Annotated in this window: 48 protein-coding genes and 1 tRNA gene (2 of these 49 cut by a window edge); 26 read left to right on the plus strand and 23 right to left on the minus strand. The window is 54.5% G+C overall.

Translation table 11 applies throughout. The features are described from left to right. Positions 1 to 746 carry the 5' portion of a hypothetical protein gene (locus J0X19_RS17965; protein WP_206985802.1) on the minus strand. The gene continues 70 nt to the left of window position 1, outside the view, so 746 of the gene's 816 nt are visible here — the first part of the coding sequence; the start codon lies at positions 744 to 746; its stop codon lies beyond the left edge, outside the window. 197 nt (positions 747 to 943) lie between these two features. On the opposite strand from J0X19_RS17965, the gene J0X19_RS17970 reads away from it, so the two are divergent. Then, positions 944 to 3427 carry a TonB-dependent receptor gene (locus J0X19_RS17970; RefSeq protein ID WP_206985803.1) on the plus strand — a complete coding sequence of 828 codons (2484 nt, stop codon included), beginning with the start codon at positions 944 to 946 and terminating at the stop codon, positions 3425 to 3427. A gap of 107 nt (positions 3428 to 3534) precedes the next feature. Then, a complete protein-coding gene (locus tag J0X19_RS17975; RefSeq protein WP_206985804.1) occupies positions 3535 to 4683 on the plus strand; it encodes a PepSY-associated TM helix domain-containing protein in 1149 nt (382 codons plus the stop codon). 75 nt (positions 4684 to 4758) lie between these two features. Here J0X19_RS17975 and uvrA read toward each other — a convergent pair whose 3' ends face one another. Beyond that, entirely contained in the window at positions 4759 to 7647 is a 2889-nt protein-coding gene (gene uvrA / locus J0X19_RS17980) for an excinuclease ABC subunit UvrA (RefSeq protein WP_206985805.1), read from the minus strand. Positions 7648 to 7901: 254 nt separating this feature from the next. On the opposite strand from uvrA, the gene J0X19_RS17985 reads away from it, so the two are divergent. Continuing rightward, positions 7902 to 8816, plus strand: a complete 915-nt coding sequence (locus tag J0X19_RS17985; RefSeq protein ID WP_206985806.1) for a glycosyltransferase family 8 protein — start codon at positions 7902 to 7904, stop codon at positions 8814 to 8816. Between the two features lie 7 nt (positions 8817 to 8823). Here J0X19_RS17985 and J0X19_RS17990 read toward each other — a convergent pair whose 3' ends face one another. Next, positions 8824 to 9477 carry an SGNH/GDSL hydrolase family protein gene (locus tag J0X19_RS17990; RefSeq protein WP_206985807.1) on the minus strand — a complete coding sequence of 218 codons (654 nt, stop codon included), beginning with the start codon at positions 9475 to 9477 and terminating at the stop codon, positions 8824 to 8826. A 396-nt stretch (positions 9478 to 9873) separates the two neighbouring features. Between J0X19_RS17990 and J0X19_RS17995 the strand changes: the two genes are divergently transcribed. Further along, complete coding sequence (locus J0X19_RS17995) at positions 9874 to 11295, plus strand: alpha/beta hydrolase family protein (RefSeq protein ID WP_206985808.1); 1422 nt, start codon at positions 9874 to 9876, stop codon at positions 11293 to 11295. Positions 11296 to 11517: 222 nt separating this feature from the next. Next, entirely contained in the window at positions 11518 to 12894 is a 1377-nt protein-coding gene (locus J0X19_RS18000) for an alpha/beta hydrolase family protein (protein WP_206985809.1), read from the plus strand. Positions 12895 to 13079: 185 nt separating this feature from the next. Here the strand turns inward: J0X19_RS18000 and J0X19_RS18005 are convergent, their stop codons facing one another. After that, positions 13080 to 14363 carry an MFS transporter gene (locus J0X19_RS18005; protein WP_206985810.1) on the minus strand — a complete coding sequence of 428 codons (1284 nt, stop codon included), beginning with the start codon at positions 14361 to 14363 and terminating at the stop codon, positions 13080 to 13082. Positions 14364 to 14878: 515 nt separating this feature from the next. Between J0X19_RS18005 and J0X19_RS18010 the strand changes: the two genes are divergently transcribed. From J0X19_RS18010 to nth, 3 genes are all read left to right on the plus strand, one after another. After that, a complete protein-coding gene (locus J0X19_RS18010; RefSeq protein ID WP_206985811.1) occupies positions 14879 to 15514 on the plus strand; it encodes an RNA polymerase sigma factor in 636 nt (211 codons plus the stop codon). Continuing rightward, positions 15453 to 15683 (plus strand): anti-sigma factor, encoded by a 231-nt coding sequence (locus tag J0X19_RS18015; RefSeq protein WP_242582922.1) that lies wholly within the window; start codon positions 15453 to 15455, stop codon positions 15681 to 15683. Before J0X19_RS18010 ends, J0X19_RS18015 begins: the two co-directional genes overlap by 62 nt. A 141-nt stretch (positions 15684 to 15824) precedes the next feature. Further along, entirely contained in the window at positions 15825 to 16517 is a 693-nt protein-coding gene (nth, locus tag J0X19_RS18020) for an endonuclease III (RefSeq protein ID WP_206985812.1), read from the plus strand. 52 nt (positions 16518 to 16569) lie between these two features. Here nth and J0X19_RS18025 read toward each other — a convergent pair whose 3' ends face one another. Together J0X19_RS18025 and gldB are read right to left on the minus strand one after the other, a co-directional pair. Next, on the minus strand, positions 16570 to 17790 hold the full coding sequence (locus tag J0X19_RS18025) for a glycosyltransferase family 4 protein (protein WP_242582925.1): 1221 nt from the start codon (positions 17788 to 17790) through the stop codon (positions 16570 to 16572). Between the two features lie 81 nt (positions 17791 to 17871). Then, positions 17872 to 18888 carry a gliding motility lipoprotein GldB gene (gldB, locus tag J0X19_RS18030; RefSeq protein ID WP_206985813.1) on the minus strand — a complete coding sequence of 339 codons (1017 nt, stop codon included), beginning with the start codon at positions 18886 to 18888 and terminating at the stop codon, positions 17872 to 17874. A 108-nt stretch (positions 18889 to 18996) separates the two neighbouring features. Between gldB and J0X19_RS18035 the strand changes: the two genes are divergently transcribed. After that, positions 18997 to 19668, plus strand: coding sequence for a porin family protein (locus J0X19_RS18035; RefSeq protein WP_206985814.1), 672 nt, complete (start codon positions 18997 to 18999; stop codon positions 19666 to 19668). Positions 19669 to 19762: 94 nt separating this feature from the next. On the opposite strand, the gene J0X19_RS18040 is transcribed toward J0X19_RS18035, so the two are convergent. The 3 genes from J0X19_RS18040 to J0X19_RS18050 form a co-directional block, all read right to left on the minus strand. Next, positions 19763 to 21370: an Rne/Rng family ribonuclease gene (locus J0X19_RS18040; RefSeq protein ID WP_206985815.1), complete on the minus strand. Its 1608-nt coding sequence runs from the start codon at positions 21368 to 21370 to the stop codon at positions 19763 to 19765. A gap of 398 nt (positions 21371 to 21768) precedes the next feature. Beyond that, the gene (locus tag J0X19_RS18045; protein WP_206985816.1) at positions 21769 to 22662 is read right to left on the minus strand and encodes a tetratricopeptide repeat protein; all 894 of its coding nucleotides are present in this window, start codon (positions 22660 to 22662) and stop codon (positions 21769 to 21771) included. A gap of 75 nt (positions 22663 to 22737) precedes the next feature. Then, a complete protein-coding gene (locus tag J0X19_RS18050) occupies positions 22738 to 23043 on the minus strand; it encodes an HU family DNA-binding protein (protein ID WP_022825443.1) in 306 nt (101 codons plus the stop codon). A gap of 195 nt (positions 23044 to 23238) precedes the next feature. Here J0X19_RS18050 and mutY point away from each other — a divergent pair, with 195 nt between their 5' ends. From mutY to recG, 4 genes are all read left to right on the plus strand, one after another. Beyond that, a complete protein-coding gene (mutY, locus tag J0X19_RS18055) occupies positions 23239 to 24330 on the plus strand; it encodes an A/G-specific adenine glycosylase (RefSeq protein ID WP_206985817.1) in 1092 nt (363 codons plus the stop codon). Between the two features lie 86 nt (positions 24331 to 24416). After that, a complete protein-coding gene (locus tag J0X19_RS18060) occupies positions 24417 to 24851 on the plus strand; it encodes a single-stranded DNA-binding protein (protein ID WP_206985818.1) in 435 nt (144 codons plus the stop codon). 161 nt (positions 24852 to 25012) lie between these two features. Next, positions 25013 to 25606: a gliding motility lipoprotein GldD gene (gene gldD / locus J0X19_RS18065; RefSeq protein WP_206985819.1), complete on the plus strand. Its 594-nt coding sequence runs from the start codon at positions 25013 to 25015 to the stop codon at positions 25604 to 25606. A 97-nt stretch (positions 25607 to 25703) separates the two neighbouring features. After that, positions 25704 to 27803 (plus strand): ATP-dependent DNA helicase RecG, encoded by a 2100-nt coding sequence (gene recG, locus J0X19_RS18070; protein ID WP_206985820.1) that lies wholly within the window; start codon positions 25704 to 25706, stop codon positions 27801 to 27803. A 107-nt stretch (positions 27804 to 27910) separates the two neighbouring features. Here the strand turns inward: recG and J0X19_RS18075 are convergent, their stop codons facing one another. After that, the gene (locus J0X19_RS18075; protein ID WP_206985821.1) at positions 27911 to 28102 is read right to left on the minus strand and encodes a hypothetical protein; all 192 of its coding nucleotides are present in this window, start codon (positions 28100 to 28102) and stop codon (positions 27911 to 27913) included. Between the two features lie 428 nt (positions 28103 to 28530). Between J0X19_RS18075 and J0X19_RS18080 the strand changes: the two genes are divergently transcribed. Beyond that, positions 28531 to 29982 (plus strand): hypothetical protein, encoded by a 1452-nt coding sequence (locus tag J0X19_RS18080; protein WP_206985822.1) that lies wholly within the window; start codon positions 28531 to 28533, stop codon positions 29980 to 29982. 84 nt (positions 29983 to 30066) lie between these two features. Here J0X19_RS18080 and J0X19_RS18085 read toward each other — a convergent pair whose 3' ends face one another. The 3 genes from J0X19_RS18085 to J0X19_RS18095 all read right to left on the minus strand — a co-directional run bounded on the left by J0X19_RS18085 (position 30067) and on the right by J0X19_RS18095 (position 34838). Further along, positions 30067 to 31491, minus strand: a complete 1425-nt coding sequence (locus J0X19_RS18085; RefSeq protein ID WP_206985823.1) for a Glu/Leu/Phe/Val family dehydrogenase — start codon at positions 31489 to 31491, stop codon at positions 30067 to 30069. A 188-nt stretch (positions 31492 to 31679) separates the two neighbouring features. Continuing rightward, positions 31680 to 33467, minus strand: a complete 1788-nt coding sequence (locus tag J0X19_RS18090; RefSeq protein WP_206985824.1) for an acyl-CoA dehydrogenase family protein — start codon at positions 33465 to 33467, stop codon at positions 31680 to 31682. 192 nt (positions 33468 to 33659) lie between these two features. After that, positions 33660 to 34838 (minus strand): acetyl-CoA C-acyltransferase, encoded by a 1179-nt coding sequence (locus J0X19_RS18095; protein WP_206985825.1) that lies wholly within the window; start codon positions 34836 to 34838, stop codon positions 33660 to 33662. Between the two features lie 22 nt (positions 34839 to 34860). Here J0X19_RS18095 and J0X19_RS18100 point away from each other — a divergent pair. Continuing rightward, a tRNA-Ser gene (locus J0X19_RS18100) sits at positions 34861 to 34993 on the plus strand. A gap of 23 nt (positions 34994 to 35016) precedes the next feature. Here J0X19_RS18100 and J0X19_RS18105 read toward each other — a convergent pair. From J0X19_RS18105 to J0X19_RS18115, 3 genes are all read right to left on the minus strand, one after another. After that, entirely contained in the window at positions 35017 to 37425 is a 2409-nt protein-coding gene (locus J0X19_RS18105; RefSeq protein WP_206985826.1) for a 3-hydroxyacyl-CoA dehydrogenase/enoyl-CoA hydratase family protein, read from the minus strand. A 165-nt stretch (positions 37426 to 37590) separates the two neighbouring features. Next, the gene (locus tag J0X19_RS18110) at positions 37591 to 38067 is read right to left on the minus strand and encodes a MarR family winged helix-turn-helix transcriptional regulator (protein WP_022825431.1); all 477 of its coding nucleotides are present in this window, start codon (positions 38065 to 38067) and stop codon (positions 37591 to 37593) included. A 155-nt stretch (positions 38068 to 38222) separates the two neighbouring features. Further along, positions 38223 to 40004 carry an AMP-dependent synthetase/ligase gene (locus tag J0X19_RS18115; protein ID WP_206985827.1) on the minus strand — a complete coding sequence of 594 codons (1782 nt, stop codon included), beginning with the start codon at positions 40002 to 40004 and terminating at the stop codon, positions 38223 to 38225. A gap of 200 nt (positions 40005 to 40204) precedes the next feature. Between J0X19_RS18115 and J0X19_RS18120 the strand changes: the two genes are divergently transcribed. The 4 genes from J0X19_RS18120 to J0X19_RS18135 all read left to right on the plus strand — a co-directional run bounded on the left by J0X19_RS18120 (position 40205) and on the right by J0X19_RS18135 (position 43566). After that, positions 40205 to 41362: a formimidoylglutamase gene (locus J0X19_RS18120; protein ID WP_206985828.1), complete on the plus strand. Its 1158-nt coding sequence runs from the start codon at positions 40205 to 40207 to the stop codon at positions 41360 to 41362. A 65-nt stretch (positions 41363 to 41427) separates the two neighbouring features. Then, the gene (locus J0X19_RS18125; protein WP_206985829.1) at positions 41428 to 41715 is read left to right on the plus strand and encodes a cytochrome b5 domain-containing protein; all 288 of its coding nucleotides are present in this window, start codon (positions 41428 to 41430) and stop codon (positions 41713 to 41715) included. Between the two features lie 118 nt (positions 41716 to 41833). After that, positions 41834 to 42634, plus strand: coding sequence for an N-acetylmuramic acid 6-phosphate etherase (gene murQ, locus J0X19_RS18130; protein ID WP_206985830.1), 801 nt, complete (start codon positions 41834 to 41836; stop codon positions 42632 to 42634). 365 nt (positions 42635 to 42999) lie between these two features. Continuing rightward, entirely contained in the window at positions 43000 to 43566 is a 567-nt protein-coding gene (locus tag J0X19_RS18135) for a hypothetical protein (protein WP_206985831.1), read from the plus strand. 107 nt (positions 43567 to 43673) lie between these two features. Here the strand turns inward: J0X19_RS18135 and J0X19_RS18140 are convergent, their stop codons facing one another. From J0X19_RS18140 to era, 3 genes are all read right to left on the minus strand, one after another. After that, the gene (locus tag J0X19_RS18140; protein ID WP_206985832.1) at positions 43674 to 43928 is read right to left on the minus strand and encodes a hypothetical protein; all 255 of its coding nucleotides are present in this window, start codon (positions 43926 to 43928) and stop codon (positions 43674 to 43676) included. Between the two features lie 142 nt (positions 43929 to 44070). Further along, the gene (gene der, locus J0X19_RS18145; RefSeq protein WP_206985833.1) at positions 44071 to 45393 is read right to left on the minus strand and encodes a ribosome biogenesis GTPase Der; all 1323 of its coding nucleotides are present in this window, start codon (positions 45391 to 45393) and stop codon (positions 44071 to 44073) included. Positions 45394 to 45563: 170 nt separating this feature from the next. Beyond that, positions 45564 to 46460 carry a GTPase Era gene (era, locus tag J0X19_RS18150; RefSeq protein ID WP_206985834.1) on the minus strand — a complete coding sequence of 299 codons (897 nt, stop codon included), beginning with the start codon at positions 46458 to 46460 and terminating at the stop codon, positions 45564 to 45566. Positions 46461 to 46677: 217 nt separating this feature from the next. On the opposite strand from era, the gene hemH reads away from it, so the two are divergent. Beyond that, positions 46678 to 47715, plus strand: coding sequence for a ferrochelatase (gene hemH / locus J0X19_RS18155; RefSeq protein ID WP_206985835.1), 1038 nt, complete (start codon positions 46678 to 46680; stop codon positions 47713 to 47715). A 105-nt stretch (positions 47716 to 47820) separates the two neighbouring features. Here the strand turns inward: hemH and J0X19_RS18160 are convergent, their stop codons facing one another. Together J0X19_RS18160 and J0X19_RS18165 are read right to left on the minus strand one after the other, a co-directional pair. Next, on the minus strand, positions 47821 to 48339 hold the full coding sequence (locus tag J0X19_RS18160) for a PRC-barrel domain-containing protein (protein ID WP_206985836.1): 519 nt from the start codon (positions 48337 to 48339) through the stop codon (positions 47821 to 47823). A gap of 33 nt (positions 48340 to 48372) precedes the next feature. Then, positions 48373 to 49017: a hypothetical protein gene (locus J0X19_RS18165; protein ID WP_206985837.1), complete on the minus strand. Its 645-nt coding sequence runs from the start codon at positions 49015 to 49017 to the stop codon at positions 48373 to 48375. 118 nt (positions 49018 to 49135) lie between these two features. Between J0X19_RS18165 and J0X19_RS18170 the strand changes: the two genes are divergently transcribed. The 3 genes from J0X19_RS18170 to J0X19_RS18180 all read left to right on the plus strand — a co-directional run bounded on the left by J0X19_RS18170 (position 49136) and on the right by J0X19_RS18180 (position 52456). Next, positions 49136 to 50128: a DUF2157 domain-containing protein gene (locus J0X19_RS18170; RefSeq protein ID WP_206985838.1), complete on the plus strand. Its 993-nt coding sequence runs from the start codon at positions 49136 to 49138 to the stop codon at positions 50126 to 50128. Continuing rightward, positions 50118 to 51341 (plus strand): hypothetical protein, encoded by a 1224-nt coding sequence (locus tag J0X19_RS18175; RefSeq protein ID WP_206985839.1) that lies wholly within the window; start codon positions 50118 to 50120, stop codon positions 51339 to 51341. Before J0X19_RS18170 ends, J0X19_RS18175 begins: the two co-directional genes overlap by 11 nt. Before the next feature lie 188 nt (positions 51342 to 51529). Then, the gene (locus tag J0X19_RS18180; protein ID WP_206985840.1) at positions 51530 to 52456 is read left to right on the plus strand and encodes a DUF389 domain-containing protein; all 927 of its coding nucleotides are present in this window, start codon (positions 51530 to 51532) and stop codon (positions 52454 to 52456) included. A gap of 79 nt (positions 52457 to 52535) precedes the next feature. On the opposite strand, the gene J0X19_RS18185 is transcribed toward J0X19_RS18180, so the two are convergent. Both J0X19_RS18185 and glmM read right to left on the minus strand, forming a co-directional pair. Beyond that, complete coding sequence (locus J0X19_RS18185; protein WP_206985883.1) at positions 52536 to 53678, minus strand: cysteine desulfurase family protein; 1143 nt, start codon at positions 53676 to 53678, stop codon at positions 52536 to 52538. A gap of 169 nt (positions 53679 to 53847) precedes the next feature. Next, entirely contained in the window at positions 53848 to 55236 is a 1389-nt protein-coding gene (gene glmM / locus J0X19_RS18190) for a phosphoglucosamine mutase (RefSeq protein ID WP_206985841.1), read from the minus strand. Between the two features lie 166 nt (positions 55237 to 55402). Between glmM and mazG the strand changes: the two genes are divergently transcribed. The 3 genes from mazG to J0X19_RS18205 all read left to right on the plus strand — a co-directional run. Then, positions 55403 to 56242 carry a nucleoside triphosphate pyrophosphohydrolase gene (gene mazG, locus J0X19_RS18195; RefSeq protein WP_206985842.1) on the plus strand — a complete coding sequence of 280 codons (840 nt, stop codon included), beginning with the start codon at positions 55403 to 55405 and terminating at the stop codon, positions 56240 to 56242. A gap of 257 nt (positions 56243 to 56499) precedes the next feature. Beyond that, entirely contained in the window at positions 56500 to 57372 is an 873-nt protein-coding gene (locus tag J0X19_RS18200) for a MotA/TolQ/ExbB proton channel family protein (RefSeq protein WP_206985843.1), read from the plus strand. A gap of 67 nt (positions 57373 to 57439) precedes the next feature. After that, positions 57440 to 57671: the beginning of an ExbD/TolR family protein gene (locus tag J0X19_RS18205; RefSeq protein WP_206985844.1), read on the plus strand. The gene runs 392 nt beyond the window's last position; only the first 232 of its 624 coding nucleotides appear in the window; the start codon lies at positions 57440 to 57442; its stop codon lies beyond the right edge, outside the window.

Raw genomic sequence — 57671 nt, forward strand, 5'->3', positions numbered from 1 at the left:
CCTATCAGGGCGGCCCAGCCCAACTCGGGGTAGGCTCCGCGCTGCGCCACCCAAATGGCCACCAGTGCCCACGCTACCACCAGCGGAAACACCATCTCTCTGAACTCGCGGCTTACCAGCAGCCCCAACCCAACTACTACCGCCAGCAGTAGCAGCGCCAGCAGCACCGACACATTAAGAGCGGGCTCCCAGCCCAGGCGTTGCAGCCCAATTATGCAGTTGATGGTGGTAGCCACCGAAATCCAGCCTAGGTACAAGGCAAACGGCACGCTAGTCCAACGCGGCGCGGCCCCGGCCAGCACCAGCCGCCGGGCTCGGCCATACGTAATGGCAAGCGCGCCCAAAATGACAAGCATGGTCAGCAAGCTGAGCAGCAGCCGCTCATACGCAAACAGCACCACCCATAGCGCAGTGGCTACGCTGGCCAGCGTGAGAGGCTGCGCTATGGCGTCGGGCAGGGGGTTGGCGCGTTGCGCAGGTAGCAGCTGCCACACGGCATACACGGTTAGGGCCAGAAAAATCAGGCCCCAGATGGAAAACGCATAGCCGGCCGGCGTAAGTAGCGTAGGGTATTTGGCCGAGACCATGCCCATGCTCTGCCCATTAAAAGGAAAAGCATTGGAGTAGTAATTCAACGCAATGCTACCTAAGATGGCAACGGCCGCCAGCCAGCGCCACACCCGGCTTTGGGAGGACGATAGAAACGGGGTATCAGCACCAGAGGAGTGAGTAAGCATGGTATCCATAGCGTGGTAGTGAATGGCGTGAAAGAGCAAGTACGTACTTAGCAACGGGATGGTAAAGAACTAGAGTGCTTATTTTCAGTTAAATACATTTGTTGTTGAATCCGTTATTTGAAATAATTCTAAACTTTATTTGTAAAGATTCTAAACAATAAAGTTTTCTGAGCGAATTTTGCAGCCTCAACCTATTGCAAAACTTCATGCACGCTCTTACCACGCGTCTGCTGCGGCAGCCGTTTACTACTCTGCTTTTCTTGTTGCTTGTTGTGGCCTCTTTGCCAGCTTATGCCCAGCGGGGCGTTGTGCAGGGCCATATCACCACCCCTAACGGGCAGCCCGCCGTGGGTGTTTCGGTGGGAGTGCAGGGCACTACCCGCGGCGCTACCACCAACAACAGCGGCGACTACCGCATTGGCGGGCTGAACCCCGGCACTTACTCATTGGGGGTACGGCTGTTGGGCTACAGCACCCAGGAGCGGCCGGTGCAGGTAGAAGCTGGCCAAACCAGTACCCAGGATTTCCAGTTGGTGGCCAGCACCGAGCAGTTGAAGGAAGTGGTGGTACAGGGCGCTCAAACCAACAAGTTTGCCCGTAAGGAGTCAGCGTACGTGGGCAAGATGCCGCTTAAGAACCTGGAAAACCCGCAGGTATATGCTACCGTGGGCAAGGAGCTGCTGACCGAGCAGCTGGTGTTCACCGTGGACGACGCTACGCGCAACGTGCCCGGCCTCCAGAAGATGTGGGACGCCACCGGCCGCGGCGGCGACGGCGGCGCTTTTTACGCTTCGCGGGGCTTCGTGCTGTCGAGCCAGCTGCGCAACGGCGTGGCCGGCAACGTCACCAGCGACATTGACGCGGTGAACCTGGAGAAGCTGGAAGTCATCAAAGGCCCGTCGGCTACCCTGTTCGGCTCGGCCCTGACCTCGTACGGTGGCCTGCTGAACCGCGTGACGAAGAAGCCCTCAGACACCTTTGGGGGCGAAGCCACGGTGGCCGCCGGCAGCTATGGCTTTCACCGCGTGAGTGCCGATGTGAACCTGGTAAACCCCAATACGCCCGCCGACCAGCCTCAGAAACTAGCTTTCCGCCTGAACACGGCCTACACCTACGAAGACAACTTCCAAAGCGCGGGCTATACTGGCTTCAATAAAAACCTGGCCGTAGCCCCGAGCCTGCAATGGCGCCCTTCCGATAAGCTAACCGTCAACGTTGATGCCGAAGTGTACCAGGGCCGAGGCGTAGGCAAGCAGCTTGTCTTCTTTTACTTCCCCTCGTCGGCGCTGGGCTTCAACCGGGCCGACAAAGCGCCGCTGGACTACCGCCAGTCGTACCTGGGGCCGGGCCTGATTCAGGACTCGCGCAGCACCAACCTGTTTGGGCAGGTGCAGTACCGCATTTCGCCTAACTTCACTTCGACCACCTTCCTGACGTCCAGCCACAGCTTTTCCGACGGTGCGGGCCCTTATTTCTACCTGAACCCGGTTGATAGTGCTACCCAGGCGGTAACCCTCTCGCGCGCCGACCAATCCACTCAGAACAGCAAGCGGCAGATCTGGGAAGTACAGCAGCTATTTAATGGCGACTTCAACGTGGGCAGCCTGCGCAACCGCGTGGTGTTGGGCTTAGACTTCCTGCGCATTGATGCAGACGTGAATTTCCTGGGTGGCGGCTTCGATGCAGTACCCGTAGTGAACGTGCCGGGCTACAACTACCGCACCTTCAACGGCACGGCTCTGGCGGCACTCTACGCTACTACCCCACCGCCTCACTACCTGGTTACCACCAAGTCGAACACCTATAGCGCCTTCGTTTCGGACGTGCTCAACCTGACCGACAAACTCAGCGTGCTGGCCGCCCTGCGCCTCGACCACTTCGATAACAAAGGCGGTATTTCTTACAGCCCCAACATGGCGTATTCGCAAACCTCGTTGTCGCCCAAGTTCGGCCTGGTATATCAGCCGGTGAAAGACCGGGTGGCCCTGTTTGCCAACTATCAGAACAGCTTCAAGAACCCCACCGACGGTACGTACATCGACGTGAACCGCCAAGCTCGGACCTCGAAAATCGAGCAAGCCAACCAGTGGGAAGGCGGCGTGAAGCTTGATGCAGCCGATGGCCGAGTGAGTGCCACCGTGAGCTACTACGATATTCAGGTGCAGGACCTGTTGCGGTCTACGCCGGTACCAGAAAGTGCTCCGGGGGCCAACAACGGTATTCCGAATGCACAAACCCAAAACGGCACGCAAATGAGCCGCGGTGTGGAGCTGAACCTGACGGCTAACCCCATAACAGGCCTGAACATAGTGGCCGGTTTTGCCTATAACCACTCGGAGTGGAAAAACTCCAGTGAAATTGAAAACGGCCGGCGACCCAACACGGCTTCTTCGCCTTACCTGGCCAACGCCTGGGTGAGCTACCGCCAGCCTACGGGCACCTTGAGCGGCCTGGGCGCCGGCTTCGGCGGCAACTATGCCAGTGACAACCGCGTGCAAAACACAACCCTCAGCGTATTTACCCTGCCTAGCTACACAGTACTCAACGCCAGCGTATTCTACGACCAGCCCAAGTTCCGCCTGTCGGCTAAAGTGGACAACCTCACTGACAAGCAATACTGGGTAGGCTACACCACCATGAGCCCGCAAAAGCTGCGCAGCATTATCGGCAGCGTGAGCTACAAGTTCTAGCACCTTTGCTTATGTGAGCCAGGAGTCTGTGGCAGGTCAGTGAACGGCTTGCCACGGATTTTTGGTTTACTGGGTTAACCGCATTTCCTTGCTCAACTCCTTTCCCTATGACTTTAAAGCAAGCCGTTGGCAAAGTGCACCTCTGGCTCGGGCTGGCGTCCGGGCTGGTGGTGTTTATAGTGAGTGTCACGGGCGCCATCTTCACGTTTCAGGATGATATCCGGGACTTCACAGAGCCCTGGCGCAAGGTGAAAGTGCAGGCTACCGCCCCGGTGCTGCCTTCCCAACTGCAAGCCGCAGCGCTGGCAATTCACCCTGGGGTACAGGCCAAGGACTGCTGGACTACGTATTTCGGACCGGAGCGCGCGGCCACGGTGTTCTTCACCGACAAGGCAGGTGCTCCCATCATGGTGTCATTGAACCCCTACACGGGTCAAGTGCTGCGCGAGCAGGATTTGCGCACCCATTTCTTCACCATCATTCAGGAAATCCACATGCACCTGCTGCTGCCCGAGGCCATAGCCAAATGGGTGGTGGGCATCAGCATTTCTATTTTCGTGGTGATGATGCTGACCGGCTTGGTGCTGTGGTGGCCGAAACGCAAGCAGGAGCGCAAACAGCGCTTCACCATCAAGTGGGGAGCCCGCTGGCGGCGCGTCAACTACGACTTGCACAACGTACTGGGCTTCTACGCGGCCAGCATTGGGCTGATATTGGCGCTGTCGGGCCTGTTCATGATTTACCCCTGGATGCTGAAGTCGATTGTGTACGTGGCAGATGGGGGCAAGCCCGCGCCGCAGGAGCTGATGCAAACCAGGCTCGACACGCTGCAAACCGTACCAACTGCCGCCCAGCCCTTGCCCGATGTGGTGTACCGCACCGTGCGCCAGCTTTCGCCCGCCCACGAAATGGTGCTCATCGGCCCCACCGGCACGGGCAAGGCCCCCGCATTCTGCTGGACGTACAAGAAGGCGCTGCACTACTACCACCGCGACGAATACGCTTTCCACCCCATATCGGGCCAGTTGCTGGAATCCCGCTTTCACGCCACCAAAAGCGCCGGCACCAGGTTTTCCGACATGAACTACGATCTGCACGTGGGTCAGATTCTGGGCTTCGGGGGCAAAGTGGTAGCCTTTCTGGCCAGCCTGATTTGCGCCAGCTTGCCCGTAACGGGCACCATCATCTGGTGGGGACGCCGCAACAAAACCAAGCGTCCAAAACGGATAGTAACGGCACAGGCGGTTACTGCCTAAAGCTGGTATCACCCATCAAAACAAAAGGCCTGACTACTCGAGTAGTCAGGCCTTTTGTTTTGGCATTGCTTTACGTTACAGCTTCTCGGCCAGGAAGCGGGCCGTGTGGTTGGTGTCTTTGAGCTTCACCATGTCTTCGGGCGTACCTTCGAACAGCAGGTGCCCGCCGTTGATGCCACCTTCCGGCCCCAGGTCAATCACCCAGTCGGCGCACTTGATGATGTCCATGTTGTGCTCGATGATGAGCACCGAGTTGCCTTGCTCTACCAGCGCATTCAGGGCCGTCATCAGCTTGTTGATGTCGTGGAAGTGCAGGCCGGTGCTGGGCTCGTCGAAGATGAACAGAATCTTATCGTTTTGCAGGGTCGCGCCTTTGGTCAGAAACGAGGCCAGCTTCACGCGTTGGGCCTCGCCGCCGCTGAGTGTATTCGCCGACTGGCCCAGCCGAATGTAGCCCAAGCCCACATCTTCGAGCGGCTTGAGACGCTCGGCTATCTTGGGTTGGTCCTTGAAGAAGGTGATGCTGTCCTCGATGGTCATTTCCAGCACCTCGTTGATGGCCTTGTCCTGGAACTTCACGTCCAGAATATCCTGCTTGAACTTGCGGCCCTCGCAGGCTTCGCACGTCAGGTAGATATCAGCCATGAACTGCATTTCAATCTTCACCTGCCCCTCGCCCTGGCACACCTCACAACGCCCCCCGTCGATGTTGAACGAGAAGTGCGACGGTTTAAAGCCGCGGGCCTTGGCCAGCGGCTGGTCGGCAAACAAACTCCGGATGGCGTCGTAGGCTTTCACGTAGGTCACCGGGTTGGAGCGGCTGCTTTTGCCGATGGGGTTCTGGTCTACGAACTCCACGTGCGTCACCTGCCCGTTCACGCCCGTCAGCCGGTCAAACTTGCCGGTTGCCTCGCCCGCGCCGCCACCAAGTTGCTTGAGTAACGCCGGCGCCAGTATCCGCCGAATCAGGGTGGATTTGCCCGAGCCCGACACACCCGTTACCACGGTCATTACGTTCAGCGGAAACTTCACCGATACGTTTTTGAGGTTGTTTTCGCGGGCGCCGGTCAGCTCCAGCGCGTTGCGCCAGGGGCGGCGCGTGGTAGGCACGGCCACTTCGCGCCGGCCGCTCAGGTAGTCGCCGGTATAGGTGTTGGTGTCCTGTAGCAGGTCGTCGTAAGTGCCCTGGAACATCAGGTTGCCGCCGCCGCTGCCCGCTTCCGGCCCGATGTCGAGAATCTGGTCGGCTACTTCCATCATCTTCTCTTCGTGCTCCACCACAATTACGGTGTTGCCGAGCTGCTGCAAGGAGCGCAGCACGCCAATCAGCTGCTCGGCATCCTTGGGGTGCAGCCCAATACTGGGTTCATCGAGAATGTACATCGAGCCCACCAGCGCCGACCCCAGCGAAGTAGCCAACGAAATCCGCTGGCTCTCCCCACCCGAAAGCGTACTGCTGAGCCGGTTCAGCGTGAGGTAGCCCAGGCCCACCCGATTCAGGTATTCCAGGCGGTTGGTGATTTCCGTGACCAGCCGCTCGGCCACCTTGGCGTCGTGCTCATCGAGGTTCATGTTCTGGAAGAACTCCAGTGCCCGGCTCACTGGCAGCAACACCAAGTCGGTGATGCTCTGGCCATCTATCTTCACGTATTGCGCGTCTTTGCGCAGGCGGGTGCCGCGGCAGTCGGGACAGGTGGTGCGGCCCCGGTAGCGGCTTTGCAGCACGCGGTACTGGATTTTGTGGGTTTGGGTGGCCACCCACTTAAAGTAGTCGTCGAGGCCGTCGAAGTACTTGTTGCCTTTCCAAATCAAGGTGCGTTCGGCTTCGCTCAACTCGTTGTAAGGCCGGTGAATCGGGAAGTCGAAGCGGATGCCGTTTTTGAGCAGCGGCTTCAGCCACTCGCTCTGCTTGTCGGTGCGCCAGGGGGCAATGGCACCCTCATACACCGTCATGCTCTTGTCGGGTATCACCAGGTCCTCGTCAATGCCCAGCACCGACCCAAATCCTTCGCAGGTTTGGCAGGCGCCGTAGGGGTTATTGAACGAGAAGAAGTTCACGCTCGGCTCCTCGAACACCACGCCATCCAGCTCGAACCGGTCGGAGAAGATCTTTTCAGTTGCGGGTTGTGAGTTGCCAGTTGCCGGCTCGTTCTGGTCGCCGGCAACTGGCAACTGATAACTGGCAACTGTAGTGCCGTGGCCCTCGAAAAACGCCGTCTGCACCGAGTCGGACAAGCGGAACATCAGGTCCTCGTCGCCGGGGTGAATCACGGCGCGGTCTATCATCACGAATACGTCGCCCTGCACCTCGGGCTGGCCTTCGGCAATCAACTCTTCAATGAAGGCGGTTTCGTCGTTGACTACTACCCGGCTATAGCCTTTTTGCAGCAGCAAATCCAGTTCCTTGCTCATGGGGCGGCCGTCGTCGGCGCGTAGCAGTGGGGCCAACAGCATCACGCGGGTACCACCAGGCAGTTGCATGAGGTAGTCCACCACGTCGGCCACATTGTCTTTGCGCACCTGCTCGCCGCTTACGGGCGAATACGTGCGGCCCACCCGCGCAAACAGCAGCTTCAGGTAATCGTAGATTTCGGTGCTGGTGCCGACGGTGGAGCGGTTGTTCTTGATGCTGACCTTCTGCTCGATGGCAATGGCCGGCGAGATGCCCCGGATGTAGTCCACGTCGGGCTTGTCCATGCGGCCCAGGAACTGGCGGGCGTAGCTGCTCAGGCTTTCCACGTACATGCGTTGCCCCTCGGCGTACAGCGTATCAAACGCCAACGACGACTTGCCCGAGCCCGACAGGCCCGTAACAACGATGAATTTGTTGCGCGGCAAGGCCACGCTAAGGTTCTTAAGGTTATGGACCCGAGCGTTTTTGATCAGGATAAACTCGCGCGGATCGAGTTGGTCAATCGGGTCGGCCGCCGGGGCGGTCATTTGCAAAGCGGAATTGTCGGCCATAGGTCGGTAAACAACGACGACTGGGGGTTTGGTTTCCACCCGTCATAGTTTGGATGGGCGAAGGTACGGCAGGTCAGCCTGGGTTGATTCAATAATAAGTCACCCTCGACAGCCACAACTACATTAACTGCCAAAAGTATCTGGCCATTCATATACATTATACCTACCTTAGTATAACTATTGTATCAGAATTGACTTTTACAAAGCAGCATTATCAGAAACAGTAGCCTAATCACTGGTTTGCGCATTCCAAGATGGAAACCCATCAATTACCAATGAATATTGTTTTTTGCGTAAACAGCTTAGGGCTTATGGGCCTCGGCTCAACAATTACTTCACTCGTTAGAAATTGCTCTAACAGCAGTAGATTAAAAATCTGGTTTTTCTGCTCCGAGCTTACTACTACAGATAAATCAAATATCACCTATCTTTTAAACAGCGAACATTTCAAAGGCACTACAGAATTTATCGACTTAAACGTCAAGGACACTTTCGGTCATTTAAATCCTCTTCATCAAGATTGGACCGCATATGGCCGTTTATTAATTCCGGAAATTATTAATGACGAGTACGCATTATACCTTGACGCAGATTTAATTATAGAATTGGATATCTTACAATTATCCACTGTAAACTCCAATAAGATACTATCCGCTGTTCACGAAGGGCCTGTTTGTTTGGCACTAGACAACCACTTGTTTATCAAAAAACTGAATTGGGATCCTACAACTCCTTATTTTAATTCAGGCGTCTTGCTATTTAATATCGAACAATGGGCAAAATGCAACACGAGCTTTAACCTAAAAGAAATATCAAAATCGTACTCAGCACACCTTGTTTCTCATGACCAAACGCTGTTAAACGCTCTATGTGCTGGCGAATTCAATCAGTTATCCCAGGAATTCAACACTTCCTGGCCACCAAATAAACCAGCCCCAGACACTTACGATAAATGCATTATACATTTTATTGGCTCACCTAAGCCCTGGGATATATCTGGCAGAATAATTCATAATAGCTACAATATATGGCTACAATACAATACTAATTTCTGGAACAATGAGTACGGTAAATTAAGCTCACAGAAATTAATTAGAACTTGGTATATAAGAAAGAGCATACTAAAGAATTTAAAACACAAGTTCTTTAATATGCTAACTAATAACTAATACTCTTTCACTTCACCAAATACGGCTCCAGCACCCGCGTCCAGATTTCGTAGCCGGCAGGAGTCATGTGTAGGCCATCCTCCCGGTATAGCTCAGGACGAGGTTTACCGTCGGACCCGAGCAGAGGCGTAGCTACATCCACAAAGCGCAACTGCTTGGGATTTGCTTTAATGTATTCTTGAATAAGGCTATTGGCTTCCTGCGCTTTAGGATAAAGCGCCCACCGTGACGGGCTGGGCTTGATGGCCAGAAACACCAATTGCGTGCGGGGCAGCTTGCGGCGCATCAATTCCGCAAACACTCGAAACGACTCATATACTTCCTGCGGCGTAGCTCCAGCCCCAATATCGTTGTCGCCTTCGTAGAGCACCACCTGCCGCGGACGATACGCTGCTACTAGCTTATCGAAGAGGTAATTGGCATCGGGAAAACGGGAACCGCCAAAGGCTCGGTTGAAAACTGGCCGCCCCGGAAAATCAGTGGCCAGCGTTGTCCACATGCGTAGGGAAGAACTGCCGTAAAACAAAATAGGCGCCGTTGGGGGCCGGGTCAGGCTATCTTGTTGGGCAAAGGCGCGCAACTCCGCCGACCACTGCCCTGGGTTTGGCTTGTTGGCTGTTTGGCTATACCCGGTTTGCGCAGCAATAAACAGGATAAGCATTCCAGCATACCGCAGCAATTGGTATCTGAACGAGTTAGCGGAAGGCGCTGAACAAAATGAAAATGGTCGCATGGTGGGCCGGTTGGTAGTGAGGAATTGTAACAAGTACAACTGTTTGGTTGCTTGTCGCATTCAATTGTTGCGGAAACATTCTTGTTAGATTCTATTTCCTTGAAATTGCTGCCTTACGCGCTCAGGACGGTTTTTTACTACTATCTGCTTAAAGTATATTTTTCTACACACGCCGTATTCATCTGCTAGAGTGCTAGTAATTTGTTAATTTTCGGGCCTTATACGCTTCATCGATGCATATAAAGGCTTATTTTATTTAACTTTATGAAGAAAATTTTTCATACTTTCTTTCTGCTATGGATGCTGCTGACTGTAACGTCAACTATGGCAGCCGATCCATTTGTTCTTAATGGGCAATGGCGAGGACCTTTAAAAGTACCAGGCGGCACTCTAGAACTTATTGTTACAATTGTCCCTCTCACCAACGGCGGCTATTACGCCGCGCTCGACGTGCCACAACAGCGTATCTACCGCATGCCGGTAGAGGTGACGCTGAAAGGTAACGACCTCACTTTGCAAATTGAACAGGCCGGCAGCAGCTTCGTGGGCAAGGTTTTAAGCAACGGCACCATCTTAAGCGGCAACTGGAAGCAGCCTGGTTTATCGGGGCCGTTGCAGATGCAACGTGCTACTTCGTCGGCTACGGCCGCTGGCAAAGTGCGCCTAACCCCACCCTACCGCGAAGACGATATCAACTTCACTAATCCTGCTTCTAAGCTGCGCATGGCGGGCACCCTAACCGTACCCGCTGGTGCCGGTCCTTTTCCGGCGGTGGTACTTGTCTCGGATTCTGGTCCGCAGGACCGCGATGCTGGGGAGCAGGAGTACCGCATGTTCAGCATTCTGGCCGATTATCTTACCCGCCGCGGGGTGGCCGTTCTACGTTTCGACGACCGGGGCGTGGGCAAGTCGCAGGGAAGCTACTTTAACACCACCACCATTGATGTGGTGAGTGATGCGCAGGCAGCCATGAGCTTTTTGCGTAGCCGCGACCTAATCAACCCTGAACAAATTGGAATTATTGGCCACGGTGAGGGCGCCAACGTGGCCCTGCTGGCCGCCGCCGATACGGGCCCGGCCAAACCGGCTTTTGTGGTGTCGATGGCCGGCTACGGTTTGCCGGGCCGCCACGTATTGGTGCAGCAGCAGCTGGAAATTATGCGCCTGATTGGCGCTAGCCCGGCTCAGGTGAAAGCAGCTTTAGCACTGCACGTTGAAATGATTGACATCATCCGACAAACGCCTAACGATGCCCAAGCCCGTGGCAAAGTAGCCGGCACCCTGCGCAACAGCAACACCGACCTTGACCCGCATATGGCCCGCGCCCGCGCCATTCAACTCACGTCGCCGTGGTCGCGCTATTTCATCGATTTCGAACCCGCCCGCCAGCTCGGCGCGGTGAAGTGCCCGGTACTAGCCCTCAACGGCACCAATGATTTGCAGGTAGAGGCAGCCGGCAACCTAAGTATGCTGCGGCGTGGCTTACGCAATAGCCGGGATGTTAAAACCAAGAAACTATCGGGTGTAAATCATTGGCTGCAACCCAACCGCGAAGAATGGGCCATTGTAAACGGGGAGCAGCAGCCTACGTTTTCTCCGGTAGCCCTGGAAACCATTCGCGAATGGATTGCCGCCCGCACCACGCTACCAAGCCCAGTGCCCGTAACCGAGAAGCGCAAAGAGCCGGTTAAAGCCGGCAAAGTGACCAAGGGTAGCAGTTCGACCGCACCACGCGCTAGCCGCTAACTAGCCGATGGTTCATTAAGCAAAGCCCGTGGCCTGAAGTTCGTCTTCAGGCCACGGGCTTTTTATTTTATTACAATTCGTGCTTCTTCCTCTTGTTTTGGTTGCAGGAATTTGATTGAAGGCGGCCGTTAGTTCTTGTATTATTGTGCCTTGCTTGCTTCATATCTTTCACCGGAATCAATGACACGCATTCCTGTACAACTCCGAGGTTTTCTGCTGGGGATGGCGCTCCTGCCTTTCTATGCGGCCGCTCAGACAACCCCGGCCGCGGGCTCGTTGGCCGATACCTGGAATGGGGCTCTTGAATTACCCAACAGTCCGTTGCTACTTACTATCACGCTTGCCGAGCCGCCTACCGGTCCGCGTACGGCAACCCTGAATGTACCCATACAAAAGTTAGCCAACTTTGCTTTTTCAGGCGTAGAGGTGAAAGGAGACAGCCTGATTCTGCTTTCTGATTTCCTGGGGCTGCGTTATGCTAGCCGCATTTCCGCCGATAGGCAAGAACTCACTGGCATCTGGAAGCAAAACGGCGAAAAATGGCCACTCACGCTACGTCGGGGGGCTCCGGTGGCGGTGCAGGTGCCTGTTACGCGCCCCCAGGACCCCGTTTTGCCCTTGCCATATCAAGAGCAGGAAGTAGCCTTTCTGAACCCTACTTCTAAGCAGAAATTGGCCGGCACCCTCACCCTGCCGGCGGGCAAAGGTCCTTTTCCGGCCGTGGTGCTGGTATCCGGTTCCGGCCCGCAAGACCGCGACGAAACCATTCTCAACCACCGCCCTTTCCGCGTATTAGCTGATTATCTCACACGGCGCGGCATAGCAGTTTTGCGCTACGATGACCGAGGTATCGGTAAGTCGGAGGGCACTTACGCTACAGCTACCACCTCCGATTTCCTGACCGATGCGCAAGCCGCCTTAGCCTTTCTGCGCGCCCAGCCTGGGGTGCAGCCTAAGCGGGTAGGTATGCTTGGCCACAGTGAAGGGGGCACTATTGCGCTATTGGCCGGGGCTCAGTTACAACCACCAGCATTTATTGTATCGTTGGCGGGTATGGGGGTAAGCGGCTCTACGCTGCTGCTGCGGCAGCAAGCCGATTTGTTGCGCACCGCTGGCCTCGACACTGCCCGTATGCGCCAGATGCGTCAGACGCAGGAAGCCATCCTTCAGATTATCCGAACCACTCCTGATAACCCACCGGCCATTGCACGCGTGGTGCCCCTCCTGAAACAGGCCAGCCCTGGCGTAACCGAGTCGGTGCTGACGGTAATGGCCACCCAAATGACCAGTCCCTGGTACCGCACCTTCCTCACGCTCGACCCGCAACCGATGCTAAATAAGGTGCGCGTACCTGTACTGGCCCTCAACGGCAGCAAAGACCTGCAAGTAGCGCCCGACCTCAACCTGTCAGCAATTGAGAAAGCACTGAAGGATGGTAAAAACCGAAACGTAACCGTGCAACAGTTGGAGGGGCTCAACCATTTATTCCAGACTGCCCAAACCGGCCTCCCATCTGAGTATGGTCAGCTTTCAGAAACGTTTGCTCCGGCTGCTCTCGAAATTATTGGCAACTGGATAGCAACCCAAACAAAGCGGTAAGTTGCTGTACATAACTGCAAATGCATCTTTAGCTAATCTGATTAGGGAAAGCAAAAGGTTATGAGCACAGTTATCCACATGATGTGGATAACTGTGCTCATAACCAGCGCTTGAATACACACTCACTTACTAAGTTCATTAGAGCTTAGTACTGAATACGAGGTGCCACTTGGCCTATACCAATGCTACTTATCTGCAGGCTCAGGCGTAAGGTCCAGCTTCCGCAGCTTATCGGCGCGCCAAGCCGTAATGGCTACGACCAAAATGGTCATGGTGCCACCAAATACAACCGACCGAATTGTGCCTAGCCACCTTGCCATTGCGCCCGACTCGAAAGCGCCAATTTCATTGGAAGAACCAATAAAAATGTTGTTGACGGCCGATACCCGGCCTTTCATGTATTCTGGCGTGAAGGTGTGAATGAGTGTGGAGCGCACAATGACTGATACGGAGTCGAAAACGCCAGTCATAAACAGCAGAAACAGGGACAGCCAGAAGTTACTGGATAAAGCAAACAGAATGGTGGCCACGCCGAAGCCTGCCACGGCCCACAGCAACTTGCGGCCTGCGTGCCGCCGGAGCGGAAAGTAAGTCAGAAACACCGCCATCAGTACAGAACCCACTGCTGGTGCCGATTCTAGATGCCCTAGCCCGGCGGCTCCTACTTTCAAAATATCTACCGCAAATACCGGCAGCAGCGCCACAGCCCCGCCAAACAGCACCGCGAATAGATCCAACGACAGGGCCGCCAGTACCAACTGGTTGTTAAAAATGAATTGCAATCCGCTTAGCACACTGTCCTTCAAGTTCAGTCGTTCCCCTTCCAGTGGAGGCAGCGGCCGTGAGGCTATCTGTGTGAATTGGAGCAGCGCCAACACTAGCAGCACTGTTGCTACGGTATAGGAGTTAGCCACCCCCAGATGCGCAATTAAGTAACCGCCAATGGCTGGCCCCAGCACTGAGGCCGCCTGATAGGTGGTGCTGTTCCAGGTTACGGCGTTGCCCAATAAGCCACGGTTGGGCAGCAGTTGGGGCATAAAGGAAAATAGCGCCGGCCCCAGAAACCCACGTGCAATGCCGCTCAAAAAGATGACGCTGTACATTGGAAGGGTATACAAAGAGCCCTTAGCCAGCATACCAATACCTAATGGAGAAGCAAAGAACCACAAGGCCGCCGCGCAAAATACCAGCACCGATACAGCCGACACAATAATATTTTTTCGCCGCACCGAATCGGCCACGTGCCCTGCGTAGAGCGATACGCCAATACTAGGAATAGCTTCGGCCAGCCCAATAAAGCCTAATGCCAATGGATCGTTGGTGAGTTTGAAGATTTGCCAGCTCACTACTAATCCTTGCACGCGGGTAGCAAGAGTAAGAAAGACGCGCGCAGAAATCAGGCGGCGGAAATCAGGCAGTCGTAGAGCAGCGTAAGAATCATCGCGCGAAGCGCCAGAGGTAGTGGGCATAACGGCGGAAGTGCGCTAGCGAAAAGGAAAAACTCAAAGGTAGGTCCACCCTTCGGAATGCACACGCCCCCGGACCCGCTAAATAGTTGCCCTGTCTATTACTGTAGAGCTACACTTCCTTTCCACGCTATTCACTCTGTAGCCACAGCCTACCTATTGTAAGGCGCACTCAATCGATAAGCACATCGTCTCTATATGAAATAAGTGTGATATTTCATTCTTCCCGTATTACAACTACTGCAACAAAAAGCATAATTTTTTACACCATTCATTCAGCGTGTTACCAGATAATTGCGGCCTAATGCAACACAATATCCTTCATTATCAATACTATATACAATAGTTTCATAATGCTAAAAAATATTTTCGTTAGAGCCTACTTAGGCATTGTGTTTGCCCCGGCAGTTCTCTACATTTGAAAACAGGAGGAATCTTCATCCTTCACTCATCTAAGAAATTCACCGGCAACTGCACAATATGGTTTAAAGCTCTACGTTCCCTTATTCGTAGCTTTTATGGAAACCTTGCAGCCGAGCGACTCCGCTCTGATTTCGCTTTATATTGCCGGCAAAGAAGAGGCCTTCGCGCTTTTGCTTGATCGTCACAAAGCCCGTGTCTTCACCACTATCATGCTGATTGTGCGTGATGAGGACGTGGCCGATGATTTGTTGCAGGACACTTTTATAAAGGCTATTCACACCATGAAAAGTGGCCGTTACAACGAAGAGGGAAAATTCTCTTCCTGGATCTGCCGTATTGCCCACAACCTGGCCATTGATTTTTTCCGTCGCGAGAAGCGCAGCCCGCTGCTCAACCTCGATACGACGAGCCATGCCTTCAACTCTCTCTCGCACGCCGAGGAAGGAGTAGAATCAGCTCTGACTCGGGAAGAAACCTACGCCCGGCTCCGTGAACTGATTCAGGACCTGCCCGCGGCTCAAAAGGAAGTGCTTATCATGCGTCATTACGGTGATATGAGCTTCCAGGAAATTGCCGACGCGACGGGTGTCAGTATCAACACTGCGCTGGGAAGGATGCGTTACGCGCTGATCAACCTTCGGAAGAAGATGGCCGTACAACCAATTCCCTATGATCAAAACCTTACCCAACGAGAACCTGCTCCGGTACGTGTACAACGAATTGCCAGCTGAAGAGCAGCATGAAGTAGAACAAGCCTTGGTGCACGACCCTGAGCTAGCCACCACCTGCGCCGACCTGCTACTTGCCCAACGTAGCCTCGACGCTCTGGCCTGTGGCCCCAGCAAACGTAGCACCGATGCTATCCTACAGTATTCGCGCACTTTTCTGCGCTCGGCTTAGGGAAACAGCTTAGATTATTTTGCCAGGACACCACGAAGCGTACCATCCGGTACCTTTGGGGTGTCCTGGCTTTTTTGTGGCCTTCCGTATTCCTCCCAACTACGTCGGTTTTATTCGCCGCTTAGCTGCTCCGTTTTTCTTATGCGTACCACCGAGCGTTTTCGTCACTTTCTCGACTATTTCACCAACAACTTTCCAGAGCCCGAAACCGAGTTGCACTACGCCAACCCGTACGAGTTGATTGTGGCGGTGGTATTGAGCGCCCAGTGCACTGATAAGCGCGTGAATATGGTGATGCCCGCTTTGATCCAGCAGTTTCCAACGCCGGCGCATTTGGCAGCCGCTACTGCCGAAGACATATTTCCGTTTATTCGCAGCATTTCGTACCCAAACAACAAGGCCAAACACCTGGCCGGCCTGGGCCGAATGCTGACCACAGACTTCGGCGGCGAAGTACCTAGCAGCATTGAGGAATTGCAACGCCTGCCAGGAGTAGGCCGCAAGACTGCTAACGTGGTGGTATCGGTTATTTATAACCAGCCGGCCATGGCTGTGGATACGCACGTTTTCCGAGTGTCGCACCGGTTGGGGCTGGTACCGCGCACAGCCACTACGCCACTGGCCGTTGAAAAAGCACTGGTAAAATATATTCCCGAACAGTTAATCCCGAAGGCACACCATTGGCTGATTTTGCACGGCCGCTATATTTGCGTAGCTCGGCAGCCTAAATGCAGCATGTGTCCGCTTGCAAGCTGGTGCAAGTACTACGAGCAGAATACGCCACTCACTCAGAAGACCAGAAAATCACCCCCTCTTCCTATTGACAGTGAGTGAGATACATAAACGCATAGCAATACGTAGTATATAAGTAGTTCTAGACAGTACATTATTTCACTGCTTTTTCTAGCACTTGCTGCACAACATTAGCTAATTGCTGCCTATCGAAAGTAGAAGCAGCTAAAGCTTTACCGGCTGCCCCTGCTGCCCGCAGCTTTTCAGGATGTTGGAATAGGTTTTCAAGCAGGGCAGCCAAGCTACTTGCATCACTTGCAGGCGAATACCAACCGCATCCAGTGGTTTCAACTAGGTGCCGTGTCCAGCCAGTGTTAGTTACCACCACAGGAGTGCCTACAGCTAAACTGTCGTAGAGCTTTGCGGGCGAATTGGCGTCAAGCACGGGCAGCCCCAGAAACGATACCACTGATACATCGGCTAGCCGGAACCAGGTGAATACAGCGTGGCGCGGCTGCGGCGGCACCAACCGAATGAAGGCATGCTGGGCAGCCGCTTGCTGCAATAGTTTTTCATCGAAGCCATGCCCCATGAATAGCCATGTCACGCTCGGGCAGGTAGCGGCTAGCTGCACGGCGGCTTCCACTAACATTGCCATGTTATTGGCCCGCCCGAAGGTACCAGCGTAGAGAATCACTTGCCGCCCTGCTAACCCTACTTCCTGCCGCAACGCTGCTACTGCTTCATTGGTAGCGCGAGCAGCTAGGTTTAAATCGGTACCGTTGAGGACGGTGGTGAGTTTATCGGTGGGTACGCCAAGTTCCCGCACGTATTGCGTCATGTCGGGCGAGAGGGGCAAAACGTGGCTGGCAGATTGGTAGAGGCTTTTTTCCAGCGCAAATAGTCCGCGTTGTGCCAGCCGATTTGGTACTGCGCCCATGGCTATTGGGAACGACGGCCACAGATCCTGCACCTCGAACACCCACGGCACCTGCCGCCAGCGTGCTACTTGCGCCGCGGCCCAAGCGGCTGTCAGTGGCGTGCTGATGCCCCAAATAACATCGGGCTTATCAATTCGCAGGCCTTCCCGTAGCGCGTACGCCGCGTACTGGCCAAAAGCCAAACCACGCCGCAACACGCCCATTTGGTTCTGATAAGGCACTTGCGCAGCACGTAGCTCCACCCCCTTCGGCACCCACGCAAATTCATTGGTGAGTTGCTGCTGCTCCCAAGTGCGGGTAGTAATCAGCGTGACGCGGTGGGTGCGGGCAATATACGCCAGTAGCGTGTAGTGCCTACTGGTAGCCGGACAGTCGGGGTTGGTATGATACTGACTGAAAACAGCAATGTGCACATCGTGGTAATTATGAATCATCAATCAGGCGCTATGCGTTGCCACAAACCTAAGCGGCGGCGGCTACACACAATGCCGGACTGATAATTCTGAATTCAACTTCTACTTCTCGGCGCGGCGCGGCTTAGGACGGTAGCGCGAATCGGTGAGGATGTGCTGAGGGTTTTTGTCGGCCATCAGCTGAGCCAGCGTCACGTTGGGGTGCGTGCTCATGTACTTGCGCACAATCTGCCACCCCACCCAGGCCCCTACCCTACCGGGGCAGGTTTTATCAATTTCCGGGATATTCGGCCGCTCCCCCACGTACTTCTGGATAGTGAATGGCGCCGTAGTATAAATCAATTTCTTCTCCAGGAAATGCGCCCAAATCTTGCCTTCGTTGAAATTGATTCCAGCTAATTCCTTGTTGGTGTAGCCAATCAGCAACGAATCGGGCGTGCAGGGCAGTACTTGTTCCGCGAAGTAGAGTGACTTGCCGAACTGAATCATATCCGCCAGCATCGTTTGCTCGGTCAACTCCTTCTTGTTGTACTTGCTGCTAATAGCTAGTGCAGCAGTAGGCAGCACGTATTCGGGGCGGTAGCGGCGCAGAATATAATCGGGCACATTGGGTCGGTATTTAGCTTCCGGCCCTACGAAGAAGTCCAGCCCCAGCACCATCAGGCTGTCGTTGACGAACATGTCCTGGCTCAAGCCCGTCACAAACGTTTTGACGGGCGGTATCGGGAAGGCGGGAAAATTGTAGCGTATATGCTGAAACATGCGCTGCAACTCGCCTTTCAGCTTCTCAGAATCCTGAAACGTACTGTCCGTTTGGCGGCCCAGCTGCTGCAAACCGGCGTTGGTTGCTAGGCGCGTAAGAGTACCGGCCAGCACTTCATCGGTTGGAAACTGGCGGCGCTGCAAAAACTGATTGGCAAACAACGGATGCTCCGCCAAGAAACGCTTGGCATCGGCGGTATTTTTGATTTGAAAAAACGGCTTCTCCAGCCGCTCCAACTCCACGGGTGCTTTTACGTTAGCTACTTCCGGGTTCAATTCGCATTTGTCTTGGTCGCGCCCACAGGCGGTAAACAGTGCCAGTGAAGCACCTAGCAGAACAGCGAGGACATGACGCATATAAGTAGGAATGTGAAGCACGCTTCTATCTTTAAGGCGAAAATAGCCTAAAACCACACGCGGGCCGACTTAGCGTTGATAAGTCATTCAGTTTATTGAAATTCTGCCATGAAAAAATTACTCCTAGCATTGCTAACCGTTGGAGCTTCGGCTGGAACTGCCTTCGCGCAAGTTGAAATTGGGCTGAAACTTTCGCCTTCTGTTACCAATCTTAGAGCCGAGTCTCCTTCCAATCTTAGCTTTCAGAACGAAAAAAGTAAGTTAACTATTGGCGGCGGCCTCATAGTGGATTATTTCTTTGGTCAGAACTACGCTTTTAGCACTGGCGTGCAGTTGGTTGGCAAAGGCGGCACTATCAGCTATCTAGATCCGGTTAACGCCCGGCGCTACGAGCAGAAAATAGGCATTCAGTATCTGGAAGTACCTGTTTCGGTAAAGCTGTTCACCAACGACATTACCACCGATACCAAGCTCTATTTCCAGCTAGGTGGTACGCTAGGCGGGGCTATTGCCGCCAAAATTGATGGCAACAAGCGGTATATCAGCCCTACTACCGGCTCCGAGACCAAGGCTCTCGACCATGTTATTACGCCAGAAATTGCAGCACTTCTTGGTTTTGGGGTGGAATACCAACTTGGGCAAAGCACTAAGGTGCTGGCCGGTGTCAGCTACCACCGCGGCCTGCTGAACGTAGATAAGTACTTCGAAGACAACCGTAAGTTTTCCGACGTAAACCTAAAAAACAGTGAGTTTGCGCTGGATTTGGGCCTCAAGTTCTAGCAAGCCATTTCGCATTTACAAGGAAAAAGCCCGCGCTGCTTCAAGCAGGGCGGGCTTTTCTTCTGTCAGGAGGAGTCGTCGCAGAACGTTTCCGTTAGTCAGTTATTTCCAGTTCTCGGTCTTGCAGGCGGGCCATAGCAGCGGCGGCAGAGTGCAGCTCTATTTCCTCACCTTGCTCGTCTTCGATACGGTAATCCGTTAAGCCCAGGCTGGTATCCTTCACTACCTTAATCCACTTGTAGTACTTCAGATACCACTTCATCTGTTTGGAAACCAAGCCTTTCGTGTAATACGCGTGCAGGAAGGGATGCACGTAGAGCGTAATACCCGATTGGTTTTGAGTGACCAGCAGATCTTCAATGCTATTGTCAATTTCGTCGGTAACTTGGATGGACGCCGATATTTTACCGGTGCCCCCACACGTTGGGCAAACTTCCCCGGTCACAATTTTCTCGGCGGGCCGCACCCGTTGCCTTGTGATTTGCAGCAACCCGAACTTGGTGATAGGCAGAATGGTGTACCGCGCTTTATCCAGCTTCATGATGCTGTGGACTGCATCTTCCACCTTCTTACGGCTCTCCGCCGACTTCATATCAATGAAATCGACAACGATAATGCCACCCATATCACGCAGCCGAAGCTGACGCGCTACCTCTTTGGCAGCCAGCATGTTCACCATCAACGCCGTAGCCTCTTGGTCACTTTCCTGGTTGCTCTTGTTGCCGGAGTTCACGTCGATGACGTGCAGCGCCTCGGTGTGCTCAATTACCAGGTAACCGCCGCCGGGTACCGTCACGGTCTTGCCAAACAGCGTTTTCAGCTGCTTTTCAATCCCGAGGTGCTCAAACACTTTCACTTTGCCAGTGTAGTGTTTCAACAGCCCGATCTTGTCTGGCGCAATCTGCTCCAGATACCCACGCATTTCCTCGAAACGGGCCGTTGTATCCACCGTAATGGCATCAAACGACTCGTTCAGCATGTCGCGTAGCATGGAGCTAGTACGGCCCAACTCTCCCAGCACTTTATCATTCGGCTTGGCCGAACGTAAAGCGGTGAAAAGCTGCTCCCACTTGCTGGTCATGCTTTGCATGTCGCGGTCCAGTTCGGCTACTTCGCGGCCTTCCGCTACCGTGCGGATAATGACCCCGAAGTTGTCGGGCTTGATGGAAGCAATCAGCCGTTTCAGCCGTTCCCGCTCCGTCTTGCTCACGATTTTCTTCGAGACGCTGATGGTGTTGGAAAACGGCACGAGCACCAAGTAGCGGCCCGCCATGGAAATATCCGTGGACAAGCGTGGCCCCTTGGTGGAAATCGGCTCTTTAACAATCTGAACCAGTATTTGCTGGCCCTTCTTCAGTATATCGGCAGCTTTGCCCACTTTGTCCAATGGCCCTTCCAGACCAAAGTTTTTCAGTGCGCCTACCTGTGTTTTCTGCGACTGTACGCCTCGCACCCATTTGCTGAGCGAGGGAAATTGCTCGCCCAAGTCGCCGTAGTGCAGAAACGCATCCTTTTCGTACCCGATGTCAATGAACGCAGCGTTCAGACCGGGCATAACTTTCTTGACCGTGCCCAGGAAGATGTCGCCCACCGAATAATTGGTGTCGTTGCGGTCGAAATGATATTCGATGAGCCGCTTGTCCTGGAGCAGGGCAATCCGTTCTCCTTCCTGAGTAGAATTAATGATTAATTCGTTACTCAATGGATAGTGTTGTTAGGTATCCGTGATGGATGGCCCGCAGCCTCCGAAACCGGCAAAGGGAAGCCGGTGCACGTAGCACCGGCTTCCCTTGCAAACCTCGGGGAAAGCGAAAAAACAGCCACTCTCGGGGATACAAAATGAGAGATAGACGGACGGCCTTTCTCGCAAGAAAAGCCCCGCCAGCAAACCCCGAAAGGCTTACTTCTTCTTGTGACGGTTCTTGCGCAGACGCTTTTTCCGCTTGTGAGTGGCAATCTTATGACGCTTTCTTTTTTTACCGCAGGGCATGTTGTGATGGGTTAGATGGTTGACTATTGATTATTTCTTGCCATTTGTTGGTTGCTACCTGCTGATTGAACTGACGTGCAACCAACAAATAACTGCTAACAAGTAGCTTTTCACTGAAGCTTCTGAAGCTGCTCGTTTACCGCAGCCGTGAGGCCAGGGTCCGTGCTCAGACTTTTTGCCTTTTCCAAGGCGGCTTTGGCATCGGCAGTAGCCCCGGTTTGGGCTAACGCGACGCCAAGGTAAAATTGACCGTTCACATTGTCGGGATTAACTTTCGTTAGTTCCCGAAAACGCTCTACAGCCTTTTCGTACTGGTTGCTCTGCATTGAGAGTAGCCCCAAATTATAGATGGCTTTCTCGTTGCGGGGGTCAGCTACCAATACTTCTCGTAGCAATACTACGCCTTGCACCGGATTTTCGCTGGCCATGAAGGCCATGCCGAGGTTGGTTTTAGCGTCTAGGTTCTCGGGGTTGTTTTTCAACACTTTCCCGTAGAGTTCCTGGCACTTGGCGCCCAACGCTTTCTGCCGCTCCTGTGTGGTAGCAAAGGTAAAGGCGTCAAAGTAAGCATCCGCCGCCCGCTTCCAGGTTTGTTCACCCGGCCGGGCCTGCGCTAGCTGCTCCAAGAAATATCCCGCACTGTCGAATTTCTCGACAGCCTTATACTTATCTGCCAATTCCGAAGCCACCCGTAGTTTGGCAATCGGGTCTTTTTCGGCGGTGTATTTGGCAGTAAGTGCGCTTATTTCTTGGCGTTGCTTAGGCGCCATGGTCATGTGCGGCTGCTCAGGGGTAGCGCCCGCCGGCTGGCCAGTTTCCACGGATGCCGTGGAAGGAGCCGCCGCTCCATTGTCGCGGTTGGCAGTACGAGCTGCATCCTGCGCTAATTCACCTTTACCTTCTTTGGGCTTTACAATCACCTTCGGCAACAAGAATAACCCAACAACCAGCACAAGCGCTGCGGCTAGAAGGATAAGTTGATGCGAACCAGTGCGTTGAGCCATAGAGAAAAAGCAGGCCGCTAGATTTCCCGGTGAGGATACCCAGCGGCACGGCCGGCAATATTACGAAAACGAAAATTAGGCGTTAGCCAGTGCTTTAATCTTCTTGCTGTTTTTGATCTTGCCGATGAAGGTTTTCGACGGCTTGAAGCTTGGGATGAAATGCTCGTCAATGATAATCGACGTGTTTTTCGAGATGTTGCGAGCGACTTTCTTCGCGCGTTTTTTGTTTACGAAGCTACCGAAGCCGCGTACGTAGATATTGTTGCCCTCGGCCATCGAGTCTTTTACAACTTTAAAGAAGGCTTCTACGGTAGCCGAAACGTCAGCTTTCTCAATGCCAGTCTTGTCGGCAATTTCGGCGATTACTTCTGCTTTAGTCACGCTGGTAAGTGTACTATGGTGGGAAAAAAATGTCCTGGCTAAAAAGCCCAATCCCAAACGTAAGCCCTTGCCCGGTAGGCTGTTCGCTCGCGAATTGGGGCCACAAAGGTAGTTCCCTTTTTTGGTTTTGCAATAGTATTAGTTTCAATGAAGTTTCAGTCCTTGCTTGCGTCCAACTAATTCTTTCTCAAAACATTGACTTCTCCTTCCTCCACCCTTGCTCATCCTTACTTTGCCAAAGCACTCTTGGAATGGTACCCGCGCCACCGCCGCGACCTGCCTTGGCGCCACACCCGCGACCCGTATGCCATCTGGCTTTCAGAAGTTATCCTACAGCAAACCCGCGTTAAGCAGGGTCTTCCATATTACTTAACCTATATTAGTACATATCCAACGGTACAGGATTTAGCCGCGGCCCCCGAAGACGAAGTGCTGCGGCACTGGCAGGGCTTGGGCTATTACAGCCGGGCCCGCAACATGCACCACACCGCGCAGCAGGTGGTAGCTGAATATGGTGGCCGCTTCCCGGAAACATACGCCGAGCTACTAAAACTGCGGGGCGTGGGCCAGTACACCGCCGCTGCCATTGCATCCTTCGCGTTTGATGAGAAGGTGGCTGTGCTGGATGGCAACGTGTTTCGGGTACTAGCTCGGGTGTTTGGGCTTACCCAAGATATTGCAGCGCCAGCCAGCCGGCGGGTATTTCAGGTACTCGCCGATCAGCTAATTCCAGCGGAGGCGCCGGCGGAGTTCAACCAAGCCATTATGGAGTTTGGCGCCATCCAGTGCACTCCAGTTAATCCGGATTGTTTGTTTTGTCCGCTGCAAAACCAGTGTTATGCCTTCCAGCATGGTATGGTAAACGAGTTGCCGGTTAAGAGTAAGGCTAAAGCTGCCCGCACCCGCCACTTCCATTATCTGGTGTTGCGCCACGCCGATACTGTATATATGCGTAAGCGTGGTCCTAAAGACATCTGGGAAGGCCTCTACGACTTTGCGCTGACGGAAAAGGATGTAGCCGACCTATCGGCGGTAGAACTGCTGCATGCTGTGGAGGCGTTAGGTGGGCAGTTGAGCACAACCCGTGTGGAAGAACCAGTGCAGGCAATGCGCCATGTGCTAAGCCACCAGAAAGTAGAAGCCAAATTTCATCTGGTATGGCTACATGCGCCGTTACCAGCGGCGGCGTTAAAAGCCTCAGGCTTAACAGCTTTTACTTTATTGGAAACCAATGCCTTGCCGAAGCCGATTCTAATTGCTAATTATCTTGACAAATCATGGAAATAGATACTAATAAATTTGGTATTTATAGCGTGATTTAATATCTTTCAACACAGATACAGACTCTTCAACTCTCTCTTTTATAGCAAGTAATGGCAGGCATTAACAAAGTAATTCTGGTAGGCAACTTGGGCAAAGACCCGGAAGTTCGTCACTTGGAAGGTGGAGCTAGCGTGGCTCATTTCACACTGGCTACCAATGAGTACTACAAAGACAAACAAGGCAACCGGGTAGAACGGACCGAATGGCACAACATAGCCGCTTGGCGTGGCTTGGCCGAAATGGCCGAGAAGTTTTTGAAAAAAGGCCAGCAGGTGTACGTAGAAGGCAAAATCAGGACTCGGCAGTATCAGGATAAGGACAACCAGACCCGGTACATCACCGAAATCATTGCCGATGAAATCACCATGCTTGGTGGCCGTCCAAACGCTGGTAACGGACAAAACGCAGCTGCTACTAACTCAACGGAGGCAGAAGCGCCCCAAACTTTTCGCCAAGAGCCTGAGCTAGATCAGCTTCCTTTCTAGCTACTAATTTTCTTCTCTTTTAAAGCTCCGGCATTTGTCGGAGCTTTTTTGCGTTTAAGCGAGTACCCCTATTCTAACCCGGCGCTATTCTATAGCAATAGCCGCTTGCCAACAGGTTGGGGTTTAGCTTTACCTTTGAGTAACTCTTTTGCATTGCTAGAATGCCTGCTTCCCGACTCCTGCTTGCCTTTTTCTTCCTAGTTGTATTACTGCCCGCCTGTTCTTCGCCGGGCTCCGACGATTACACGCCCAAACCCAAGGGCTACAACCGCATCGATTTGCCCCCGCACCGCTACCAGCAGTTGGCGGCGGGCCACCCCTACACGTTCCAGTATTCGCGCTACGCTAAGGTGCTACGCGACTCGTCGTATCTGGCGCAGCCCCACTGGATTAACGTGTACTACCCAAAGTTGAAAGCCAGTGTGCAAATCACGTATTCCGATTTGAAAGGCAACCGGCAGCTTTACAACAAGATGCTGGAAGATGCGCGCAAGCTTACCAGCAAGCATGAAGTGAAGGCAACGGCCATCGACGAGAATATTCTGAAAACGCCCAACGGAATGCGGGTAGCCATGTTTGAATTGCAAGGCGAAGTGCCCAGCCAAATGCAGTTCTATACCACCGACAGCACCAAGCACTTCTTCCGTGGCGCGTTGTATTTCCGCACGGCTACGGCCAACGACTCGCTGGCTCCGGTAATCGACTACGTCAAAAAAGACATTGTGCAGCTACTGAATACATTGAAGTATCAGTAAGCCTTGCAGCTAGTAGCTGATAGCTGTTGGCTAATAGCTCTATTACATCGTCTTCAAACAGGCTAACAGCTATCAGCCAATAGCTAACAGCTAGTAAATGAGTAATTTCTTTCAAACCAAGATAGAATACCTGCGCGGCGTGGGGCTGCAACGGGCCCAGCTGCTGCAAAAGGAGCTGAACCTGTTCACCTACGGCGACCTGATTCAGCGCTACCCCTTCCGCTACCTCGACCGCACGCAGTTCTACAATATCTGCGACCTGCACGATGAGTTGCCTTTCGTGCAGGTGAAAGGCATTTTGCGTAACCGCGAAGTGGTAGGCGAAGGCCCTAAAAAGCGCATGGTGGCCAAGGTAGCCGATGCCAGCGGCGAACTGGAGCTGGTGTGGTTTAAGGGCGTGAACTACCTGGAAAAGGTTATCAAGAACCATCAGGAGTACATTGTCTTCGGGAAACCGACCATGTTCAACGGGCGGCCCCAGATGGCACACCCCGAAATGGAGGAGGTAACCGAGGCCAAGCCGGGCCAGAGTTATCTGCAACCTGTTTACAACACCTCCGAAAAGCTCAAGAACTACCACCGCGTTGATAGCAAGGCTATTGCGCGCATGGTTTCCGACCTGCTAAAGCTGGCGCTGCCGCACGTGCACGAAACACTGTCGGCGGATTTGATCCGGCAGTACGGGTTAATGGACAAGGCCACGGCTTTACAGCAGATTCATTTCCCACAAAGCACCGATTTGCTGCAAGCGGCCCGGTTTCGGCTAAAGTTTGAGGAGCTGTTTTACGTGCAGCTCAAGCTGCTGCGCCAGCGCGACCAACGCAAAGTAGAGCTAGCCGGCCAGCTGTTCAAGGAAGTGCCCACGCTGGTACACTTCTATAAAAACGTGCTGCCTTTCGATCTGACCGGCGCCCAAAAACGGGTAATTCACGATATCTACAAGGATTTCTGCACCGGCAAGCAGATGAACCGCCTGTTGCAAGGCGACGTAGGCTCGGGCAAAACCATTGTGGCCTTCATTGCCATGCTCATGGCGGCCGATAATGGGGCGCAAAGCTGCTTGATGGCACCCACCGAAATCTTGGCGGACCAGCACTACATCGGGCTGAAGCAGTTTGCTGATTCACTGGGCATCAAGATTGGCAAGCTCACGGGCAGCACCCGCACCGCCGACCGACGCGTGTTGCACGAGCAGCTGCGGTCCGGCGAGATGCACATGCTGGTAGGTACGCACGCTTTGCTGGAAGACGTAGTGCAGTTCCGCAACCTGGGCCTTACCATCATGGATGAGCAGCACCGCTTTGGGGTAGCGCAACGTTCCAAGCTCTGGCAGAAAAATCCGCACATCATCCCGCACGTGCTGGTTATGACGGCCACGCCCATCCCGCGGACCTTGGCCATGACGCTGTACGGCGACCTGGACGTATCGGTAATTGATGAGTTGCCCGCGGGCCGCAAGCCTATTGTTACGGTGCACCGCTTCGACTCCAACCGGCTCAAGGTATTTGGTTTCCTGCGCGACCAAATCAAGCTGGGCCGGCAGGTGTACATTGTGTACCCACTGATTGAGGAAAGTGAGGCCATGGCCGACTATAAGGACCTCATGGACGGCTATGAGAGCATAGAGCGGGCATTTCCGGAGTTCCAGATCAGCATTGTACACGGGCGCATGAGTGCGGCCGAAAAGGACAGCGAGATGCAGCGCTTTGTGAAGCGCGAAACGCAGATTATGGTGGCTACCACCGTAATTGAGGTGGGCGTGAACGTGCCCAATGCGTCGGTGATGGTGATTGAGAGTACCGAGCGGTTCGGCCTTTCGCAGCTGCACCAGCTGCGGGGCCGGGTGGGGCGGGGTGCCGACCAAAGCTACTGCATCCTGATGAGCGGCTACAAGCTGAGCAAGGATTCGCGCACCCGCATCGAGACAATGGTACGCACCAACAACGGCTTCGAAATTGCCGACATCGACCTGAAGCTACGGGGCCCCGGCGACTTAATGGGCACCCAACAAAGTGGCGTACTCGACCTGCTGATTGCCGACCTAGCCAAAGACGGCCGTATCCTCACCGAGTCGAGGGCGGCGGCTCAACAACTGCTCAGCGAAGACCCCGGCCTCAACCTTCCCGAAAACGAAAATATTCGCCGTCATATTGAGAGCTTACCAGCAACGGCGGTGAACTGGAGCCGGATCAGCTAGCGGCATAGCGTAACTATTTGATGATCAGGCATGAAAAAGGCGGCTCATTAGAGCCGCCTGCTTGCGTAATAGTGTGGCCTGAAAGTGCCTAGCTACGGATGTTTAGCCTACAAATGACGGCTGGTTTGCGGCGCTTCCACGCTGCCATCGGCAGAGCGAAAAAAAGACGCCAGCTGCATAGAAATAGGATTTATTTCGGGTGCACGTTTCACAGCGATACGCTGGGTTTCTGCTTCTTTGGTCAGCTTACTAATAATGATGAGCGAGAAGAGCAGAGCGAGACGAAGATAGAATTTCATAGTTGGAATCAGGTCGCGGGCTGTAGTGGCCCGGCGGAACAAAGTTAAGGCCAAATTATTTCCTACGGTCGAAACGCAACGAAAAGAGCAGAAGCGCAGTGGAAGAAAAGCTTGGAAAACGCAATTTCAGCCCGTAAAGCCAGAAATTGAAAACCAAATACTTGTTGTAGTGCCATCATTTAGCAAGACAGTGTAATTTGGAATCGAGACCCTTTATGCATGAGGCCATCCAGATGTTTTCTGCAAATTTAACGAGTACGGGCGCTGAAAGTGAGCGGCACTTCGTTATGAAAGCATGAACTTTTTGTTGACTACTGGCAAATCTCTTTTTGAAACCAGGGCGTATACGGGATACTCCTACACTTGGATACCTTTGAAGAGTACATTTTTCTATTTTTTTCAAACTCTCGCTTTAATCCCATCCAGCTGTGCGTTTTAACTCTGTGCTAACTATTGGCTTACTGGCGTCTGCTTTGTTGCTCAACTCCGGTAGCATACAGGCTCAAAAGGTGAAATCAGCCGCTTTCACGTATCTACCGGAACAGTCAGACGACCGATATAACCAGCGCGTACCTAGCAAAACTTTACCGCTGGCCAAAGGCGGATTTATAATTTTAGCTCACAAATCGGCCAACGAATATGCCGTGGAGCGCTATGACGCCGACCTGAAACGCCAGTGGAGCACGCCGCTGCCACTGACCGCCGAGCAAGCCATTGAGGGGTTTGTAAGCAATGGTAGCCAAGCCTTAGTGGCGGTTTACGACAAGAGCGGCGCTACGCAAAGTATTTCGGCACAAGCCCTCGACCTAAGCAATGGGCAGAAGGCCGCCAGCAAAAAACTGACGGAAACTGGCCTTCGTGACCGGCGCCCCGGCGTGGCTTTCTCGCCCGACGGCACCAAGCTAGTTGCTTGGCGCTACCTCACGCGCAACACGCAAATCAAGTCGGTTAGCGCCAGCGTGTACGACGACAAGCTCAGCAAGCTCAAGGACCGCTCTTATGACTTCAATGACCAAGGCGCTTTCTTTTCCACTACCATCCACGTCGGCAACGATGGCAGCCAGTATGTGACGCTGGTGAGTGACGAAATGAAGAAGCTTACGGTTCGTCGTTACCTCAATACCAGTGCCGACATCAAGGTGATGTCGGTGGCCGTAGGCGGTACTTTTGGAGGCAAAGTGGTGAACGTATTCGACTCACGCTTTCTGCTGCTGCCCGACAACACCCTGTACGCCGCCGCCATCTGCAACGAGCGGGAAACCGGGGTGTACCATAGCTTGAAGGTGGTGAAGTTTGATTTCTCGGGCGAAGGCGACATGAAATTTGCGCCCGAATTTCTGTTCACCTCCGAGTACCTAGCGGAAACCAACAAGGCCACTGCCACCACCGCCAAGCGCCTTGAAGACGTGTACCTCACCGATTTGCTGCTCACCGACGACAAGCAGCTGGTTGTGGTGGGCGAGAAAAAGTACGAGGAAGGTGGCGACAACTCCCCCGGCCATACCCGCGAGCTGCACCTATTCGGGTACAACGAGTTTCAGTCGCCTACCTGGCACAGCATTATCGCCAAGGACCAGGTAGCGCCTGCTACGGAGGGTTTCAGCAGCATTGGTTATCGGGCGGCCGTTTTTGGTTCTGATGTGCAGCTTGTTACCTGGGAGAAGCTGAAAGGCAAGTCGGATTTATACCTGCGCCGCGTGAACGTGCAAACCGGCGTGGTGCAAGAGCCGAAAGGCTTGGGGTTGAATGTAGCCGCCGACCAAAATCCATCTTATGTGAAGGACTTTACAGCGTGGCTGGATGCCAAAACGATCATTGGTGTTAGCCGGCCCAGCAAGAAATCAGCCGCTCTGATGTTGAATAAGATTGTTGTCAAATAGAGCATAACTTCCATTTTAGCACGAATAAAAACGCCGCTTCTGCATGCAGAAGCGGCGTTTTTGTAAATACAACAGTCGGACGGCTTATGGAAAGATACCGAGCGACTGGTAGCTGACACCTATCTTCTCGATGGCCGCATAAAAAGCGGCGGTGCGTAGGTCGGTGATACCCTCTACCTCGTCCATCACCTTCCGGATGGATTGGTAAGCGGTAATCATGGTGTCTTCGAGCCCGGAACGCACCAAGTCAATTTCGTCGGCGCCGTGTATAATCAACTGGCGTTCTTCGGGTGTGACGGTTTTGCCGGTGGTGCGCTCAATGGTAGCCACCAAACGCCGCATTGCTCCTTCTTCAGCCCGCTTGCCCATGCGCCCAAAGCGCACGTTCGACAAGTTTTTCAGCCACTCGAAGTACGATACGGTTACGCCGCCAGCATTCAGGTACAGGTCAGGCAGAATTACTACGCCCCGCTCTAACAGAATCTTCTCAGCGGTTTGAGTGGTTGGCCCGTTTGCCCCTTCTGCAATTACTTTGGCTTTGACTTTGGCCGCGTTGCCCTCATGAATCTGGTTTTCCAGCGCGGCTGGTATCAGCACGTCGCACTCGTATTCCAGCAAGTCCAACGACTCAGCCACATCGGTTGCCCCTGGGAAGCCCAGAATCGAGCCGGTATTCTGGCGGTGCTTGAATACGGCAGCTACATCCAGCCCGGTTTCACTGTAGATACCGCCTTCCCGCTCGGCAATGCCGGTAATAAGAGCGCCATCAGCCTGGCAGAAATGTGCGGCGTAATAGCCTACGTTGCCCAAGCCCTGCACAATGATGCGCTTGCCTGCAATGCCGCTAGTGAGGCCTAACTTATCGAGAATTGGCTCATCGAGCAGCAGTTCACGCAAGCCATAAAACACGCCTAAGCCCGTGGCTTCCGTCCGGCCACGGATACCGCCCTGCCCTACTGGCTTGCCCGTTACGCAGCCCAAGGCGCTGGTATCACCGTACTTGAACGTCATGTACGTGTCGGCAATCCAGGCCATTTCCCGGCCACTGGTGCCATAGTCGGGGGCCGGCACGTCCATACCCGGACCAATGAGGTTCTTCTTGATTAGTTCGGTGGCGTAGCGCCGCGTAACGCGCTCCAGAATATTAACCGGGGTGGTACGAGGGTTGATTTTCACGCCGCCTTTGGCACCGCCAAACGGCACGTCTACTAAAGCGCATTTGAAGGTCATGAGGGTAGCCAGGGCCATTACCTCTTCTTCATCCACGTACACGCTGTAGCGGATACCGCCTTTGCTGGGCAGTTTGTGGTGGCTGTGCTGCACCCGGATTCCCTCGAACACCTGCACATGCCCGTCCACTTCCACCGGGAAGTTCACTTTGTAAATGCTGTTGCAGGCCCGTATCTGGGCAATGATGCCGGGGTCTAGCTTGGAAAAGCTGGCCGCATGGTCGTAAAACCGCAGCACGCTTTCGTAAAAGTCTTTACCCTGTACCTGTTCGTTGGCCATAGATGGTGGGGATTGAAGGTGGAGTATCTTTCTGCAAACGGCAGCCCGGCCGTTGGTGTTGTGCCTAAAACGCAGAAAGCCGCTCCCAAACCGGAAGCGGCTTTCTATCACTTATTTACCCAATGGAATTTAGACGCCACCAATACCTGCCAGTATCTTATGGCCACTAACTCCGCTTGCGCTGTAGGTTAATATGCGTACTCATTGGCGGTAATCAGCACGTCGGCAATGCGGCGGCGGGCTTCCTTGGCATTGTAGAGGTCGGCCTTGGTGAAGCGCTTAAGGCCCATAGCCAGCAGGCGCTGCTCGTCGCCTTCGGTCATGGTACCAATGGCGTCTTTGCCGAACTTGTTTACCTGGTCCACTGTGTCGTAGAGGTACACGCGGGCAATGTCAATTTGCGTGGCCAATGCCTCCTCGCCTTTCTCGCCAGCTTCTTTCTCTACGCGCAGCAACACGCTTTCCGCGGTGTAGACCTTGATGGCCATATCGGCAATGTTCATCAGCACTTCTTGCTCCTTAGCCAAGGAGTTCATGTACTTCTGAACAGCCGTGCCAGCCACCATCAGAATGGCTTTTTTCAGCTTAGAAATGGTTTTCTTCTCGGCGGCGAATAATCCGGTTTCCTCTTCCAGGTTGAAGTCCGGAATAGCCATCAGCTCCTGCTGCACGGCCTGGGCCGGTCCCATCAGGTCTAACTCGCCTTTCATGGCCTTCTTCAGGATCATGTCAACGGCCAGCATGCGGTTGATTTCGTTGGTGCCCTCGAAGATGCGGTTGATGCGCGAATCCCGGTAAGCACGGTCCATGGGATAGTCGGCCGAGAAGCCGTAGCCACCGTACACCTGCACGCCTTCATCCACCACGTAGTCAAGTACTTCGGAGCCTTCCACTTTCAACATGGCGCATTCCACGGCAAACTCGCGGGCAGCACCCAACAGCGCTTCATTGTGGCTCTGGCCTTTGGCCAGCAACTCCTGCTCCATGCGGGCAATGTCCATACCGGCGCGATAGATGGCCGATTCTACGGCGTAAATCCGCACGGCCTGCTGAGCCAGCTTGTATTTGATGGCGCCGAACTTGCTGATGGGCAGCTTGAACTGCACCCGCTCGTTCGCATACTTGATGCTCAGCGTAGAAGCCATTTTGGTGGCACCCAAGCAGGCCGCCGCCAGCTTGATGCGGCCAATGTTCAGGATGTTGAAAGCAATGAGGTGGCCTTTACCAATCTCGCCCAGCACCGCCGACTTCGGCACCTTCACATCGGATAGGAATACCTGGCGAGTTGAAGAGCCTTTGATGCCCATCTTGTGCTCCTCGTTGCCAAGACTCAGACCGGGGGTGTCGCGCTCCACGATGAAGCCAGTGAACTTGTCGCCGTCTACCTGCGCAAACACAATGAATACGTCGGCGAAACCGCCGTTCGTAATCCACATTTTCTGCCCGTTCAGCACGTAATACTCGCCATCTTCGGTCGGAATGGCCTTGGTTTTGGCACCCAACGCATCGGAGCCGGAACCGGGCTCGGTGAGGCAATAGGCCCCCATCAACTCGCCGTTGGTGAGGCCGGGCAGGTACTTATTTTTCTGCTCGTCGTTGCCGAAGTAGAGGATGGGCAGCATGGCAATGCCGGTGTGCGCCGCAAAGGCCACCGGGAACGAGTGGCCGCCGCCCACGCCTTCCGTCACGCGCAAGGAAGTAGTGAAGTCCATGTCCAGCCCGCCGTACTGCTCCGGAATGCTTACTCCGAACAGCCCCAGCTGGCCCGCTTTTTCCATCAGGCCGCGCATCAACCCTTCTTCGTGGTTGTCGAGGCGCTCCAGAAGAGGCTGCACTTCTTTCTCCACGAATTCCAGCGCGGTCTGGTGCATCATGTTCTGCTCTTCCGAAAAATCGGCGGGGGTGAATACGTCTTGCGCGTCGGTTTCCTTGATGATGAACTCGCCGCCTTTCACAAGCTTGTTGGTTACTTCCATGACCGTGAGTGAGGTGTTGATGTGAGAGGTTATATCGAAATAAGAGGCGAACTACTCGGCAAGCCGAGTATTATAGGCCAGAGCAGCCCGCTGTTTTGTTGTACCGAAAGATACAAAAATTTGTTATGCTTGCCGAGTATTTAACGAAAAGAAAACCCCGTTTGGTTCGGGGGTTTCTTTTCGTTGAAAAGATTACTTCAGCAGCTCGTAGATACCCGCTACGCCTTGGCCACCGCCTACGCAGGCGGTTACCATGCCGTACTTCTGGCCCCGGGCACGCAACTCGTGGAATAGCTGGATGCTGAGCTTGGCACCGGAACAGCCCAGCGGATGGCCCAGCGCAATAGCACCGCCATTCACGTTGAGCTTACTTTCGTCAATGTCCAATTCCCGGGTAATGGCAATCGACTGCGACGCAAAGGCCTCGTTCAGCTCAATCAGGTCAATATCTTGGAGCTTCATACCGGCCTGCTTCAGCGCCTTCGGAATAGCCTTGATGGGGCCCATGCCCATGATGCGCGGGTCGATGCCTTCGGTGGCGTAAGTAATCATGCGGGCAATGGGCTCCAGGTTCAGCTCCTTCACCATGCGCTCCGACATTACCAGCACGAAAGCCGCGCCGTCGGAAGTCTGCGACGAGTTGCCAGCCGTTACCGAGCCATTGGCAGCGAATACCGGCCGCAATTTGGCCAGCGCCTCCAGCGAGGTATCGGCGCGGGGGCCTTCGTCGGTATCCACTACGAAGGAGCGGTTTTTCTTTTTGCCGGTGGCCTGGTCGAGGTAGGTTTCCTCTACCGTGATGGGCACAATCTGCTCTTTGAACTTGCCTGCTTGAATAGCCTTAATAGCCTTCTGATGCGAGTTATACGCAAACTGGTCTTGGTCCTCACGCGACACTTTGTAGTCCTGCGCTACGGCTTCGGCGGTGAGGCCCATACCGAGGTAGTAGTCGGGGTGCTCTTTGGCGAGCTTGTAATTAGGCACGGTTTTCCAGCCGACGGTGGGCACCATGCTCATGCTCTCGGTACCACCGGCCACAATACAGTCGGCCATACCGGCCGTGATTTTGCTGGCCGCCATGGCAATGGTTTCCACACCAGAACCGCAATAACGATTCACGATGAGGCCTGATACGTTCATGGGCAAGGCCAACAGCGAAATCAGCCGGCCCATTTGCAGGCCTTGCTCGGCTTCTGGCACGGCGTTGCCCACCATCACGTCGTCGATGCGGGTGGGGTCGAGTTGAGGCACGGAGGCCACTAGGTGCTTGATGACGTCGGCGGCGAGGTCATCGGGGCGGGTGAAGCGGAAACCGCCGCGGTTGGCTTTGCCAACGGCCGTACGGTAGCCAGCTACGATATATGCATTCATGGTTTTGAGTCTTAGAGAAGGTGGGGAAGTAGAGGTTGGCTAGCTCCCCTCCTTAGAAAGGAGGGGTTGGGGGTGGTTGACTGGTTGAACGATGGTTAGAATTAGCTCTAATATTGTTCTGACGTCATTCAACCACCCCTAGCCCCTCCTTTCCAAGGAGGGGAACTAGTTTTTAGCTCTAGTTTCTCAAGGGTTTGCCGGTGGTCAGGATGCTCTGAATCCGCTCCAGCGTTTTCCGCTCGCCGGTGAGGCTGAGGAAGGCTTCGCGCTCCAGGTCCAGCAGGTACTGCTCCGATACTTCGGTGGGGCTGCTCAGGTCGCCGCCGCACATGATGTAGGCCAGCTTGTTGGCAATCTTCACGTCGTGGTCGGAGATGTAGCGGCCTTCCTTCATGGCGTGCACGCCGGTCAGGAACATGCCGAGGGCGCCTTTGCCTTGCACCTTGATGTTGGTTTTCTGCACGGGCTGCGTGTAGCCATCCTCGGCCAGTTCAATGGCTGCGGCTTTGGCTTGCGCAATGACGCGGTTGCTGTTCACCACTACCTCGTCGCCGCGGCGCAGGAAGCCTAAGTCGAAAGCTTCAGCAGCGGACGTCGAAACTTTGGCGGTGCTGATGGTCATGAAGGTGTTGCGGAGCAAATTGTACTCAGGCTCGCCTTCTTCGTACTTGGCCGCGGTGCGCAAGGTCATTTCCTTGGTGCCGCCGCCGCCTGGAATCAGGCCTACGCCGAATTCCACGAGGCCCATGTAGGTTTCCGCCGCTGCCACTACCCGGTCGCAGTGCAGGTTCAACTCGCAGCCACCCCCCAGGGCGAGGCCGTGCGGGGCACCTACCACCGGAATGCTGCTGTAGCGCATACGCATCATGGCCTGCTGGAACTGGGCAATCATCAGGTTCAGCTCGTCGTACTCCTGATCCAGCGCGAACATGTACACGAGGCCTAGGTTGGCCCCGGCCGAGAAGTTCGGGGCGTCGTTGCCGACTACCAGACCGCGGAAGTCCTTTTCGGCCAGTTCCACGCCTTTCAGCAAACCCTGAATTACGTCGGAGCCCAGCGCATTCATCTTGCTGTGGAACTCCACGTTCAGGATACCGTCGCCGAGGTCGAGCACCGAAGCACCGGCGTTTTTCCATACCACTTTGCCCGTGGCGCGCAGGTTGTCGAGGATGATGAAGTTTTCTACCCCCGGAATGGCTTTGTAGGCCTTGCTTTCGATATCGTAGAACTGCTTCACGCCCTGCTCGCTCACCTTATAGAAGCTGGTATGGCCGGCCGCCAGCATTTCCTGCACCCAGGGAGCTACGGTTTTACCCTCAGCCTGCGCCAGTTCCAGACCTTTCTGGACGCCCAGGGCATCCCAGGTTTCAAACGGACCCATTTCCCAGCCGAAGCCGGCGCGCAGGGCGTCGTCAATCTTGTAGAGCGAGTCGGTGATTTCCGGAATCCGGTTGCTCACGTAGGCGAACAGGCCCGCGAAGGTCTTGCGGTAGAAGTCGGCGGCCTTGTCTTTGCCGGCTACCAGCACTTTGAAACGGTCTGCCAGCTTCTCGATGGGCTTGGTGGTTTCCAGGGTGGCAAACTTCACCTTAGCGCTGGGCTTGTATTCCAGCGTAGCAAGGTCAAGCGCCTGGATTTCCGATTTGCCACCTTCGCCCCGTACTTTTTTGTAGAAGCCCTGGCCGGTTTTGTCGCCCAGCCACTTGTTCTCGGCCATCTTCTTGATGAAGTCGGGCAGCTGGAACACGGCCTTGGCTTCGTCGTTCGGCAGGTTTTGAGCGAGGCCGTTGGCTACGTTAATCATCGTATCCAAGCCTACCACGTCGGAGGTGCGGAACGTGGCCGACTTGGCGTGCCCGATAACCGGACCGGTGAGCTTGTCCACTTCCTCTACCGACAGGCCTAGCTGGCTCATCACCTGCACCACGTCCATGATGGCGAAAACGCCCACGCGGTTGGCAATGAAAGCGGGCGTGTCCTTGGCCAGTACGGTGGTTTTGCCCAGGTACAGGTCGCCGTAGTGCATCAGGAAATCAACAATGGCCGGATCAGTGTCCGGACTCGGGATGATTTCGAGCAGCTTCAGGTAGCGCGGCGGGTTGAAGAAGTGGGTGCCGCAGAAATACTTCTTGAAGTCGTCGGAGCGGCCCTCCGTCATCATGTGAATCGGGATGCCGCTGGTATTCGAGGTGATGAGCGTGCCGGGCTTACGGTACTGCTCTACTCGCTCGAATAAGCTCTTCTTGATATCGAGGCGCTCCACTACTACCTCAATCGTCCAGTCGCAGCCGGCAATATCCTTGAGGTTGTCGTCGAAGTTACCGGTCTTGATGCGCGAGACGTCGGTTTTGCGGTAGAGCGGCGAGGGGTTGGCTGCTACCGCCGCCTGCAACGAACTGTTCACGATGCGGTTCTTCACCGCCGGATTGTCGAGCTTCAGGCCTTTAGACTCTTCCGCGGGCAACAGTTCTTTGGGCGCAATATCGAGCAGCAATACCTGCACCCCGATGTTGGCAAAGTGGCACGCAATGCGCGAGCCCATCACACCGGAGCCCAGCACGGCTACTTTTTTGATGGTACGATTCATTCGTGGGTGAATATGAGTGGGAAAGTTTTTAAGCGGTTAGGACCAACTGAAGACTAATAGTTTTCATAAAAAGTACTCGTCATGCAGCGCTTATAGAAGCACAATGAGACCTTGGTTGTTCGGTGTGGCGCGTTACTGAAACGTGAGGGCAGCCAACCCGTTAGGTTAGGCCGGCGACTCAGAACGCAGAGGCTTCAGCACGAAATCATCGAAAAGGGTTTTGCCCTCAATCATGCCCGTAATCTGCCCCACTACTTTAAAGAACACGTCGAGCTGGTTTTGCGGGATTTTCTCGCGCACTTTCTGGTTGAAATGGCGTACCGTTTGGCGAGAAATTTCCTTGCCGCGCAAGCCTTCTTCGGTCAGGAAAATGCGCACCGAGCGTTTGTCCTGGGTATCAGCCTGCTTATAGATGAGGCCTTTCTCCTCCATGCTCCGCAGGATACGGGTGAGGCTGCGAGTTTCAAGGCCCAGCAGTGGGGCTATTTTAGTGGCAGGGGTACCGTTTTCCTGGTCGATGTTCAGCAGCACGAAGCCGATGCTCGTGGTGATGTCATACTTGCCAGCTTGGGTGTTGTACATGCGCGAAATGGCATGCCAAGCGACTTTGATGTTATAATCGACGGTTTCTTCAGGTTTCATGGTTGGGAGCAGCAAGTCCGGTAAACATACAGAAATATGTTATGCTTGCATACTAAGTTACAAGAAAAATGTTTTGTCCCGCTCGCGCTACTCATCTAACTTATTACAACCAAAACGGCCCTACTTTCCAACAAAAAGTAGGGCCGTTTCCGATGTTAGCGCCGTTCAGCCTGATGATAGAGGCTCTCGATTAACTCTTTGTTGTTTTCGGTGATAACCTTGCGTTTGACCTTCATGGTCGGGGTCATTTCGCCGGTATCTACGGTCCAAAGCTTAGGCAGCAGCGCAATTTTCTTCACCTGCTCCCACTGCGCAAAGCTGTTGTTGTACTTGTGCACTAAGTCTTCGTACATCTTCACCACTTTCTCGTTTTTCACGAGGTCTTCCGTGGAGCCATTGCTGTCTACCCCGTTGCGCTTGCACCAGCCTTTCAGCTCGTCGAAGGCAGGAATTACAAGGGCGGAAGCGAATTTCTGCCCGTCGCCAACCACCATGCACTGCTCTACCAGCGGCGACTCTTTGATTTTGCTTTCGAGTACCTGCGGGGCAATGTATTTGCCGCCCGAGGTCTTGAACATTTCCTTTTTACGGTCGGTGATTTTCAAGAACTTACCGTCCACAATCTCGCCGATGTCGCCAGTATGGAACCAGCCTTCTTCGTCGAACTCCTTGGCCGTTAGCTCGGGGTTGTTGTAGTAGCCCTTCATTACCGACTCCGATTTGGTAAGAATTTCGCCGTCCTTGGCAATTTTCACTTCGGTGTTATCAATAATGGGGCCTACGGTGCCAATCATGTTGTTTTCGGGCTCGTAGCCGCCCACGGCAATTACCGGTGAGGTTTCGGTGAGGCCGTAGCCTTCCATCACCCGAATGCCGCCGGCCCAGAACACCCGCGCTAAGCGAGGCTGCAACGCCCCACCACCGCTTACAATGCAGCGCAGGTTACCGCCTAGTGCCTCACGCCATTTGCTGAAGATGAGCTTGTTGGCCAGCGCCAGTTGGGTGTTGTACAGGAAACCGTTGTCTTTTTGGTTGTCGTACTTCAAACCCAGGTCCAGGGCCCAGAAAAACAGGCTTTTCTTGATGCCCGTTTGCTCGTGGCCTTTCGCTACAATCTTGTCGTACACCTTTTCCAGCAGGCGCGGCACGGTGGTGAAGATTTCGGGCTTCACCTCGCGTAGGTTCTCGGCAATGGTTTCCATGCTCTCGGCGTAATAAATGCTTACGCCGTTGATGAGGTAGATATAGGTTACCATCCGCTCGAAAATGTGGCACAACGGCAGGAAACTCAACGCCTTATCTTCCTTCGTGACGGGCACGAAGCGTTGCGCGTTGCGGCAGTTACTGAGGATGTTGTTGTGGCTCAGCATCACGCCTTTGGGCTTACCGGTAGTACCGCTGGTGTAGATGAGCGTCAGTAGGTCGTCGGGCTGCACGGCGGCTTTCAGGGGCTCCAGGTCGGCGGGGTTGCCTTGCTTGCCGAGCTCCAGCAACTCCGAGAAGTGCCGGGCTCCTTCCACTTTATCGAAAGTGAATACATTCTGAGCCGGAATATCCATGCCCTGAATGGCTTCAAGCACCTTCTCCAGCAGCTTTTTATCGGATACAAAAACGGCTTTCACGCCGGCATCAGCGAAGATATACTTGTAATCTTCCACCGTAATGCTCGGGTACATGGGCACGCTGGTAGCGCCCAGCTGTGCAATTCCAAAGTCGGCGAACATCCACTCGGGGCGGTTCATGGAGATGATAGCCACCTTGTCGTCTTTCCCAACCCCGAGGCTCCGTAGGCCCAAACTGACCCGATTAGCTTGTTCCACCACGGTATCGGTGCTGATGGGCACGTATTTACCATCTATTTTGGCGGCGAAACAGTTAGGCTTGTTGTACTTCTGTTGCAGTTGCGTTAGTACATCGAAGGAACGACGAATGTCCATGAGATAGGGCAGGATTGGGGTAGGCAGAGAAGGGCAGGTTCCGAAACAGGCGTGCGCATAGCAGCCACGCAGGAACAACTGCCTTAAATAACCACTTTTTTTTCTTGTAAAGTTTAGCTTCCGGTCTACTCATACGTGCTAAGTGTGGCGTATGGCGGCATTTACTGTAGCTTTGTTGCAGTTCGCACTGTTCGCGCCCGATGAATCTGGCTATCTTTTTTGACCCGCTCGCCGAAGAGCTAGTTTCCTCTGCTTTTTCCGCTACCACGCTAGCGGCCCGCGTGACGCCGTTTTTGAGCGTGTTCCCCGACTGGCGCGCTGCCGATTTAGCCGTTATCGGGCTGGATGAATGGCGGGGCAGTGCCGCCGGGGCACCAGCCACGCACGGCGCCGATGAGGTGCGCCGCCGCTTCTACCAGCTCCAGAAAGGTGCTGGGGTGGTTCGGTTAGCCGATTTAGGCAATCTGCGGCCGGGCCTGACCCTGGAAGACACTTACCAACGGCTGCGTGAAATTATCAGCGCCTTGCTCGAACACGGCACTGTGCCCATTCTGCTGGGTGGCTCCCACGACCTCGACTACGGGCAGTTTCTGGCCTATGAAACGCTGGAGCGCACCGTAAGCTTTGCCACTATTGATGCAAGGGTGGACATGGCTGAGCAGGATGGCTCCCGGCCCGAAGACAGCCATTTGCGCCGCATGCTGATGCACGAGCCCAACTTCCTGTTCAGCTTTGCGCAGCTGGCGCACCAGCAATACCTGGTAGCGCCCGATGTACTGGCGGCCTTGCAGCAGATGCACTTCGACCGGCTACGGCTGGGGCAAGTCCGCGACGATATTCGGCAGGCGGAGCCGCTGCTGCGCCACGCCGACTTTGTGAGCTTCGATATTGCGGCCATTCGCTGGAACGATGCACCGGGCTACTACCCTGCCAACCCCTTCGGGCTCACCAACGAGGAAGCCGCCAAGCTGGCCTGGTACGCCGGCCTCAACGACCGGCTCACGTCGTTCGGGCTCTACGGCTACCGTCCCGACCACGACTCGCACGGGCTGGCCGCCTCGGTGCTGGCTACTATGCTATGGTACTTTGTGGAAGGCTACTATCACCGCTGCCCTGAGCCCGATTTCCAAAGCAAGCGCTACATCCGCTACGCGGTAGGGTTACCCGATTCGCGCGAAACACCTGGCAAGCTGGTTTTCTACAAATCCAAGCACACCGAAAAATGGTGGCTGGAAGTGGAAAGCCTTGCTAACAGTAGCGTGAAGCGCATTATTCCGTGCTCCTACGAAGACTACATTCACGCCGCCCAGGGCGACATGCCTAACCGGTGGTTTCTGACCCAGGCGCTGCTTGGGTAATTGGTTTTTCGTTATTTGCTTTTCGTTTTTGGTGTGGCTTCACCCTTTTCAGCTGTCTTGCCCGCATGAATGATCTTTCATCGTTGGAGACGAACAACGAAAAACCCACAGCGGAAAACGCTCTGCCGGTGTATTCGCGCGGCCAACTCGCGTTGCGTAATGGCCAGGACCGGGACGAAATCTGGGTGGCATACCAAGGGCTGATATACGATGTCAGCCGCTCGCGCCTCTGGAAACGGGGCAACCACTACGAGCACTGGGCCGGCCAGGACCTGACCCGGGAATTAGACCACGACGCGCCCCACAACGCCAACGTATTCGATAAATTCACGGTTATTGGGCGGCTGGGGTAAATGAATTGGCGCACCTGAGAGTCAGGAAACAGCCCGTACTGCTGTTCCGCATCCGGCTCTTTTAGTGGCCTGCCGCTCCAGTCTCTTTTTGCTCTTTACTTTCTCATCCTCTTTTACAATGTCCACCGAAAGCCCTTCTTACTTCGACCACCTGGAAACCCTTTCAACGCACCATCTCCTGGCCGGCATGAATAGCGTCGACCAGACGGTGCCGCAGGCGGTAGCCAAGGCGCTGCCGCAGCTAGAGGCATTGGTAGAAGCCACGGTGGCCCGGCTGGGTAAAGGCGGCCGGCTGTTTTACATCGGGGCGGGTACCAGTGGGCGGCTGGGGGTGCTCGATGCCTCAGAGTGCCCGCCCACGTTTGGGGTGCCGCACGGCGTAGTGGTAGGCCTGATTGCCGGCGGCGACACCGCCATCCGCAAAGCCGTAGAAAACGCCGAGGACGACGCTGAACAGGCCTGGCGCGACCTAGAGGCATACAACATCAACGACCAGGATATTGTGGTGGGCATTGCCGCTTCGGGCCGTACGCCGTACGTAATTGGGGGGCTCGAACAGGCCCGTAAGCACGGCTTAGCCACGGGCTGCATCGTCTGCAATGCCGGCTCGGCGGTGGCTGCGGCGGCTGAGTTTCCAGTGGAAGTGGTAACGGGGCCGGAGTTCGTGACGGGCAGCACGCGCCTGAAGGCTGGCACCGCGCAGAAACTGGCGCTCAATATGCTTACCACCGCCACGTTTATCCGGCTAGGCCGCGTGAAGGGCAACAAGATGGTGGATATGCAGCTTTCCAACGCCAAGCTAGTAGACCGGGGCGAGCGGATGCTGATGGACGAGCTAGGAATCGAGCAGGATGCCGCGGCGACGCTGCTCCGGCAGCACGGCTCGGTGCGGGCGGCGCTGGATGCACAGAAGCACTAACCAGTGAAGTAATGCATGTCTATCGGTTATACAGCACATATTCTGTCTGGTTTATAATAGCAATAGTGCTAATGCAGGGCCTTCTGCTGCGTTTTGCCTGGCAGCTAGAGCCTAACGACCCTATCATGGGTATTGCAGATGCTGGGTTTCTTCTGCTCCCGTGGAGCATCTTCCTAATTATAGCCGGCTGGCTCAGCCTGCGAAATAGACGCCGGCTGAGCAGTATTATTCTCTTATTGTTAGGCTTACCCGAACTGTTTATAGGAACTTGGTCGCTATATATGTGGACGTTATAATGCGGTTTTCTTTTAGCTGAACACATTGCTTCTGCTTGTCGTTCTGAGGAAGAAGTAATCTGTAGCTCCATGCACACCATTGAACCTCACTACGCCTGGATCGAGCAATATTCGGCTTCCGAAGATCCCCGCTCGCCGCTCTTTGAAGCTGAAAACAGCCTCGACAGCTACGTAAATACCATTTACGGCTACTACATTCATCCGCAGTGGGACAGTCTCGACTCGGATACCCTGTTTCTGAAAATCCTGTTCGTTGACTACGAGCTGGGTATTGCCGTCATCGAGTTTATTGGCGAGTGGAACGACGCTATTGAAAACGATATCATGCACCTCAAGCGCAACATCATTGATTTGATGACGCACGAGGGCATCCGCAAATTCATTCTGGTGGGCGAAAACGTGTTCAACTTCCACGGCTCCGAAGACGACTACTACGAGGAATGGTTCGAGGATGTGGAAGACGGCTGGATTGCGGCCGTGAACTTCCAGGAGCACGTTATCCGCGAGATGCGCCAGTACAACATCGACAACTACGTGAACTTTGGCGGCCAGCTTGATGAGCTGCCGTGGCGGACCTACACCCCACGCAAATTGTTTGAGGTGGTAGATGGACTGCTTAGCCGCCGGCTAGGTTGATGCCGGGAGCAATATCCCTGCAAACTCTCCATCCCACGAATTTATAAAAGCAAAAAGGGGCTCCCCGTATGGGGAGCCCCTTTTGCGTCTAAAGAGACCAGCAGAAATTACTGAGCTGGAGTCGTAGCAGGAGCGGTAGTTGCTGGAGCGTCGGTAGCGTCAGCAGCATCTTCCATTTTGTCGGCAGTTGCATCAGCAGAGTCACGAACGGCATCAGCCTGCTCTTCCATAGCGTCAGCTTTGGCTTCGCCAGCAGCTTCTACGTTTTCAGCACCAGCTTCCTGAGCGTTTTCAGTTTTGCTGTCGCAAGAAGCGAAGGTGAACGAAGCAGCAGCCAGGGCGAGGAACAATACTTTTTTCATGGTAGGGGGTTGTTTGGAAATTGAAAGTCGTTTTTGAGGTGCAATTCAACCGTTTCACTTAAGCGCCACGACGAATTACACAGCTTTATACACGAGCCTGCAATAGGTAACCCGCCATTTCAAAAAAATTATTTCCGACCCGTTATTTTTTCCGGAAGATGATGCCAATCGGTACGCCAGTGAAGTTGAAATGCTCACGCAGGCGGTTTTCCAGGTACCGAACGTAGCTCTCCCGTACGTACTGCGGCAGGTTGCAGAAGAAAGCAAACACCGGATTGTGCGTGGGCAGCTGGGTTACGTACTTGATGCGCACCATTTTGCCTTTGGTAGCCGGCGGCGGATATTTCTCGATTTCCTTCAGCATCACTTCATTGAGCTGGGAAGTCGGGATTTTACGGCGCTTATTTTCGTACACGTCAATGGCCGTTTCGATGGCCTTGTGCACGCGCTGCTTGGTGAGCACCGAGGTGAAGATGATGGGCGGATAGGCAATCGGCGCAATCTTCTCGTAGATTTTCTCTTCGAATTCCTTGGCCGTATTGGTTTCCTTGTTCTCAATCAGGTCCCACTTGTTCACCAGAATCACGATGCCCTTGCGGTTCTTATCGGCCAGGCCGATGATGTTCACGTCCTGCGCCTCAATGCCGCGGGTGGCATCCAGCATCACTACGCATACGTCGGCCTCTTCCAAGGCCCGGATGGAACGCAGCACGGAGTAGAACTCTACGTCTTCGTGCACTTTGGTTTTGCGGCGCAAACCGGCAGTATCCACCAGAATAAACTCGTTGCCGAAGGCGTTGTAACGCGCCTGAATAGAGTCGCGGGTGGTGCCAGCTACGTCGGTTACGATGCTCCGCTCAGTGCCAAGCAGCAGGTTCACGAAGCTGGACTTGCCCACGTTGGGGCGGCCTACTACGGCTATTTTCGGAATGCCCAGGTCGGGGTCTTCCACGCCTTCTTCCTGGAAATGGCTAACCACCATATCGAGCAGGTCGCCGGTACCGGAACCGCTGGCCGAGGAAATCGGGAATATCTCGCCGTCGCCAACACCTAAGGCATAAAACTCGCCGGAAGTGTGAATACGGGCGTTGGTATCGGCCTTGTTGGCCACAATGTAGATGGGCTTTTTGCCCTGGTAGCGACGCAGCACATTGGCAAATTCTTCGTCGAGGCTGTGCACGCCGGCCATGGCATCCACCATAAACAGCACCACGTCGGCCTCGTCGATGGCTAGCTTCACCTGCTTGTTGATTTCGCCTTCGAAAATATCGTCGGAGTTGTGCACGTACCCACCCGTATCAATTACGGTGTAGTATTTGCCGGTCCAGTCGCCGTAGCCGTAGTGCCGGTCGCGGGTTACGCCGCTTTCATCGTCCATGATGGCCTTGCGCTGGCCAACGAGGCGGTTGAAGAGGGTGGATTTGCCCACATTGGGCCGCCCCACAATAGCAATTGTGTTTTTCATTGGTTCTGACTCCAGCCGCCGGCCCGACCAAGTTCGGCAGTGCCCGGAGTAGTTAAGTGAAGAATGGTCGGAGGTTTTTAGTGCTTAGTTGTTGGTGCTTCGTGCTTAGGTCATTCTGACATTGCTGATAGAACGACCTAAGCACAAAGCACCAACAACTAAGCACTAGATTATTGGTACCCGAAACGACTAAGGGCTTTGGGGTCGGTGCGCCAGTTCTCGTCTACTTTCACGTAGATTTCGAGGAACACTTTTTTCTGGAAGAATTTCTCCATCTCCTCTCGGGCCCAGGTGCCTACCTTTTTCAGTGCAGCGCCGCCCTGCCCGATGATGATGCCTTTCTGGCTGGCCCGCTCTACGTAGATAACGGAGCGCATCCGAATAATGTCGTCGTCTTCTTTAAACTCCTCAATGCCTACTTCGCAGCTGTAAGGCACTTCCTTTTTATAGAGCTTAAAGATTTTCTCCCGAATCATTTCAGCGGCAAAAAACCGCTCGGGCTTGTCAGTTAGCTCGTCTTTGGGGTAGTACGGCGGGTGAACGGGCAGATAACCCAAAATCAAATCCAGTAATTCACCGGTACCAAATTTTTCCAGCGCCGAAATGGGCAGTACCCGCGCAGCATTAGGCAGCTGCTGCTGCCAGTACTCCACTTTGGCTTCCACCTCGGCTTGGTCGGCCTGGTCGATTTTATTGACGAGCAGCAGAATGGGCGTGTTTACCATTTTGCGCAGGCGTTCCACCACTGGCTCCTCGTCGTGCTTTTCGTAGATATCCGTTACGAACAGAATTACGTCGGCGTCTTCCAGCGACGAGTACACGAACGACATCATGGCGTTGTGCAGCTCGTATTTCGGCTGGATGATGCCCGGCGTATCGGAGTAGACGAGCTGGAAATCGTCGCCGTTGAGGATGCCCAGGATGCGGTGGCGCGTGGTTTGGGCCTTGCTGGTCACGATGCTGAGCCGCTCACCCATCAGGGCGTTCATGAGCGTAGACTTGCCCACGTTGGGCTTGCCGATAATGCTCACAAAGCCAGCGCGGTGCGGGGTAGGTTCGGTATTCACTTCAGAATCTGGAAATTGGCCTGCAAAGGTACGGTTATTCTTAGCTGTTAGCTATTGGCAGTCAGCTATTAGCTTTTTTTGCAGTTGAATTCAGACCAAAAGGCCCTCTTTTTGGTTTAAGGCACACTTACTCACTATTGCGCTAGTAGGCGCTGGCTGTCTTGCTTGATAACAGAGCTAACAGCCAATAGCTACCAGCTAACAGCTACATATTAAAATGCCCGCTTCCACCAAAGGCCGCATCGGCGTCCTGCTCGTCAACCTCGGCACGCCCGACTCGCCGCAAACCAGCGACGTGCGCCGTTACCTCAACGAATTTCTGACCGATGCCCGCGTAATTGATATGCCGGCCGCGGTGCGCTACCCGCTGTTTCAGGGGTTGATTGTGCCCCTACGTGCGCCTAAGTCGGCCAAAATCTATCAGCAGCTCTGGACCGAACGGGGCTCTCCCTTGCTCTACCACGGCCTCGATTTGCAGAAACTGGTGCAGGAGCAGCTCGGTAGCGACTACCTAGTGGCGTTTGGCATGCGCTACCAGAATCCTAGCATTGAGAAGGCCTTGAACGAACTGCGCGCCGCGGCCGTGGAGCGGATTATTGTACTGCCGCTGTTTCCGCAGTACGCGGCGGCCAGCACGGGCTCGGTACAGGAAAAGGTGATGGAAATTGTAAGCAAGTGGTGGGTGGTGCCCAGCATTTCGTTTATCAGCACGTTCACCAACGACCCTGGCTTTATTGCCACTATTGTGGAGCTGGGCAAAGTGGAAATGGCCAAGCACACCTACGACCATGTGGTGTTCAGCTACCACGGTATTCCGGAGCGGCACGTGCTGAAGGGGAGCCACAACGGCTACTGCAAGCTGGGCAACTGCTGCAACAGCTACAATAAGAACAACCGCTACTGCTACCGGGCGCAATGCTTTGAAACCTCCCGGCTGGTAGCCGCCGGCCTCGGCCTCAGCCCTGATCAGTACACGGTAGCGTTTCAGAGCCGCCTGCAAAGCCGCCTCCGCGACCCGTGGCTACAGCCTTACACCGACGAAATTCTGAAACCGATGCCAGCCAAAGGCATCAAAAATGTGCTGGCTTTCAGCCCCGCTTTCGTGGCCGACTGCCTAGAAACCACCATTGAGGTAGGCGAGGAGTTCAAGGAACTATTCGAGGAAGCCGGCGGAGCACATTGGCAGCTGGTACCGTCGTTGAACTCGCACCCCACCTGGGTGAAAGCCGTGGTGGACATGATTCACCGGAACTGAGGCGGGTTGGTGAGATAGTGAAATGGTGAGTTTGACGTTCCACTGACGCCGTTCGCGCAGCCAGAACGTCAAACTCACCATTTCACTATCTCACCAACTCACCAATTACTCCTGCCGGTCGCGGCGGCGGAAGCTGCCGGGAAGCTGAGCGGGGCGGCGGTTTTGGTAGAAGTTGTCTTCACTAAAGGGCGACTGCTCGTAAAAGCTACCGGTACCGTGCTCGGGCAGCGGTAGTTTCAGGGCGCGCAACATGGCTTCCTCGTACTCGCGGGTAATCTGAAACTCGGCGTAAGGTGGGTAATCCAGCACCGAATCCAGCGTGAGCGACGGCACGAATACATTGTCGCCTTCTTCATCGAGAGCAGCCACGCCTACCGGAATCAGGATGTGCCGCTCGTGCTTGTCGATGTTGAGGCTGGCATCTAGCTCTACATCAAGGTAGCGGACTTTCAGGGCTTCTTCTTCTACAATAAGCTCGGTTACGTCGCCGAATTTCTTGCCGTCGCCGCCCCGGACCGACCAGCCGCGCACATCGGGGTTGCCGTCGGCTACTTCAAACTCGGTTAAGTCGCGGAGGCGACGCAGGTGCATGCCTTGGGCGGAAGGAATAGGAGTTGGTTCCACAGAGGTGATGATGAGAGGCGGAAAATCGAAATACTAAGTACCTGGCTCGTTCAGGACCCGCACCACTTCGGTGGCGCGCGTGAAAAAGTCGCGCAGTTGCTGCTGGTCGTCGGGGGTAGTGCTGCGGCCCGAGAGTTGGCCGGCACGGGTAATCAGGTCGGCTACGGTGGGCTCCAGGGTTGGGTAGGCTTTCTGCTGCATGGCCTGCATGAGCCCGGTAGCCGCCACGAAACCAGGGCGCAGGCTGGCCGTCGAATCGTCGAGGCGGGCGGTGGCGCTGGTGAGTACGTCGCGCTTTTCGTTTACGGCAGGGTCGCGCAGGTCGGCACGGTCGGCTAGGTCTACTAGTACGGCACTGAGTACGCGCAGTCCGTTGCGGGCATAATTAGGGCTGGCTGGGTCGCGCTGGGCGGCGGCGGCCAGGGCTTCGGGTGTGGGCAGGGGCTCGGCGGTGGCCATGTCGCCTACGGCATTCTGTTCGGTGGGGCGTGGCGTGGCACCAGAGTCTGCGTTGGCTGGTGCTAGTTCTGTAGGGCTGCTGGCTTCAGCGGCAGCTTGCTGGTTGCTATCCTCGCGCAGCAAGTACCAGGCAAGGGCGCCCAGCGCCAGCACTACTAGTAAAATCAGTAGCCAGGGGCTCGGTGACGACTTTTTGCGTTGAATATTAATATCGGCCATATGAGGCATACGGGTTAGGTGGCTGCCCCTGTTGGCAGCCCGCGCAGTGCCCTCATACGCATTCCGGAGAAGTTGGTATGTTTACTTCCATCCCTTTAATGCTAACTACCGCCGGTTTATGTGTTCCGACCAATTACTGGACGAGTTGCAAGCACAAGGCCTCGTGACACCGCCGCAGACTGAGGCCATCCGCCACGACGAGCACACCCGGCCCTTTTCCATCCACTATGAAGTTCGGACGCTGCTGTACCTGGGCATCACGCTCTTAGCCGGCGGGCTGGGCGCCTTGATTTACCAGCACATCGATGAAATCGGGCACGGCGTGCTTATTACCGTTATGGCCCTACTAATGGCGGCCTGTTTCGGCTACGCGGCGCGGCACCGGGTACCGTTCAGCTGGGGCAAAGCACCCCGCGCCGGCTTCCTGCCTGATTACGTGTTGCTACTGGGCTGCTTGCTGTTTCTGAGTCTGGAAGGCTACGTGCAGTACCAATACGGTGTCTTCGGGAGCCGCTACGGCTTGGCGGTGTTCCTGCCGGCCGCGCTGTTTTTCTGGCTGGCCTACCTCTTCGACCACCGCGGAGTGCTGTCGATGGCTGTTACGGCGCTGGCTTCGTGGGTGGGCGTATCAGTAGCGCCGCTTTCCGCCTTCACCGACAACAACTTCCGCAGTTTGAGCGGCTCAGCCATTGCGCTGGGGTTGGTGCTGGTGGCAGTGGGGTTGGTAGCGGAATTTCAGAATTGGAAGCGGCATTTCAGCTTCACGTATATTTCGTTGGGTGCCAACCTGACGTTGCTGGCGGCCACGGCCGCGTTGTTGAACTTCTATCCCAACACCTGGCCTTCTGCTTTCGAGGCGGGCGTCTTGATTTTAGTGCTGAGTGGGTATTTGGTGTGGTATGCCCGCCGGACGCACTCCTACCTGTTTCTGCTGATGGGCGTGGTGTACGGCTATATCGTGCTTACCTATCTGTTTTTGCAGCTCGTTGATGCTTCCACTTTCGAAGCCACCGCCTTTTTGGTTATGCTCTACTTTTCCTTATCAGCCTTGGGCGTGGTGCTGCTTTTCGTCAATATCAAGAAGATTTTAGGTTTGTATCATGCCCGTTAAAGCCTACAATCCGCGCTGGGCACACCACCAAGCCATGTGGGCAGCAGCCAATAGCTGGCAGAAGCGGAGGTTACTCACGGAACCGCAGCTAGCTGCCGTGCGGGCTGCCTATCCCCTCGATTATTACCGGCCCAATATTTTTCTGCGGGTTACGCTTTTCCTGTTCACCGGCATTGGTACGCTGGCAGGTTCCGGCTTCCTTGGCTTGTTCCTGTACGAAGGATTATTTCATAACAGCAGCAGTCAGGAAGAACTTCTTCTTGTTGCCACGGCTGCTTTAAGTGCAGCAGGTTGCCTGTTTATTTTAGAAGCCTCTATCCGCAGTTCCCGGCTCTACCACTCCGGCGTTGATAACGCTTTGCTCTACGCTACGTTGGGTTGGCTGCTGTTTCTGGCGTTGTATGTTGCCACTAAGAATGAACCGGATATCTACTACGGAGGCTTTTTGCTCTTCAGCCCGCATATAACGGTAGCCTTACTGCTGATTTTGGCGTTGCTACTGGCCGCCACCATCCGCTACGCCGACCGAGTGGTGGCCGCAGCGGCCTACTTTACCTATCTGCTGTTTCTGGCTAATTGCTGCTTACAGCTTCCGGGCGGGCGGTTGTTGCTGCCGTTTGTGCTGATGCTGGCTTCTGGCGGCGCGTACCTGCTGGTTCGCCGCCTCACTCACCGCCCCGACTACCTCTACTATAAGCCTTGCCTGACGCTACTAAAGGCCCTGGCATTGGTTACGTTTTATCTGGGAGGCAATTATTGGGTGGTGCGGGAAGGCAACGCGTTGCTCAGTGACGCTTTGGCTTCCAGCCAAATACCATTTGCGTGGGTGTTCTACGTTTTTACGGCCACTGTTCCGGTGGTGTATGTGGTGGTAGGCCTGCGCCGCTTCGACCGAATTTGGCTATGGGTAGGACTGCTGATTGTTGGGTTTTCCTTTTTCACGCTCCGCTATTACCGCTCCCTCCTACCGCCTGAAGTAGCTGCCACGCTGGCCGGAAGTGTGCTCGTTGCGGCTATGCTGTGGGTGGCGCGCTACCTGCGCACGCCCCGGCACGGCCTCACCGCCGCCCCCGATGGCGAGGAAGACAACCAGAAATTCAACCTCGAATCGTTGATTGTCGCGCAAACAGCCACTGTGCCGCAACCCGTAGCCCCCGGTTTCCAGTTTGGCGGCGGTAGCTCGGGCGGTGGCGGCGCCGATGGCAGCTTCTAGTTAAGCAATCAGAAATTTCTTCAGGGTGTGCAAGTGGTATAGCCTATCACCACCAGCTAGTATGAAGCGATAAGAAGCGCAATGCCAAGCGTTTCGCAGGTCAGGCCTTTTGGTATTTCATGCAAGCCAAAAGGTGGAGGTTGCGTACAAGGTAGCTCAACCCTTGCCGGATTCTACCTCCTTGCCTGATGCATAGAACCTTTTCTATTACCGTACCTCCTGCCACCACCGAACTACTTTGCCAGCAGCTTACTGCGCTGGAAACCGTTATCAGCTTAAGCGTGCAGCCGGGGGCCTCCCGCAAACCACCTGGTGATATTATCACGGTGCAGGTACTGAACCGCGGCACCGATGCTGTACTTCGTCACCTGCAAAACACCTTGCCGCCCGAGCAGATATCGGTGGCCTCTTCGGAATTGAGCAGCCTCATGTCCCCTTCCCAGGCTTCCCTGATTATGGGCGACAAAGACGAGGCTATCTGGGAGGAAATTGAATCGGGCTTACGACACCAAGGGCGGCCAACAGCCAATTTTATGCTGCTGATGTCGTTGGGCGGCATTATAGCGGCGGTAGGCTTGGTCTCGAAGCCAGTACCGCAGGCCACAGCCTTTATTGCTTCCAGCATACTAGCCCCAGGTTTCGAGCCGCTAGCCGCCATGCCATTGGGTGTGGTGCTGCAACGGTGGCACGTTACCTGGCGGGGGTTACGCTCTACTTTGCTGGGCTACTCGCTGTTTATTGGCGCCGCGTGCCTTACTATGCTGTTAATGGCAGCCACTGGGGCATCCTCGGCCGAAGAGCTAGCCACCAATCCAGAAGTCATAAGTATGTCGCAGCCCGATTTGAAGTCGATGCTGGTTTCGGGGTGTGGGGCAGCGGCCGGTATTATCATTATTGCAGCCTACCGCCGCAGTGTTATTGCCGGAGCCCTGATTGCGCTGGTGACGATGCCCGCTGCTGCCCTGATTGGGTGCAGCCTAGCCTTGGGCCGCTCGCACTTAGCGCTGGAAGGGCTTGCGCGGCTCAGCCTTGATGTTGCGCTGGTGGTGGTACTGGGGCTGATTATTTTTCAAGCCAAGCAGCTGTTTCTACACCGCCGCAAACCCAGCGAGTAAGCAGCCAAAACAAATGGGCGGTTGCAACAGCCATAAACTGCTGCTACAACCGCCCACTTACTGTGTGTCTGTTTCGGTTTTACACTGCTACTTTCCGGTACATCTTCGCAAGTTGCTCCACGGCGTAGTCCACCTCCTCGGTGGTGTTGTACTTGCTCATTGAAAAGCGGATGGCGCCTCGGTCAGGGTCGCAGCCCAGGGCAGTTAGCACGTGCGACCCCGCGTTGGCACCGCTGGTACACGCCGAGCCCCCCGACACCGATACGTGGTTGATGTCGAGGTTAAACAGCAGCATTTCGTTTAGCTCGGAGGGCGGCAAGCTCACGTTCAGCACTGTGTACAGGCTCTGATCAGCCTGAGCCGAAGTGCCATTAAATTCCACGCCTTCAATTTGTTGTTGCAGCTTGTCAATAAACCGGTCTTTCAGCCCCTGAATGTGTTGCTGATGCTCGCTCATGCCGCGGTAGGCAATTTCCAGCGCCTTAGCCAAGCCTACAATGCCGTACACGTTTTCAGTACCAGCCCGCTGATTACGTTCCTGCGAGCCACCGTGCAGCAAAGCATCAATCATCAGCCCCGACCGACGATACAGGAAGCCCACCCCTTTCGGGCCATGAAACTTGTGCGCCGAACCCACCAAAAAGTGGTTTTTCAACTGCTGCACATCGTGCCGGTAGTGCCCCATCGTTTGCACCGTATCCGTGTGGAACACGGCGTCGTAGCGCGCACAAATCTCGCCGATGGCTGCTATATCATTCAGGTTCCCGATTTCATTGTTGGCGTGCATCAGGCTTACGAAGGTGCGCGGGTTGGTGGCCAGCAGTACTTCTAAGTGCACTAAATCTAACCGCCCTTGCTCATCGTGGCGCAGATAGCTCAGCTGAATATCTCCGGCTTTTTCCAGCGCCTGCAAAGTATGCAGTACCGCGTGGTGTTCTAGCGGCGACGTAATGGCGTGTTTCAGCCCCAGCGTCCGGATACTACCGAAAGCTGCGTAATTGTCGGCTTCCGTTCCTCCGGAGGTAAAGCTGATTTCGGCGGGCGCGGCGTTGATGAGGTGCGCAATGGTTTTCCGGGCGTTTTCAATAGCGGCGCGTACCTGTCGGCCGTGGCCATGAATGCTGCTGGGGTTGCCATAATGCTCCCGCATAAAGGGCAGCATAGCATCCAGCACTTCAGGGTCCAGCGGGGTGGTGGCGGCGTTATCGAAGTACACGGTCATGTGGTTCAACAGCTTGAGGGTGGGTGATAGTGGCGGCAAAAATAAAGGATTCCGGCGGGTAGCCGGAATCCTCTTCTTCTCAGGCAGCATGGTCCGCGGCCTTCATTAACACCTATCTACGCTTCAGCTACAATTCCTGCTGGAATCCGCAGCAAAAGCCCCTTTTACCTTACGAATTGATAATTTCTTTTATGTCAGCAATGATTTTATTGGCTAAGTGGTCGGCCGTAGCATTCGACTCCGACTCAGCATAGATGCGGATAATCGGCTCGGTATTCGACTTGCGCAGGTGCACCCACTCCTTGTCGAATTCGATTTTCACACCGTCGATGGTATTGACAGGCTGCTTGGCGTAGCGCTTTTCCATCATTTCCAGCACCTTGTCGGTATTGATTTCCGGTGTCAGCTCAATCTTGTTTTTCGAGATGAAATAGTTCGGATACGAAGCCCGCAACCGGGTCATGGTCAGGCCGGATTTAGCCAGATGGCTCAAAAACAGCGCAATACCCACCAACGAGTCGCGGCCGTAGTGCAGCTCTGGGTAAATGATACCCCCATTGCCTTCCCCGCCAATTACGGCGTTGGTTTCCTTCATTTTGGTTACCACGTTCACCTCGCCTACCGCCGCCGCGGTGTAGCTGCCGCCGTGCTTCTCGGCTACGTCGCGCAGGGCGCGGGTACTGCTGAGGTTGCTTACGGTGCTGCCGCCGCCGTTCTGCTGTAGCACATAATCAGCTACGGCTACCAGCGTATACTCCTCCCCGAACATCGAGCCGTCTTCGTTCACCAGCGCCAGCCGGTCCACATCGGGGTCCACCACAATACCCAAGTCGAAGGAGCCTTTTTCCATCGTTTTGGCAATGTCGCGCAGGTTTTCGGGCAGCGGCTCGGGGTTGTGCGCAAAGTCACCGGTAGGCTCACAGAACAGCTTTTCGATGATTTCAACGCCTAATGCTTCAAGCAGCTGGGGCACAGCAAACCCACCCGACGAATTTACGGCGTCCACCACAATGCGGAAGTTTTTGGCTTTAATGGCTGCCGCATCCACCAAGGGCAACTGCAGAATAGCATCAATATGCTGCTGCAAAAACGTCTCGTCGATGCTGTACTGACCCAGCTTCATTACGGGCGCGAAGTTGAACGTCTCGGCATCGCCTAGCGCTAGTACCTGCTGCCCATCGGCATCGGAAATAAACTCACCGACGCTGTTGAGCAATTTCAGGGCATTCCACTGCTTGGGATTGTGCGAAGCCGTCAGAATAATCCCGCCGCCTGCTTTTTTGGCCGGCACCGCCATTTCCACGGTCGGGGTGGTGCTTAGGCCTAAGTCGATTACGTTGATGCCCAAGCCTTGCAGCGTGGCGGCCACCAGCTTGCTCACCATTTCACCCGAAATACGAGCGTCGCGGCCAATAACAATTGTGTTGTTCTGCGTTTTATCAAGAACCCACGTCCCGAAGGCCGCGGCGTATTTCACTATATCGAGGGGCGTTAGGCCTTCGCCAACCGCTCCGCCAATAGTACCCCGAATCCCCGAAATTGATTTTATGAGTGCCACAGGCTAATTTTTTTTGAGTGCGCAAAAGTAGGCAAACCTCCCTGGTTTCGCTACTGCAGCGCTAGCAAAGCTGACGTTACCGGAAACTTGAAACCCTATACGGAATGCCCTGTTTACTCGGACGCCCAAAAGGCACACTGCCCACAAGCGTTGTATATTTGGTGTAATGGAATATAACTCGCCCGACCGCCGCCCAATGCAGCTAGCCGCTTTTGGCCGCTTACTCGATGTGCTAGAGCGCCTTCGCGCCGAATGCCCTTGGGACCGGAAACAAACTCTGGAAAGCCTGCGCCACCTCACCATTGAGGAAACCTACGAACTCAGCGACGCCATCATCCGCCACGACCTTCCCGACCTGAAAAAGGAACTCGGCGACGTATTTCTACACTTGATTTTCTACGCCAAAATAGCTTCCGAAACAGGCCACTTCGACGTGGCAGATGTGCTGAACGCCCAGTGCGAAAAACTTATCTTCCGCCACCCACACATTTACGGCAATGTGAAAGCCGAAGATGAAGAAACTGTTAAGCGTAACTGGGAACAGCTAAAACTGAAGGAAAAAGGCAACACGTCGGTACTTGGTGGCGTACCTACCTCGCTGCCTGCGCTTGTAAAAGCCATGCGCATCCAAGAAAAAGCCCGTGGTGCCGGATTTGATTGGGAAAAGCCCGAGCAAGTCTGGGATAAGGTTCAAGAAGAACTAGGGGAGTTTCAAGCAGAATTTGCTCACCCCGACCCATCTTCCATCAACCAAGAGCGTGCTGCGGCAGAGTTTGGCGACTTGCTGTTTTCGCTCATCAACTTTGCTCGCCACGCCGGTATCAACCCCGAAGAAGCCCTCGAACGCACCAATCGGAAATTCATAAATCGGTTCCAATATCTTGAAACACAGGCTGCCCACGACGGACATCAGCTGCGAGACTTGACACTCTCCCAAATGGATGTATATTGGGAACAGGCAAAAAAATATAATTTCATTTCTAAATCACCGGAGAGTAAGGACTAACTTTTTTGCGGCTTTCTAGCCCATTGGAGCGTTTAAACCCCGATTTCATTTGGCGGCACTAAGGTTTTTACTTAGGTTTGCCAAGGATCGACTGAATCCCAGATTGCCCCGCGCACAAAATAGACCCATGTTCTTTGCTTTTACGCAAAGCATGACGTGAGCGGGGCGCTATTGTATTTGGGCGTTCCTTCCGTTCATTTCACCTTTTTCAACACCAATTTACCTTTCACCACCAACTCCCTTAACTCCCCGGAACAATGGAACAAAAGAATGCCACAAACAAGAACGTGCGGCCCGCCGCTCCGGCCGCCGCACCAGGTGAGGCAAAAGGCGGTTCCGCGTTTGCCGCCATCGTTATTCCGCTGGCAATCGTTGTTAGCATCATCATTTACATTTTTGTATTGGGTAACGGAGGCAACTTCGTAGGTGGTAATAATGCGAATGCCGCACTGCCAGGCAACTACCTCGGCATTGTGTACAAAGGTGGTCCTATCGTACCTATCCTGATGTCTCTGTTCCTGCTGGTAATTACGTTCTCTATCGAGCGTTTCCTTACCATCAGCAAAGCCAAAGGCAGCAAGAGCATCGAGAGCTTCGTGCGCACTATCCGTCAGAAGCTGAACGTAAACGACATCACCGGTGCTATTGCCACCTGCGACCAGCAGAAAGGTTCGGTAGCCAACGTAGTGAAGTCGGGCTTGCTGAAGTACCAAGAAATGGCACGTGAGCGTGGCATGGACAAAGACCAGAAAGTACTGGCCATCCAGAAGGAAATTGAAGAATCGACTGCTCTGGAACTGCCAATGCTGGAAAAGAACCTGGTTATCATCTCTACCATTGCTTCGGTTTCGACGCTGGTAGGTCTGCTGGGTACGGTATTCGGTATGATCAAGGCCTTCTCGGCACTTGCCCAAGCTGGTAGCCCCGACGCCGTAGCACTGGCAGAAGGTATTTCGGAAGCACTGATCAACACGGCTATCGGTATCGCCGGTTCGGCCCTGGCCATCATTGCCTACAACTTCTTCACCAGCAAAATTGACGAGCTGACCTACAGCATCGACGAAGCCGGCTTCAGCATTATTCAGACTTTCGCCTCGCAGCACGGCGACAATGAAACTTACACGGCCTAAGTTGCGGTTCACGCAATAAAGGAACAGGTAGTTTCGTTTATCTGAATATTCTTAAACCGACCAGCACATGCCTAAAGTAAAGCCCCATAGAACGAATCCTTCGCTGGACATGACTCCAATGGTGGATTTGGCCTTCCTGCTGGTGACGTTTTTCATGCTCACCACCAAGTTTGCTGCCGAAGAAGTAGTAGTAGTGGATACTCCTTCTTCTACTTCTGACATCAAACTGCCGGAAAGCAACATTATCCGTCTCTTAATCGATAAAGACAAGCGCGTTTTCTTCGGTTTCGAGAGTGATA

It is taken from the genome of Hymenobacter telluris (assembly GCF_017313265.1).
GTDB classification, from domain to species: Bacteria; Bacteroidota; Bacteroidia; order Cytophagales; family Hymenobacteraceae; genus Hymenobacter; species Hymenobacter telluris.

What these genes read in the sequence shown, in the direction of transcription:
- J0X19_RS18035 (WP_206985814.1), top strand. Translation starts at nt 18,997, where the DNA reads ATGAAAAAATTACTCCTAGCATTGCTAACCGTTGGAGCTTCGGCTGGA.
- J0X19_RS17975 (WP_206985804.1), top strand. Translation starts at nt 3,535, where the DNA reads ATGACTTTAAAGCAAGCCGTTGGCAAAGTGCACCTCTGGCTCGGGCTG.
- uvrA (WP_206985805.1), bottom strand. Translation starts at nt 7,647, where the DNA reads ATGGCCGACAATTCCGCTTTGCAAATGACCGCCCCGGCGGCCGACCCG.
- mazG (WP_206985842.1), top strand. Translation starts at nt 55,403, where the DNA reads ATGGAATATAACTCGCCCGACCGCCGCCCAATGCAGCTAGCCGCTTTT.
- J0X19_RS18185 (WP_206985883.1), bottom strand. Translation starts at nt 53,678, where the DNA reads ATGACCGTGTACTTCGATAACGCCGCCACCACCCCGCTGGACCCTGAA.
- J0X19_RS18095 (WP_206985825.1), bottom strand. Translation starts at nt 34,838, where the DNA reads ATGAATGCATATATCGTAGCTGGCTACCGTACGGCCGTTGGCAAAGCC.
- nth (WP_206985812.1), top strand. Translation starts at nt 15,825, where the DNA reads ATGCGTACCACCGAGCGTTTTCGTCACTTTCTCGACTATTTCACCAAC.
- J0X19_RS18085 (WP_206985823.1), bottom strand. Translation starts at nt 31,491, where the DNA reads ATGGCCAACGAACAGGTACAGGGTAAAGACTTTTACGAAAGCGTGCTG.
- J0X19_RS17970 (WP_206985803.1), top strand. Translation starts at nt 944, where the DNA reads ATGCACGCTCTTACCACGCGTCTGCTGCGGCAGCCGTTTACTACTCTG.
- J0X19_RS18125 (WP_206985829.1), top strand. Translation starts at nt 41,428, where the DNA reads ATGAATGATCTTTCATCGTTGGAGACGAACAACGAAAAACCCACAGCG.
- J0X19_RS18105 (WP_206985826.1), bottom strand. Translation starts at nt 37,425, where the DNA reads ATGAATCGTACCATCAAAAAAGTAGCCGTGCTGGGCTCCGGTGTGATG.
- J0X19_RS18200 (WP_206985843.1), top strand. Translation starts at nt 56,500, where the DNA reads ATGGAACAAAAGAATGCCACAAACAAGAACGTGCGGCCCGCCGCTCCG.
- J0X19_RS17985 (WP_206985806.1), top strand. Translation starts at nt 7,902, where the DNA reads ATGGAAACCCATCAATTACCAATGAATATTGTTTTTTGCGTAAACAGC.
- J0X19_RS18000 (WP_206985809.1), top strand. Translation starts at nt 11,518, where the DNA reads ATGGCGCTCCTGCCTTTCTATGCGGCCGCTCAGACAACCCCGGCCGCG.
- J0X19_RS18060 (WP_206985818.1), top strand. Translation starts at nt 24,417, where the DNA reads ATGGCAGGCATTAACAAAGTAATTCTGGTAGGCAACTTGGGCAAAGAC.
- J0X19_RS18090 (WP_206985824.1), bottom strand. Translation starts at nt 33,467, where the DNA reads ATGGAAGTAACCAACAAGCTTGTGAAAGGCGGCGAGTTCATCATCAAG.
- J0X19_RS18175 (WP_206985839.1), top strand. Translation starts at nt 50,118, where the DNA reads ATGCCCGTTAAAGCCTACAATCCGCGCTGGGCACACCACCAAGCCATG.
- gldD (WP_206985819.1), top strand. Translation starts at nt 25,013, where the DNA reads ATGCCTGCTTCCCGACTCCTGCTTGCCTTTTTCTTCCTAGTTGTATTA.
- murQ (WP_206985830.1), top strand. Translation starts at nt 41,834, where the DNA reads ATGTCCACCGAAAGCCCTTCTTACTTCGACCACCTGGAAACCCTTTCA.
- J0X19_RS17995 (WP_206985808.1), top strand. Translation starts at nt 9,874, where the DNA reads ATGGCAGCCGATCCATTTGTTCTTAATGGGCAATGGCGAGGACCTTTA.
- J0X19_RS18135 (WP_206985831.1), top strand. Translation starts at nt 43,000, where the DNA reads ATGCACACCATTGAACCTCACTACGCCTGGATCGAGCAATATTCGGCT.
- J0X19_RS18180 (WP_206985840.1), top strand. Translation starts at nt 51,530, where the DNA reads ATGCATAGAACCTTTTCTATTACCGTACCTCCTGCCACCACCGAACTA.
- der (WP_206985833.1), bottom strand. Translation starts at nt 45,393, where the DNA reads ATGAAAAACACAATTGCTATTGTGGGGCGGCCCAATGTGGGCAAATCC.
- J0X19_RS17990 (WP_206985807.1), bottom strand. Translation starts at nt 9,477, where the DNA reads ATGCTTATCCTGTTTATTGCTGCGCAAACCGGGTATAGCCAAACAGCC.
- J0X19_RS18165 (WP_206985837.1), bottom strand. Translation starts at nt 49,017, where the DNA reads ATGGCCGATATTAATATTCAACGCAAAAAGTCGTCACCGAGCCCCTGG.
- recG (WP_206985820.1), top strand. Translation starts at nt 25,704, where the DNA reads ATGAGTAATTTCTTTCAAACCAAGATAGAATACCTGCGCGGCGTGGGG.
- J0X19_RS18010 (WP_206985811.1), top strand. Translation starts at nt 14,879, where the DNA reads ATGGAAACCTTGCAGCCGAGCGACTCCGCTCTGATTTCGCTTTATATT.
- gldB (WP_206985813.1), bottom strand. Translation starts at nt 18,888, where the DNA reads ATGCGTCATGTCCTCGCTGTTCTGCTAGGTGCTTCACTGGCACTGTTT.
- hemH (WP_206985835.1), top strand. Translation starts at nt 46,678, where the DNA reads ATGCCCGCTTCCACCAAAGGCCGCATCGGCGTCCTGCTCGTCAACCTC.
- J0X19_RS18045 (WP_206985816.1), bottom strand. Translation starts at nt 22,662, where the DNA reads ATGGCTCAACGCACTGGTTCGCATCAACTTATCCTTCTAGCCGCAGCG.
- J0X19_RS18110 (WP_022825431.1), bottom strand. Translation starts at nt 38,067, where the DNA reads ATGAAACCTGAAGAAACCGTCGATTATAACATCAAAGTCGCTTGGCAT.
- J0X19_RS18170 (WP_206985838.1), top strand. Translation starts at nt 49,136, where the DNA reads ATGTGTTCCGACCAATTACTGGACGAGTTGCAAGCACAAGGCCTCGTG.
- J0X19_RS18015 (WP_242582922.1), top strand. Translation starts at nt 15,453, where the DNA reads ATGATCAAAACCTTACCCAACGAGAACCTGCTCCGGTACGTGTACAAC.
- J0X19_RS18025 (WP_242582925.1), bottom strand. Translation starts at nt 17,790, where the DNA reads ATGATTCATAATTACCACGATGTGCACATTGCTGTTTTCAGTCAGTAT.
- J0X19_RS18075 (WP_206985821.1), bottom strand. Translation starts at nt 28,102, where the DNA reads ATGAAATTCTATCTTCGTCTCGCTCTGCTCTTCTCGCTCATCATTATT.
- J0X19_RS18120 (WP_206985828.1), top strand. Translation starts at nt 40,205, where the DNA reads ATGAATCTGGCTATCTTTTTTGACCCGCTCGCCGAAGAGCTAGTTTCC.
- J0X19_RS18140 (WP_206985832.1), bottom strand. Translation starts at nt 43,928, where the DNA reads ATGAAAAAAGTATTGTTCCTCGCCCTGGCTGCTGCTTCGTTCACCTTC.
- J0X19_RS18115 (WP_206985827.1), bottom strand. Translation starts at nt 40,004, where the DNA reads ATGGACATTCGTCGTTCCTTCGATGTACTAACGCAACTGCAACAGAAG.
- J0X19_RS18005 (WP_206985810.1), bottom strand. Translation starts at nt 14,363, where the DNA reads ATGCCCACTACCTCTGGCGCTTCGCGCGATGATTCTTACGCTGCTCTA.